Source organism: Streptomyces sp. NPDC001914, assembly GCF_042891215.1.
Classification (GTDB): Bacteria; Actinomycetota; Actinomycetes; order Streptomycetales; family Streptomycetaceae; genus Streptomyces.
In genome coordinates, this window is record NZ_JBIASW010000010.1 from 114,516 (window position 1) to 170,936 (window position 56,421).

Genomic DNA, 56,421 nt, shown 5'->3' on the forward strand with positions numbered 1-56,421 from the left:
CCGCGCTGGTGGGCGGGGTTGTACCCGCCCTCCTCGTAGCGCAGGGTGATGCCGGCCTGGGCGGCCAGGCGCTCGACCGACTCGGAGAAGGTGAGGTGGTCGACCTTCATCACGAACGTGATGGTGTCGCCGCCCTCCTGGCAGCCGAAGCAGTGGAAGAGGCCCTTGCTGGGGCTGACCTGGAAGGAGGGGGACTTCTCGTCGTGGAAGGGGCAGAGACCCTTGAGGTTTCCGCCGCCCGCGTTGCGCAGCTGGAGGTACTCGGACACCACGGCGTCGATCGGGACCGCGTCCCGAACCGCCTTCACGTCCTCGTCATTGATCCTGCCTGCCACGAGGTGATTCTACGGGGCCGCGCCGACACTCCCGGGGCCGGTGGACGGTCGCCGTGCCGGGGTCCGGGGGCGCACCCCGGAAATACCCCGGCACGGCGGACGCGGGGGACCGTCACGGGGCCAGGCTCTCCAGCGGGACGTGCGGGTCGGCGAGCGCTTCGGTGTCCACCTGGGACCGGGAGCGGATCAGCCGCTGGATCGGGTCCGTGACGTCCCACACGTTCACGTTCATCCCTGCCAGCAGCCTTCCCTCCTTCACCCAGAAGGCGATGAACTCCCGCTTGCCCGCGTCGCCGCGGATCACCACCTGGTCGTACGTGCCCGGGGGCGCCCAGCCCGAGTACTCGAGGCCCAGGTCGTACTGGTCGGAGAAGAAGTACGGCACCCGGTCGTACGCCGCCCCTCGGCCCAGCATCGAGCGGGCGGCGGCCGGTCCGCCGTTGAGGGCGTTGGCCCAGTGCTCGACGCGCAGCCGGGTGTCGAAGAGCCCGTGGTGGAAGGAGGCGACGTCCCCGGCGGCGTACACGTCGGGGTCGGAGGTGCGCAGCTGCTCGTCGACCGCGATCCCGCCGCCGTGCGCGCGGTCGGCCATCGTGAGGCCGGCGGCCTCGGCGAGGCCGGTGCGCGGGGCGGCGCCGATGGCGGCGAGGACGTCGTGGGCGGGGTGCTCCTCGCCGTCGTCGGTGCGGGCGGCCAGCACCATGCCGTCCTGGCCGACGATCTCGGTGAGCTGCGCGCCGAAGTGGAAGCGCACGCCGTGCTCGCGGTGCAGTTCGGCGAAGAGCTCGCCCAGCTCGGGGCCGAGAACGTTGTGCAGCGGGGTCGGGGCGGGTTCGACGACGGTGACCTCCGCGCCGTACTCGCGGGCCGCGGCGGCGACCTCCAGACCGATCCAGCCGGCTCCGGCGATGACGAGGTGGCCGTTGTCCCGGCCCAGCGCGGCGAGGACGCCCTTGAGGCGCTCGGCGTGGGCGAGGCGGCGCAGGTGGTGCACGCCGGCGAGGCCGGTGCCCGGGATGTCGAGACGGCGCGGTTCGGCGCCGGTCACGATGAGCAGCTTGTCGTAGTGGACGAGGGTGCCGTCGTCGCCGAAGCGGACGGTCTTGGCGGCGCGGTCGATCGCGTCGACGGTCTGGCCGAGGTGCAGTTCGATGTCGTTCTGGGCGTACCACGCGGGTTCGTGCACGAAGACGCTGTCGCGTCCCTCCTTGCCGAGGAGGAAGCCCTTGGACAGCGGCGGGCGTTCGTAGGGGTGGTCGCGCTCGTCGCAGATCAGTATCACGCGGCCGGTGAAGCCCTCCGCTCGGAGCGTCTCGGCCGCCTTGGCGCCTGCCAGGCCTCCTCCGACGATGACGAATGTCTGATCCGCGTCGACCACTTGATGCCTCCTCGTAAGGATGTCGCCATATGCGAGCCTCCCGCACGGAGCGTGATGCGGGAAGGGGTAGTGGCCCGATCAGGCCACGCAGGGTCACACTTGTCCGCCCCCATGGGAGCGCGTGGTGAGTCTGAGGTGCAGGGAACGCGCCGAGGCGTCGGTGAGCGACGCGATCTGGTCCACGATCACGCGCTTGCGGGCGCGGTCGTCGGCCGCCTGGTCGAACAGTGCCCGGAACTGCGGATCCAGTACCCCGGGGGCGCCGGCGGTGAGCGCCTCGGCCAGTTCGGCGACGACGATCCGCTGGTCGGCGCGGAGCCGTTCCTGTTCGGCGCGCTGCATCACGTACCGGTCGGCGACCGCCTTGAGGACGGCGCACTCCAGCCTGGCGGCGCGCGGGACGACCAGTTCAGCCGCGTACCGGGTGAGGCGTCCGCTGCCGTAGCGCGCGCGGGTGGCGCCCTCGGCGGCCAGGCAGAAACGCCCGATGAGCTGGCTGGTGGCGTCCTTCAGACGGGCCTGCGCGACGGCCGATCCGTCGTATCCGTGCGGCCACCACTCCTGGCCGAGGAGGCGGTCCAGGGCCTCGGCCAGCTCGGCCGGATCGGTGTCGTCCGGCACGTACCGCCCGACGGCCACGGCGAGGATCTCCCGGCGTTCGGGTCCGGAGTGCAGGCTGGCGGGGTCGATGTGGCCCGCGTGCAGGCCGTCCTCGATGTCGTGCACCGAGTACGCCACGTCGTCGGCCCAGTCCATCACCTGGGCCTCGAAGCACGTGCGCGTGCCGGGGGCGCCCGCGCGGATCCAGTCGAACACCGGCCGGTCGTCCTCGTAGACCCCGAACTTCGGCGACTTCGGGTCCGCGGGACGGGCACCTCTTCGCCACGGGTACTTGGTGGCGGCGTCGAGGGCGGCGCGGGTGAGGTTGAGGCCGACGCTGACGAGGTCGTCGCCCGCGGCGGAGGCGGCCGGGGTCACCATGTCGCTGCGCACGAAGCGCTTGGGCTCGATCCGGGTGAGCAGGCGCAGCGACTGGGCGTTGCCCTCGAATCCGCCGCAGTCCTCGGCGAATTCGTTGAGCGCCTGCTCTCCGTTGTGCCCGAAGGGCGGGTGGCCCAGGTCGTGCGAGAGGCAGGCCGCCTCGACCAGGTCCGGGTCGCAGCCGAGGGCGGCGCCCAGCTCCCGGCCCACCTGGGCGCACTCCAGGGAGTGGGTCAGCCGGGTCCGGGGACTGGCGTCCCACACCTGGATGGGCGCCCCTCCGGAGCCGGCCGCGCCGAGCACCTGGGGAAGGGTGCCTGGGGTGACGACCTGCGTCTTGCCGGCGAGGCGGCGCAGGGCCGCGGAGTGCAGCACGCGTGCGCGGTCGCGCTGGAAGGCGGTGCGGCCCGGCCGTTTGTCGGGCTCGGCGGCCCAGCGTTCGACGTCGGACAGGTCGTACGCGTCGTGGGCCGTGTGGTTCTCGTGCGCCGTGTGGTTCTCGTATGCCTGGGGTGCGGTGTCTTCGGTGCTCGGTGCCATGCCTTCCATGCACCGACAGTAGACGCAGGCGGTGACAATCGGGGCGGGGGCGCCCGCGGCACGGTGCCGCGCCCGGGCGGACGCGCCGGTTCAGGCCGGGATCCGCGCCGGGTTCAGGCCGGGATCCGCGCCGGGTTCAGGCCGGGATCAGGGTGCGCTCGGGGGCGGACTCGGGGGCGGCCACGGCCTGGTCGTAGCGGTGCAGGACGAGGCGGGCCATCGCCGGGTGGTCGCCCAGCGGCGCGGCGCAGATCCAGGGTGCCTCCTCGGCGACCTGCGTGGCGAAGCGGCCGGGGGCGGTGAAGTACGAGGCGACGGCGATGCGGTGGCGGCCCCGGGCGGCCAGCGAGCGCAGGGCGGCGGGGACGGTGGGCGCGGCGGCGGAGGCGTACGCCGGGACGACGGGGACGCCGAGGCGTTCGGCGAGCATCTGGGCGGTGCGGCGGGTGTCGGCGGCCGAGTCCGGGGCGCGGGACCCGGCGGACGCGAGGACGACGGCGCTCGCGCGGCGGGCCGCGTCGCTCGTCCGGGTGCGCCATCCGGCCTCCACGAGGCGGGCGTAGAGGGTTTCCACGAGCAGCGGGTGCGGGCCGAGCGGGGCGGCGACGCGGGCGTGCAGGCCCGGGACGGCGGCCGCGGTCTCGGGGATGTCGCGCCGGACGTGGTAGCCGCGCCCGAGCAGCAGCGGCACGAGGACGGCGTCCCGCCGGCCTGCCAGGGAGGTGAGCGTGTCGCCGAGAAGGGGCTCGTTCAGCTCGATGTGGCCGAGGTGCACGTCCAGGTGCGGACGCAGCTCGCGGACGCGTTCGATCAGGGTGCGTACGGTGTCGAGCGCGCGCGGGTCGCGGCTGCCGTGGGCGACCAGGACGAGGGCGGGCGGTGCCGGACGGCGGGTGCCGTCGGGCGCGACGAGGGCGAGCCGGCTGCCGAGCTGGCCGGCGATCCGGTTCAGGAGCTGCGCCGCACTGTCGAGGTGGCCTTCGAGGTGGGCGCCGCGGGGCGGCGGGCCGCCGAGGCGGTGGGAGGACGCGTCGCGAGCGGGGTTCGAGGCCGTCATGCGTCGATCCTGGCGGCAGGAGGTTGCCGGGCCGTTGCGTGGGCGTGTCGGGTGTTTTCCGGTGGTTCACCGCTCGGGGGAGGCCCGGTGTGAGGGTGTCTCACCTGCGGCTCTCTCCCGCCGGGCGGCCGGGGCCGGTGCGCCCGGATGAACCGGACGGCCCTACGATGCGTCTTCGTCCGTGTGACGATCTCCGGGGGACCTCCACGATGCCGCGCCTGAAACGTCCGAGCCCGCGCCGGCCGCGCACGCTCCGCCTGCCGTCGCGGCCGCGCACGCTCCGCCTGCCGTCCCTGCCGTCCCTGCCGCGCACGCGCCGCGGCCGGCGAAGGGCCGTGCAGACGCTGATGGCCCTGTGCGTGCTGGCGCTGCTCCCGGCGACCTGGCTGCACGTGTCGACGGGCGACCGGCTGCGGACGACGGCGGACGTCCCGCGCACCGAGGTCGCGATCGTCTTCGGCGCGGGACTGTGGGACGGCGAGCCGTCCCCCTATCTCGCCCACCGCCTGGACGCCGCGGCGAAGCTGTACCGGGCGGGCCGGATCGACGTCGTCCTCGTCACCGGCGACAACAGCCGCGAGGACTACGACGAGCCGGACGCGATGCGTTCCTACCTCACCGAGCACGGCGTGCCCGACCGGCGGATCGTCAGCGACTACGCCGGCTTCGACACCTGGGACTCCTGCGTCCGCGCCCGGAAGATCTTCGGTGTCCACGAGGCCGTCCTGATCAGCCAGGACTTCCACATCCGCCGTGCCCTCGCCCTGTGCCGGACGGCGGGCGTGCGCTCGTACGGCATCGGCGTGGCCGCCAAGCACGACGTCACCTGGTACTACGGCAACACCCGGGAGATCTTCGCGGCGGGCAAGGCCGCCCTGGACGCGGTGTTCGAGCCCGATCCGCATTTCCTGGGCCCGAAGGAGCAGGGGGTGACCCGGGCCCTGTCGGCGGCCCGCTAGGACCTGTCGCACGAAGGACGGCCCCCGCCCGCGGATCTCACCGCGGGCCGGGCGCGGGCGGGAGATGTCCGCACCGGCCGCGTAACCCCGGCCTTTCCGGCGCGTAACACCCCCGCCGCAGGCTGGGGGCCATGACGGCCTCCGTGACGCCCACCCACTGCCCGTACTGCGCCCTGCAGTGCGGGATGAACCTGACGCCCGCGCCGGGCGGCGGCGTCGCGGTGACCGAGCGCGCGGACTTCCCCGTGAACCGGGGCGCGCTGTGCGGCAAGGGGCGCACGGCGCCCGCGCTGCTGTCGTCCCGGGTGCGGCTGACCTCGCCGCTCGTCCGCACCGGGGGCGTCCTCGTGGCCGCGGGCTGGGACGAGGCCCTGTCCCGGATCGCCGAGGGCCTGGCCCGTACGCGCGCGGACCACGGGCCGGACGCCTGCGGGGTGTTCGGCGGCGGCGGACTGACCAACGAGAAGGCCTACACCCTCGGGAAGTTCGCCCGTGTCGTGCTCGGCACCTCGCAGATCGACTACAACGGCCGCTTCTGCATGTCGTCCGCGGCGGCCGCCGGTGTCAGGGCGTTCGGCCTCGACCGGGGGCTGCCCTTTCCGCTGGAGGACGTTCCGCGGACCGGCTGTGTGATCCTCGTCGGCTCCAACCTCGCCGAGACGATGCCGCCGGCGCTGCGGTTCGTCACGGAGCTGAAGGAGAACGGGGGCACCCTGATCGTCATCGATCCGCGCCGCACCCGCACGGCCGAGCAGGCGGACCTGCACCTGGCACCGCGCCCGGGGACGGACCTGGCGCTCGCGCTCGGGATGCTGCATCTGACCGTCGCCGAGGGGCGTACGGACGAGGAGTACATCCGGGACCGTACAAGCGGCTGGGAGGAGGCGCGGGCCGCGGCGATGGCGCACTGGCCGGAGTACGTGGAACGGATCACGGGGGTGTCCGTTCCCGAACTCCGCGCCGCCGTGCGGATGTTCTGCGAGCCGGAGAACGCGATGGTCCTGACCGCGCGCGGGCCCGAACAGCAGTCCAAGGGCACCGACACCGTGGGCGCGTGGATCAACCTCTGCCTGGCCACCGGGCGTCCGGGCCGGCCGCTGTCCGGATACGGCTGCCTCACCGGGCAGGGCAACGGGCAGGGCGGGCGCGAACACGGCCAGAAGGCCGACCAGTTGCCCGGCTACCGCAAGCTCACCGACCCGGCGGCGCGGCGGCACGTGGCCGAGGTGTGGGGCATCGACCCCGCCGCGCTGCCCGGCCCCGGGCGCAGTGCGTACGAACTCCTGGACGCGATGGGGACGGACATCCGCTCCCTGCTGCTGATGGGGTCGAACCCGGTGGTGTCCGCGCCCCGCGCCGCCCACGTCGAGGAACGCCTGAAGTCGCTGGACTTCCTCGCGGTCGCCGATGTCGTCCTCTCCGAGACCGCCGCTCTCGCGGACGTCGTCCTGCCGGTCGCCCAGTGGGCGGAGGAGACGGGAACGACGACGAACCTGGAGGGCCGTGTGCTGCTGCGGCGGCGCGCGCTCACCCCTCCGGAGGGAGTCCGCAGCGACCTCGAGGTGCTGCACGGACTCGCCGCGCGCCTCGGCGTGGAGAAGGGCTTCCCCACCGACCCGGAGGAGGTCTTCGAGGAACTGCGCCGGGCGAGCGCGGGCGGCCCGGCGGACTACTCGGGGATCACCTACCGCCGACTGGCCGAGGAGAACGGGGTGTTCTGGCCCTGCCCGGCCCAGGAGACCCCGGGCCAGGAGACCCCGGGCCAGGGTCCGGCGGCAGCCGACCTGCGCCCGGGACGGGCCGGGACCGGCCCCGAGGGCACCCGCCCGGACACGGGCCCGGCGGTCGCGGAACCCGCGGCCGGCGGTGACGGCTCCGGCGGGGGGTTCCATCCGGGCACGCCCCGGCTCTTCCTCGACCGGTTCGCCACCGAGGACGGCCGGGCGCGGTTCGTCCCCGTGTCGCACCGGCCCGTGGCCGAGGAGCCGGACGACGAGTACCCGGTGCTGCTGACCACCGGGCGGGTGGTGGCCCAGTACCAGTCGGGGGCGCAGACGCGGCGCGTCGACGAACTGAACGCCGCCGCGCCCGGCCCGTTCGTGGAGATGCATCCGCGGCTGGCCGAACGGCTCGGCGCGGCGGACGGGGACGCGGTGACGGTGGTGTCGCGGCGCGGCCGCGCCGTCGCACCGGCCCGGCTCACGACCGCCATCCGCCCCGACACCGTGTTCATGCCCTTCCACTGGCCCGGAGAGGGCCGCACCAACACGCTGACCAACCCGGCCCTGGACCCGGTCTCCCGGATGCCGGAGTTCAAGGCGTGCGCGGTACGGGTGGAGACGGCACGCGAGGAGTGACACCTCCCCGGGCGGGCGCGCCGCGGTCGCCCGCCGGGCCCGGGGTGCACCCGTGCGGGTGGCCGTTCCGTGCGCCCCCGGCGGCCGGGGCCGTCCGCACCCCTAGGGTTCGGCCATGGCCGACCGCGACTTGACCAGACGACGTGTCCTCGCGCTCAGCGGGGCGGCCGCCGGCGCCGCCCTGGGCATCGGAATCAGCTCCTGCTCGAAGCGGGCCCCCGAACCGGACCGTCACCCCGGCTCCGGCGCCGGCCCGACGGACGGGTCCGGGGCCGCCGGGCGGTCCGGGCCGGAGGGTCAGGACGCCCGCCGACCGCGCCAGTCCCCGTCCTCGATCAGTTCGCCGCCGGAGCGCAGCCGGGCCGCCACCTCGGGCGCGGCGACGTAGACCCAGGTCCGTACGACCGTGACGCCGTCCGCGCGCACGGCGTCCCGCGCGACCCGCTCGTACAGGCTGGTCGCGTCGCCCGGCACGTACTCCTCCAACTCGTCGAGTTCCGCGAGGAGTCGGCCGTACGCCTCGGGCCGCGCGGTCACGATCTCGCCGGACACCGCGCCGCCGGGCCGGTCGACGGCGTACGGGTATCCGGGCCCCGCGTACAGCGCGAGCCCGCGCATCCGGCCCGGCTCCTCGGAGCGGGTGCGGCCGCGCAGGAACAGGTCGTGGTTGTGCTCGCCGGGCCGCAGGGTGCCGTAGACGAAGAACGGCAGCTCGGCTTCGCCGTGGGGGTCGACGGGGCTCAAGGGGCGGTTTCCTCCTCCACCCAGCGCAGGTAGTCCGGGCTTCCGGCCACGACGGGGGTGGCGACGATCTCGGGCGTGTCGTAGTCGTGGGCGTCCAGGAGGTACTTCTCCAGCGCGGGGTAGCGGGCCGCGGTCGTCTTGAAGAGGACCTTCCACTCGGCGGCGCTCTCCACGGCGCCCTGCCAGCGGTAGACGGACGTGACCGGTCCCGAGACCTGGGCGCAGGCCGCGACGCGCGCCGTGATCGCGCCCCGGGCCAGCGCCTCGGCCTTCTCCGCGGTGTCCGTCGTGGTCGACACGGCCAGGCAGGCCGGCAGCTCCATGATCGCCTCCATCCGTGAGGGTACGGAAACGATTCTCGCCGCATCCCGCACGCACCCTGCCCTGTCTATGGACATGACATGTCATGCACCTTTAAATCAGAGCGGCTTTCCCACGCCTCCCCACAGGCCCTCTCCCCCACACCCCTCCCCCACGCGCCTCCCCCGAGGCACCTTTCCAAGGAGACCGATGAGTCGAATACGGCACATCCGTGGTTCCTCTCTCGCCACCACCGGCGCCGCCGTGACCACGGCCGCCCTGCTGGCCGCCGCGCTCGCCCCGGCCGCGCACGCCGGCAGCGCGCCGACCCGGACGACCGCGATCGAGAACGCGGCCTCGGTCCTCGCGGCCCGGGCCGCGAGCCTGGGTCTCACCTCCGCCCAGCGCACCGCCGTGCGGGACGTCGTCGTCGACAAGGACGGCACCCAGCACGTGCGCTACGACCGGACCTACCGCGAACTCCCCGTTCTCGGCGGCGACTTCGTGGTCCATCTGAAGCCGGACGGCTCGTACCGCGGCGCCGACCGCGCTACGGCGAAGGCCATCTCGCTGAGCAGCGTCACCCCCGAGCTCTCGGGCGCCAGGGCCGCGGGTCTCGCGGTGAACGCGCTGCGCGCCGCCAACCCCGGTGAGGCCCTGAGGCAGGTCTCGGCCAAGCCGCGGCTGGTCGTCGACGCCCTGCACGGCACACCGCGACTCGCCTGGCGCACCGACGCGGTGGGCCGCGACGGGCTCGGCAACCCGGTCGCGCGCACGGTCCTGACCGACGCCCGCACCGGCGCGCGGATCGACGCGTGGGACAGCGTCGAGACGGCCACGGGCGACGGCAACTCCCTCTACAGCGGCACGGTTCCGCTGGAGACGACCACGTCCGGATCGGCGTACCAGCTCAAGGACCCGACGCGCGGGAACACGTACACGGGCGACGCGGCGAACAAGACGGACCTGTGCATCTTCGGGATCTGCATCAGCCGGGCGCCCGCCACGCTGTTCACCGACGCCGACAACCACTGGGGCACGGGTACGAGCGCGGACCGCTCCTCCGCCGCGGTGGACGCGCAGTACGGCACCAACGCGACCTGGGACTACTACAAGAACGTCCACGGCCGCAACGGCATCGCGGGCGACGGCAAGGGTTCGTACAACCGCGTCCACTACGGCAAGAACTACAACAATGCCTTCTGGGACGACAGTTGCTTCTGCATGACGTACGGCGACGGTGACGGCTCGACGTTCGGACCGCTGGTCGCGCTGGACGTCGCCGGGCACGAGATGTCGCACGGGGTGACCTCGAAGACGGCCGCGCTGACCTACTCGGGCGAGTCCGGCGGCCTCAACGAGGCGACGTCCGACATCTTCGGGACCATGGTGGAGTGGTACGAGAACAACGCCTCGGACCCCGGTGACTATCTGATCGGCGAGGAGATCGTCCGGCCCGGCTTCGGCAAGCCCGCCCTCCGCTTCATGGACAAGCCCTCCAAGGACGGCAACTCGGCCGACTGCTGGAGCAGTTCGGTCGGCAACCTCGACGTCCACTACTCCTCGGGCGTCGCCAACCACTTCGCCTATCTGCTCTCGGAGGGCAGCGGGCCCAAGACCGTGGGCGGCGTCTCGTACGACTCCCCCACCTGCAACGGCGCCACCGTCACCGGCATCGGCCACGACAAGGTCGGCAGGATCTGGTACCGCGCGCTGACGGTCTACATGACCTCGTCCACGAAGTACGCGGGAGCGCGCACCGCGACGCTGAACGCGGCCAAGGACCTCTACGGGGCGGGCAGCGCCGAGTACGCCGCCGTGGCCGCGGCCTGGTCGGCGGTCTCCGTGGCCTGACCCCGAAGGGGCCCCGGTCACCGTGGGCAGGCGCCCGTCAGGTTCGCCTGCCCACGGCTTGCCGTGAGCATGTCCGCCCCCGGCGGGTCCTAGTCCTCCCGTACCGGCCGGTACACGCTCACGTCCGCACCCGTCTTCGCGGTGACGGTGGAAACGTGTTCGAGCGGGCGTTTCATCCCGTCCTCGGGGAAGATCGTCTTGCCGCCGCCGAGGATCACCGGCATCCGGATGAGCTGGAGCTCGTCGACCAGCCCCTCGGCCAGCAGGGTGCGCACCAGGGTGGGGCTGCCCATCATCGCGAGGTCGCCGCCGTCGGCCGCGCGCAGTTCACGGATCCGGGCGACGGCCTCGCCGGCCGGGATGAGCGTGGTGTTGTCCCAGGCCGCCAGCTCGGCCTCGCCGAGGGTGCCGGAGACCACGTACTTGGGCAGGGAGTTCATCCGGTCGGCGAACGGGTCGCCCGCCCGCTCCGGCCACGCCCCGGCCATCGTCTGCCAGGTACGGCGCCCGAACAGCAGCCCCTCGGCCCCGGAGAGCCCGGCCGCGAACGCGCCGCCCACGACCTCCGGGTCGAAGTAGGGGTGGGACCAGCCGCCGTGCGCGAAGCCTCCGTCGGTGTCCTCCTCGGGGCCGCCCGGTGCCTGCACCACACCGTCCAGGCTGATGAACTCACTGATCACGATGCGCATGGGACTCGCTCCTCGTCGCCGTCTCGACCTCGTCACGCGTTCTCGGCCGCGCCGCGCGCCCGACCGTGGGCACGCGTTCGGGTCACACCGGTGAAGACCGGCGGACCACCCGGGAATCATCGCGCCTCCCGGACCTCGCGATGTGACGTGGCACACACCCTGGCACACCCTCCGGCGGACGAGCCCGGTCACCCGTTCACACCCCTGCCCCCTCCCCTTCGGGTTCCCGTGCGCGGTACACCAGATTCAGACCGGTGACCTGCCGGAATGCCGGGAGCCCGCCCCGTTCCGGCCTCCCGCCTGACACCCGTTCACATCATTTCTGACGCTCCATCAGAGAGCGGTCGGGGCCCCGTGCCACTTACCTCGGAGGAGCAGGGGTGCGACCGACGCTGCGGCACTTGGGGGTGCCGCGGGCCGTGCCCCCTCGGAGGAGCTGGCACGATGCGACGTACCGCCCGTCTGCTGACCGGTACCGCGCTGGCCGTCGCCGTCGCGGGGCTGGCCGCCGCGCCCGTGTACGGCGGGGACGGCGGACGTCTGGAGGTCTTCCCCTCCAGCGTCGTCCCCGGTTCCGACGTCACCGTCAACACGGCCGCGTGCGGCTCGGACGGCACCGCGAGCGGGGACGCCGACGCGGTGGGCGGCGGAACCTTCACGCTCGCCGCCAGCGCGCACGAGCACGAGGCGATCGGCCAGTTCCAGGTGCCGCCGAGCGCGCAGCCGGGAACGTACGAGATCGTCGCGACGTGCTCCCACGGACGGCGCGTCACCGGCGACCTCCTGGTGACCCTCGCCGCCACGCGCGAACAGGTCCAGCCGCGCGGGCATGTGGACACGGGTGTCGGCGGCGCGCTGGGCCCCGACCCCGTACAGACCGCGGCGGGAGTGGCGGCGCTGGCCGTCGCCGCCGCGGGCGGTACCTGGCTCCTGCATCGCCGGGCGAGAGGCGACGGGATCTGACGGACACCCTCCGCTGTCCGTCCGCCGGTACCGCCGTCCCTCCCCCTCCGTGGCCCGACGCCCCTCGCGGCCCGGAGGGGGAAGGGACCGGCTCCTTCAGCACACCCCGAGGCCGTCGCGGGCGCCGGCCGGTCCGTCCCCGGAAGGAACCCCGTGAGGAGGCTCGCGTGCGCCGGGTCAGCAATGCCGTCATAGCGTCGGTCACGGTCGTCGCGCTCTGCTCGGGCGCCTGGCTGCTGGGCCGCGGCGCCGAGGCGCACCCGCCTCCCCAGCCCTCCGCGGCACAGGCGGCGGCCTCCGGGGACCGGGCCCGGTCCGCCGCCCCCGCGATGCCGCACTCCCCGCCGGACCGCATCCGCATCCCGGCGATCGGCGTGGACGCCCCGCTGATCGGTCTCGGCCTCACCCCGCAGGGCAGCCTGGACGTGCCGCCCGCGGAGAAGAAGAACCTGGCGGGCTGGTACGAGTCCGGGACCGCCCCCGGCGAACGCGGCACCGCGATCGTGGCCGGGCACGTCGACAACGCGGAGGGTCCCGCCGTCTTCTACGACCTGGGCTCGCTCCGCAAGGGCGGCACGGTCGAGGTGGACCGGCTCGACGGCAGGACGGCCGTCTTCACCGTCGACGCCGTCGAGGTGTACGACGCCCGCTCCTTCCCCGACGCGAAGGTGTACGGCGCCGCGAACCGGCCCGAGCTGCGGGTCATCACCTGCGGCGGCGGCTACTCACGGACGACGGGCTACCAGGGGAACGTGGTCGTCTTCGCCCACCTCACGGGCAGCGGCCACTAGGGCCTGTCCGGCGGATCGGGCGGGACCGGGCCGGTGGATCGGGCAGGACTCCGTCCGGCGGATGGGGCCGGAGGAGGCCCACGGTGCCGTGCGGACCCGGGTGTTCAGGCGCTGTGCGGACCCGGGTGTTCAGGCGAGCCACTGCTGGTACGCCAGGTTCGCCACCAGCGCGAAGACCACCGTCAGCAGCACCGCCCGGACGAACCCGCTGCCCTGCTTGAGCGCGGTCCGCGCCCCGACCATCCCGCCCGCCAGGTTGAACACGGCCATCAGGGCGGCCAGCTCCCAGAACACCGTGCCCTTCCAGGCGAAGGTGGCGAGCGCGCCCGCGTTGGTGCAGCAGTTGACGATCTTGGCGGTGGCGGAGGCGGTCACCAGGTCGAGGTGGAGCAGCGCGGTGAGGGAGAGCACGAGGAACGTGCCCGTGCCGGGGCCGATGAGCCCGTCGTAGAAGCCGATGCCGAGGCCCGCCAGGCCGATCGCGGCGAGGACGCGGCGCGCGCTGACCGCGGTGGTCGGCGGCGCCGTGCCGAAGGCGGGCCGCAGGATGACGAAGGTGCCGACGGCGAGCAGGACGACCATGACGACCGGCTTCAGCACCTCGGTGCTCAGCCCGGCCGCGACGAACGCGCCCGCCGTCGACCCGGCGAGGGCCGCGACGCCGATCCGCACGGCCAGGCGCACGTCCACGGGTGTCTTGCGCGCGTACGTCACGGCGGCGCCCGTGGTCCCGACGATCCCGACCGCCTTGTTCGTGCCGAGCGCGTAGGCCGCGGGGAAGCCGGCGGGCATCCCGAGCAGCAGGGCGGGCAGCAGGAGCAGCCCCCCGCCGCCGACCACCGCGTCGATCCAGCCGGCCGCCAGGGCGGCGGCGCAGAGCACAAGAGTCATGGTCAGCGATATGTCGGGCATGATCGCGACCCTATGGGACGGATGCGTGCGCGCTGCACGGACCCCGGGAAGCTTGAGCGGTTCCAGAGGTTCGCGCCGCCTTCCCGGCCCTCACACCGCGGCCCCGCCCTCGCTGAGGGCAGCGTTCCTCCCGGGAAACAGAGGTGATGCCACCGGGTAACACCGGCACCGCACGGTGTGGTCATGACCTCGAATACGCGTGTGGTGGTGATCGGAGCCGGCCTCGCGGGCGTCCGGCTCGCCCGGCGGATCGGTGAGCTCGGCGGGTCCGCGCTGGTCGTCGGCGAGGAGGAGCACCGGCCCTACAACCGGGTGCTGCTCGCCGAGGTCCTGGCCGGACGCTACGAGCCGGAGGTGATCTCGCTCCCGGCCCCGCCGGAGCTGGTCCGTGCCCGGGTCACCGGCATCGACCGCCTCGCGCGGACCGTGCGCCGCTCGGACGGCACGGAGATCGCATACGACACGCTGGTCCTGGCCACCGGCTCCAACCCGGTGCTGCCGCCGCTGCGCGGCCTGTTCACGGACACGCACCACGAACTGCCCGAGGGCGTCCACGCGTTCCGCACCATGGACGACTGCCTGGGCCTGTCGAAGGCCGTCCGGCCGGGGGTACGGGCGGTCGTCGTCGGCGGCGGCCTGCTGGGCGTCTCGGCGGCCCGCGCGCTCGCCGTGCGCGGCGCCCAGGTGGTCCTCGCCCAGCAGGCCGAACGGCTCATGGAGCGCCAGCTCGACCCGAACGCCTCGAAGCTGGTGCTGCGGCACCTGTTGGACCTCGGCGTCGAGGTGCACACCGAGTGCCGGGTGCGGGACGTGCGCTGCCTGGGCGGCGCGGTCCGCTCGGTGGAACTGGCCGACGGCTACGCGCTCGACGCCGACCTGGTGGTGCTGGCCTGCGGGGTGCGCCCGCGCTCCGGCCTGGCCGAGGCGGCCGGGCTCGCCGTCCACAAGGGCGTCCTCGTCGACGACGAACTGCGCACCAGCGACCCGTACATCCGTGCCATCGGCGACTGCGCCCAGCACGACGGCACGCTCTACGGTCTCGCCGCACCCGCCCTCGAACAGGCGGACGTGCTGGCCGAACTGCTCGCGGGGAACGCGAACGCCCGCTACACCGGCACCCGTTCCCTGACCCGGCTCACCCTGACCGGACGGGACGACCCCGCGGGTCTCACCAACACGAGTCCCATCACCGCGGGTCCCACAACCACCGGTCCCGCCCGCTCCGGTCCCGGCCGCTCCGGGCTCGCGCCCTTCGACCTCGCCGCGTTCGGCGAGACCGAGCCGCGCCCCGGCGACGACGTCGTCCAGCTCGCGGACGCCACCCGTGGCACCTACCGCAAGGTCGTCGTCCGCGACGACCGTCTCGTCGGCGGGGTTCTCGTCGGCGAACTCGGCACCGTCGGCGCGCTCGCCCGCGCCTGGGAGGGAGCCGAGCCGCTCCCCGCCGGCGGCGCCCCTCTGCTCCACCTGCTCACCAACGACGGAGGCTCCTGATGACTGCCGCCCCGGGGGCCATCCCCACGATCGTTCTCGTCGGCCACGGCATGGTCGGTCAGCGTTTCCTCGAAGCGCTCGCCGAACGCGGCCTGACCGCCACGCACCGCGTGGTCGTGCTGTGCGAGGAACCGCGCCCCGCCTACGACCGCGTCGCCCTCACCTCGTACTTCTCGGGCAGGACCCCCGAGGACCTCTCCATGACCGACATGGAATTCATCCGCGAGCACGGCATCGAGCTGCGCGTCGGCGACCCGGCCGAGTCGGTCGACCGGGCCGCGCGCACCGTGACGGCCCGGTCCGGACTGACGGTCGGCTACGACACCCTCGTGCTGGCCACCGGTTCCTTCCCCTTCGTCCCGCCGGTCCCCGGCAAGGACGCCGAGGGCTGTTTCGTCTACCGCACGATCGACGACCTGCTCGCCATCGAGGCGTACGCGAAGGCGCGGGCGACGACCGGAGCCGTCGTCGGCGGCGGCCTGCTCGGGCTGGAGGCCGCGGGCGCGCTCCAGGGCCTAGGACTCACCAGCCACATCGTGGAGTTCGCGCCCCGGCTGATGCCCGTACAGGTCGACGAGGGTGGCGGGGCCGCGCTCCTGCGCACGATCGAGGAGATGGGCCTGTCCGTCCACACGGGGGTCGGCACCCAGGAGATCGTGGTCGGCGAGGACGGCGCGGTCACCGGGATGAAGCTCTCCGACGGCTCCGAACTCGCCACCGATCTGGTGGTGTTCTCCGCCGGTGTCCGCCCCCGCGACCAGCTGGCCCGCGACTGCGGTCTGACGGTCGGCGAGCGCGGCGGCATCAGCGTCGACGAGCAGTGCCGTACGGTCGCCGACCCTCGGGTGTTGGCGATCGGCGAGTGCGCGCAGGCGGCGGACGGCCGGGTCTACGGCCTGGTGGCACCCGGCTACGAGCAGGCGGAGACGGCCGCGGCGACCATCGCTCGGGACGAGAAGGCGTTCACCGGCGCGGACCTGTCCACCAAGCTCAAGCTCCTCGGTGTCGACGTGGCGTCCTTCGGCGACGCGCACGGCACCACCGAGGACTGTCTGGACGTCGTCTACTCCGACTCCCGCGCGGGCCTGTACAAGAAGCTGGTCATCGGCCGGGACGGCACGCTGCTCGGCGGCATCCTGGTCGGCGACGCGGAGGCGTACGGCACGCTGCGCGCGTTCACCGGCTCGGTCCCGCCGGTCTCCCCCGAGTCCCTGGTCCTGCCGGCGGGCGCGGGCGCCCCGGCCCAGCTCGGCCCCTCCGCGCTGCCGGACGAGGCGGTCATCTGCTCCTGCCACAACGTCACCAAGGGTGCGATCCGCGGCGCGGTGACCGAGCACTCGTGCACCACCGTCCCCGAGGTCAAGAAGTGCACCAAGGCCGGTACGGGGTGCGGCAGTTGCGTCAAGGTGCTCGGCCAGCTCGTCACCGCCGAGCTGGAGGCGAGCGGCGTCGAGGTCGACAAGGGCCTGTGCGGCTGCTTCGGGCAGACCCGCGAGGAGCTGTACGAGATCGTCCTGGCGCTGAGGATCACCTCGTACCGCACGCTGCTGGACCGGTACGGCCGTGAGGACGCCCGGGGCGGTGACGGCTGCGAGGTCTGCAAGCCGGCGGTCGGCTCGATCATCGCCTCCCTCGCGCCCACCATCGGCGCCGACGGCTACGTCCTGGAGGGCGAACAGGCCGCGCTCCAGGACACCAACGACCACTTCCTCGCCAACCTCCAGAGGAACGGCTCGTACTCGATCGTGCCGCGCATCCCCGGCGGCGAGATCACTCCCGAGAAGCTCATCGTGATCGGCGAGGTGGCAAGGGACTTCGGGCTCTACACGAAGATCACCGGCGGTCAGCGGATCGACCTGTTCGGCGCCCGGGTGGAGCAACTGCCGCTGATCTGGGCGCGGCTGGTGGACGCCGGCTTCGAGTCCGGGCACGCGTACGGCAAGTCGCTGCGGACGGTGAAGTCCTGCGTCGGGCAGACCTGGTGCCGGTACGGCGTGCAGGACTCGGTCCGGATGGCGATCGACCTGGAGCTGCGCTACCGGGGCCTGCGGTCCCCGCACAAGCTGAAGTCGGCGGTGTCGGGCTGCGCCCGCGAGTGCGCGGAGGCCCAGTCGAAGGACTTCGGCGTCATCGCCACCTCCAACGGCTGGAACCTGTACGTCGGCGGCAACGGCGGAGCGACCCCGCGCCACGCGGACCTGCTGGCGCAGGACCTGTCGGACGCCGAACTGGTCCGGCTCATCGACCGGTTCCTGATGTTCTACATCCGCACCGCGGACCGCCTGGAGCGCACCTCGACCTGGCTGGAGCGGATTCCCGGCGGCCTGGACCACGTCCGCGAGGTGGTCGTGGAGGACTCGCTCGGCATCTGCGAGGAGCTGGAGTCGCTGATGACCGCGCATGTCGCGAACTACCGGGACGAGTGGGCCGAGACCATCAACGACCCCGAGAAGCTGAGCCGGTTCGTGTCCTTCGTGAACGCCCCCGACACCCCGGACCCGGTCGTCGGCTTCGTCCCCGAGCGCGACCAGATCAAGCCCGACCTGCCCCTGCTGACCATCGGCACCCGTCCCCAAGCTCTCGGCTCCGCTCGAGCAGGGGAGACCCCATTCCTGGAAGGAAGTGCCCAGCGATGACCCTGGCGCCCGAGACGAGCCGGACCACGACCGCCCGGACCATCCAACTCCTCCTTGGGGAGGAATGGTTCACGGTCTGCGAACTGTCGCTGCTGACACCGGGGCGGGGCGTGGCCGCCCTCCTCCCGGACGGCCGCCAGGTCGCCCTGTTCACCGACCGCGCGGGACGTTCGTACGCGATCGACAACCGTGATCCGTTCACCGGGGCGGCGGTGCTCTCCCGCGGCCTGACCGGCACCCACCGGGGCCGCCCGTTCGTCGCCTCCCCGCTGCTCAAGCAGCGCTTCGACCTGGAGTCCGGGCAGTGCCTGGACGACGAGGAGGTGCGGGTGGCGACGTACGAGGTACGGGCCGCCTGAACCGGGCGGGTCCGGACGTCCGGGCCGGGGGCGGCCCGCGCCTGGTCAGGGCGGGCCGCCCCACTCAAGGAGCCCGACCGGGGAGCCCGGTCGGGGGGCCCGGTCGGGGGGCCCGGTCGGGGGGCCCGGTCGGGGGGCCCGGTCGGAGAGCCTGACCGGAGAGCCCGGCCGGGGAGCCTGACCGGAGAGGCCGGTCGGGGAGCCCGGTCGCGTCAGCCCTTGAGCCCCTCGTAGACGACGCCCGTCAGCCGCTCCGAGGCGGTCCAGAGCAGCTCCGCCCGGGTGTCGTCCCGGGTCCGGCCGGCCCGCCAGGACGTCGCGGGCGAGCCGCGCCACATCGCGAAGGAGGGTCCGACGAAGGTGTCGGGCTGCACTCCGGGTGCGGTGGCCGCGTACAGCGTCGGCAGCGCCCCGGCCTCGGCGCTCTGCCCGAGGACGCGGTTGCCGATCTCCATCAGCCGCTCGGCACCCTTGCGCCCCTCCAGCCGGGGCCCGGCGGTCTGCAGGTCGGTGGAGGCGTACCCGGGGTGCGCCGCGGCCGCGACGACGTCGGACCCGGTGACGGCGAGACGCCGCGCGAGCTCGTGCGTGAAGAGGAGGTTGGCGCTCTTGGACCGGCCGTAGGCGACCCACTTGCGGTAGGTCCCCTTCTCGCCGCGGGCGAGGTCGTCGGGATCGACGTCGGCCAGGACGTGCATCATGCTCGACACGGTGACGATCCGCGCGCCGGGGGTCTTCGCGACGAGCGGGAACAGCAGCCCGGTGAGCGCGAAGTGCCCCAGGTGATTGACCCCCGACTGCGTCTCGAACCCGTCCGCGGTTCTCCCGTACGGCAGCGCCATCACGCCCGCGTTGTTCACGAGCAGGTCGAGACGGTCGTACGAGAAGGAGCGGGCGAACTCCCGCACGGACGCGAGGTCCCCGAGGTCGAGACGGCCGAACTCCACCTCGGCGCCGGGCACTTCGGCGGCGATCCGCTCGGCCGCCGCCCCGCCGCGCGCCTCACTGCGACAGGCGAGCACCACCCGGGCCCCGGCGCGCGCCAGTTCGCGGGCGGTGACGAACCCCAGCCCGCCGTTGGCCCCGGTGACGACGGCCACCCGCCCCCGCTGCCCGGGTATGTCCTTCACGCCCCAGCCGCCCATGCCCCCACTCCTCCCACTGCCTCGCCCCCACCCTACGAGCGCCGGTCCAGCCGGAACATCTCGCGGGCCGTGAACGCGGCGCAGGCCCCGAAGGCGGCGACGCAGCCCGCGAGCGAGAGCAGAACGCGCTGCTCGTTCTCGACGACGGCCTCGTATCCGGCCTTGGTCACCTCGATGCGACCGCGGTCGCCGGAGACCTTCGAGGCGTAGTACCGGCCTGCCAGGGCCTCCGGTTCCTGGTAGAGGAGGTCGCCGTGGACCACCGACAGGACGAGCGCCGTGGCGGCCGTCAGCAGCAGCGCGACGAGCGCCCTGCGCAAGGGCCGGCGCAGCTCCCGGAAGGCCGGCCACAGCTCGGCCTCCACGTCGTTCAGCCGCAGCCGCACCACGAGGGCGGCCGGCACCAGGACGACGGCCCCGATCACGGTCAGGGCGGCCCACCCGGTGCCGTCCACCGGCGACGGGCCCGGCAGCCAGGTGACCGCGACGAACAGGAGAAGGGCGACGGCGAGCACCGCCGCGAACACGCTGTGCACCCTGAAGGATCCACTCACGCCCGGAGAGTCGCACACACGTCCGACCCCCGCCGCCCTTTTCCCCGAACCGGCGCCCGCCTGCGGTGATCAGCCCCAGATGTCGTAGTACTGGAAGCCGTTGCCGACCGAGACCCGCGGCGCTGGTGGCCAACAGCGGAGGCCGAAGGTGCGCGAGCGCCTTCTCGACCTGGGAACTCAGGTCGCCCCCCGCCTGAAGAGATTCGAACGATGTCGATTCTGGTACAGAAACGGCCAGGCAAGCGGCCCGCTGCACAAACGGAGGTCACTCAACTCGTGCACCAGCCCTCGCGATGCACTGAACGCACGGAAGGCTACTCACCACGAGATCGACGTCACCAAGATGCTCAGATGAGCGCCCCTCGGTAAGTGCAGCAGCGACTCTGGCTCGATCGGCCAGAACACGTTGATCGCGGTATTCACAACGGGTGCCGCAACGTCGATACTGAGGCTAGTTGCGCATCATTTAGACAGTTTGACACTTCCTCAGGGAGACAGAAAGTGAATGCACCAGCAATATCTAGAATTGCGCACGACTGGAAGAGTCCCCTCTCAAGCTTTTGGCTACCCCGCCCGCTGGCCGTGTTTCCCGAGCCTGAGCGACATGGCTAATCTATGAACAAGGGGCGACGCATTTCACAGTGGGCACCTTGGGTGGCCGCATGCACGGGCATCACGATCCTGACTTTCGCAATTCCTTTCATTTTAACCCTTGCAGCTCCCAACGAAATGAAATGGGGACTGTTGAGTGATATCAGTCAGACATATGGTGCGGTATCGATACCACTCTCTGGTGCAGCACTATTAGGGATTGCATGGTCTCTTATTTTGCAGGCGCGGCAGCTTCGAATTGAGAACGCGGATAGATCTCGCTCCTCCCTACGCGAACTGCTCCTACAGTCTGTCGAGGACCCTGCGTTGCTGGTTTGCTGGGAGCCTCCCATGTATCCGATGACACGCGAGGAGTATCGTCGCACAGCATTCCTTAGCGCAATCTACAATGGATGGCGCGCTGAGCATGCCAATGGAATGATATCCGATGACATTCTGCGTTACGCAGCGGTGCGCACGATGCGCGGCGAAGCTGGACGCAACCATTGGAAGAACACAAGGGCCGTTTGGCATACCGAGGCTTCCAGCAGCGACAGGAAGTTCCGAAGGTTCGTCACGATCATGGATGAAGCGCTCAACATAGCCGAGGCGGAAGGACCACCTGTCGGCCTGGGAGATTATTTCCTCCCTGATCAAATCCGGCAGGAACCGTAACTGGCCTTCTCAACTTACCTCCGGAGTTCCCGTCCGCTTAACGCCCGGAGAGTCCGAGTCGACAGCCGTGACCATGCAGCGGGAAGACAAAGGAACCGACACCGCGATGACGGAAGGGTTTGAAACGCACTCATCATCGTGGGGTTCTACACCGACCCTTAGCACGTTACTGCCTACGACAACGGCGAAGTTGGGCAACAGTCCTCCATCTGCTTCCGGGCCCACCCGATCGGCGGTTCTCTAGAGACGTGCAGCGAATCGAAGGAGGTCCGCTAGAAATTGATCCGGCGGACCTTGACGGGTTGGATATCCACCCTTCGATGCTGTGCATCCGGCACGGTCTCGATTACGCGCGGGAAGAACCCTACATTGGCTGACCGCCAACGGAGGCGTCCGTCATCCGGTCCCCGACACGTTCGACGCGGGATGGATCTCGGGGCCGCGCGCTGGATGAAGCGCCCGACGATTGTGTGCGACCGGCTCCGGGCTATGTGAAGCCGGGCGCGCTCCAGCCCTCGGGGACCATGGCCCCGATCCTGGGGCCGGGCTGCATCGTGTCGGCGTTGAGCATGTCGTCGTGGGTGCGGCTGCTGCCGCGACCCTCACCGGCGGCTTCCATTCCTGACCCGACCAGGCGCTTCGCGACCCCGGACGACGTGTCAGTTCCCGCCGCGGGACCGGCGGAAGAGCGCTACGGCCACACCGCCGGCCAGCAACAGCGCCCCGGCCGCCCAGGCGGTCCAGCCGCCCCATCCGGTGCCGGTCAGCGGTCCGGACCCTGCGGAAGGGCCGCCCGAGCCGTCCTGTGCCAGCCGCAGGGTCAGCGCCGCGCTGTCGTTGGAGGCGTCGGGGTCGAACCCCTCGAAGAATTCCTCCGTGTGGATCTGGCCCGTGGAGACGGCCGGGGTTCGGGGGCCGATGGCGACGGTGAACGGCAGGACGTGTCTGTCTCCCGGGGCGGGGTCGGTGAACGCGCACTCGTAGGTGGTCCAGCCCAACCGGGGGCCGTGGTACGACCCGTCCGTGCCCGGCGGGTAGCAGTTGCGCGGGATCTTCGTGGCCTTCGTGCCCGGCGGCAGCTTGACGAGGACCTCGAGGGCGACGTCGTCGTCGAGGAGGTCCTCCACCAGCGCCGGCCCCCGGTCGACCACGGTGGCGTGCAGCGTGGCGTGACCGCCGCGCCGCCCGGTGGCGGTGTCCCCGGTGACGGCGAAGTCGGCGTGGTTGACGCTGTCGACGTAGGTGACGAAGGACGGCTCGTGGTTCCCGTCGGACGGCACCGCGCCGTCGGGGACCAGGGTCAGCGGGGTCCCGGGGCCGTTCACCGGGGCGGCGTCGGCGAGCGGGGTGACGACGTAGTAGATCTCGTCGTGCAGGGCCTCGTCGCCGACCTCGACCCGCAGCGGCGACGACAGCGCGTACCGCCGGCCGGGCTCCACCGGGGTGGGGAAGTCGCACAGGGTCTCGTGCACGATGTGCCCACCGCGGCCGCTCGCGGACACGTCGCGGCAGTTGGCCCAGGAGCCCTGGAGGTGCAGCCCGGCGGTGGTGTCGATCCGCAGCTCCACCCCCTTGGCGGCCGGGAGTCGGCCGGTGTTCCACACGTCGAGCGGAAAGGTCAGCATGTCGCCCGGCACCTGGTCCAGCCGCTCGGCGGACTCGCTCACCTTCAGCTGCGTCTTGCCGTTGGTCAGGGTGACGTGGTCGCCGGTGACGGTGGCGTCCGACGCCGTGCCGGAGACGGTCAGGGTGCCGCTGCTGCCGATGGCCGCACCGGGCTTCGGGACCAGCGTGATGGCGTGGGAGTCCGAGGTGGCGGACGCCAGGTCCAGTGTGCAGAGGTTGCCGTCGCAGTGCTCCGACGGTGCCGGCTCGGCGAAGTCGGCCACTCCGGACAGGTCGACGGTCAGGTGGACGTGGTGTGCCGCGCCCTCGCCGGCCACCTTCCACCGGTAGGCCACGAACACGTTCGCCGGCTCCGTCCCGATGAAGAGCTCGTGCTCGACGAACTTGACCGTCATCCCTCGTACGCCGTCCGCCGCGTCGGCGCGGGCCGGCCCCGTGCCGAACAGCCCCGCCATCAGCGCCACCGCGCACGCCGCCGCCGCGACCGCGCGTATCCATGATCGTCGTGCCATCCGGCCGAAACCCTCCCCATGCGCCGGGAGGGTCCCGGCCCTCCGTGCTGCACACGTGTGACCCACGGGGTCCGGAAAGGGTTGCGGCGGCCGTGCTCAGGTGTCGCTCGGCAGCCCCCCGCTACCCACGCCCGAAAGGGCGACACCCCCGCACAGGGTGTCGCCCTTTCTCGTGGGCCGGAGCCGCCGCCCATCGGTCTTGAGGGTCGGGGACAGGCGGCGGCTCCGGGGTCGGTGGCTCTCGGGGCTAGCGGTGGTCGCTGCCCTTCGAGCTGGAGGCCGCCCGGCCCGCTTCCAGGCGGGCGACCGGGATGCGGAACGGGGAGCAGGAGACGTAGTCGAGTCCCACCTCGTGGAAGAAGTGGACCGACTCGGGGTCGCCGCCGTGCTCGCCGCAGACGCCGAGCTTCAGGTCGGGGCGCGTCGCGCGGCCCGCCTGCACCGCGGACTTCACCAGGGAGCCGACGCCGTCCTTGTCGATCGTCTCGAACGGGCTGACGCCGAAGATGCCCTTCTCCAGGTACGCAGTGAAGAAGGAGGCCTCCACGTCGTCGCGGCTGAAGCCCCACACCGTCTGGGTGAGGTCGTTGGTGCCGAAGGAGAAGAACTCCGCCGCCTCGGCGATCTGGCCGGCCGTCAGCGCGGCGCGCGGCAGCTCGATCATGGTGCCGATCGCGAGCTTGAGCTGCACACCGGTGGCCGCCTCGACCTCGGCGATGACCTGGTCGGCCTCCTCGCGGACGATCTCCAGCTCCTGGACGGTGCCGACGAGCGGGATCATGATCTCCGCGCGCGGGTCGCCCTTGGCGTTCTTGCGCTCGGCGGCCGCCTCCGCGATGGCCCGCACCTGCATGGTGAACAGGCCGGGGATGACCAGGCCGAGACGCACACCGCGCAGGCCCAGCATCGGGTTCGCCTCGTGCAGGCGGTGCACCGCCTGGAGCAGGCGCAGGTCGTTCTCGTTGGCGTCCTTGCGGGACTCGGCGAGCGCGACGCGCACCGACAGTTCGGTGATGTCCGGCAGGAACTCGTGCAGCGGCGGGTCCAGGAGCCGGACCGTGACGGGCAGGCCGTCCATCGCCGAGAACAGCTCCACGAAGTCCTTCTTCTGGAGCGGCAGGAGCGCCTTCAGCGACTCCTCGCGCTCGGACTCCGTGTCCGCGAGGATCAGCCGCTCGACCAGCTCGCGGCGGTCGCCCAGGAACATGTGCTCGGTACGGCACAGGCCGATGCCCTGGGCGCCGAAGCGGCGGGCACGCAGCGCGTCCTCGGCGTTGTCGGCGTTGGCGCGGACGCGCAGGCTGCGCTTGCGGTCGGCGAACGCCATGATCCGGTGCACGGCCTCGACCAGCTCGTCGGCGTCGTTGGCGCCCGCGTGCATCCGGCCCTCGAAGTACTCCACGACCGGGGACGGGACGACCGGGACCTCACCGAGGTACACCTTGCCGCTGGAGCCGTCGATCGAGATGAGGTCGCCCTCCTCGACGACGTGCCCGCCGGGCACGGTCATCCGGCGGCGCTTGGTGTCGACCTCCAGCTCCTCGGCGCCGCAGACACAGGTCTTGCCCATGCCGCGGGCGACGACGGCCGCGTGGGAGGTCTTGCCGCCGCGCGAGGTGAGGATGCCCTCGGCCGCGATCATGCCGTCCAGGTCGTCGGGGTTCGTCTCACGGCGGACCAGGATGACCTTCTCGCCGGAGCGGGACCACTTGACCGCGGTGTACGAGTCGAAGACCGCCTTGCCGACCGCGGCGCCCGGCGAGGCGGCGATGCCGCGGCCGACCTGGGCGACCTTCGCGTCCTCGTCGAAGCGCGGGAACATCAGCTGCGCGAGCTGGGCGCCCGTCACCCGCTGGAGCGCCTCGGCCTCGTCGATCAGGCCCTGGTCCACGAGCTGCGTGGCGATGCGGAAGGCCGCGCCCGCCGTGCGCTTGCCGACGCGCGTCTGGAGCATCCAGAGCTGGCCGCGCTCGATGGTGAACTCGATGTCGCAGAGATCCTTGTAGTGGTTCTCCAAGGTCTCCATGATCTGCATGAGCTGGTCGTACGACTTCTTGTCGATCGACTCCAGCTCGGCGAGCGGGACCGTGTTGCGGATACCGGCGACGACGTCCTCGCCCTGGGCGTTCTGGAGGTAGTCGCCGTAGACGCCCTGGTGGCCGGAGGCGGGGTCGCGGGTGAAGGCGACGCCGGTGCCGGAGTCGGGGCCGAGGTTGCCGAAGACCATCGAACAGATGTTGACGGCCGTGCCGAGGTCGTGCGGGATGCGCTCCTGGCGGCGGTACAGCTTCGCGCGGTCGCCGTTCCAGGAGTCGAAGACCGCCTTGATGGCGAGGTCCATCTGCTCGCGCGGGTCCTGCGGGAAGTCCCGGCCGGCCTCGGTCTTGACGATCTTCTTGAACTTGGTGACGAGCTTCTTGAGGTCGGCCGCCTCCAGGTCCGTGTCGACGGTGACCTTCTTGAGCTCCTTCGCCGCGTCCAGCGCCTCTTCGAAGAGCTCGCCGTCCACGCCGAGGACGGTCTTGCCGAACATCTGGATGAGGCGGCGGTAGGAGTCCCACGCGAAGCGGTCGTCGCCGGCCTGCCGGGACAGACCCAGCACGGACTTGTCGGAGAGCCCGATGTTCAGGACGGTGTCCATCATGCCGGGCATGGAGAACTTGGCCCCGGAGCGGACGGAGACGAGCAGGGGGTCGTCGGCCTGGCCAAGCTTCTTGCCCATCTTGGCCTCGAGGGCGTCGAGGTGCGCACTCACCTCGTCACGCAGTGCCGCCGGCTCGTCGCCACTGTCGAGGTACGTCTTGCACGCCTCGGTGGTGATGGTGAAGCCGGGCGGGACGGGGAGACCCAGGTTGGTCATTTCGGCGAGGTTGGCACCCTTGCCCCCGAGCAGGTCCTTGAGGTCCCTGTTGCCCTCGGTGAAGTCATAAACGAACTTCGCTCCACCAACGCCGCTTTCGGCTACGTGGGGATCTTTGTTTTCCGACACGAGTCTCGACTCCTCGACGTCGCGGTGGCTGCCCTGACGACGGGGAACATACCCAGATCGAAGGCGCATGGGTACGTCCACTTGCGCGTCATGTGCCTGTAACCACTCGTCCGCCACCAGATCCAAAGTCAAAGCTTGGCAAGCCATCGGAGACCGATGTTTTCACTTCTTGAACGCAACACCGCACACGGACCACTCCGAGCGCTCAGGTGAGCGGACTTCGGCACGCCTGAGTTCAATCGATGAACGATCATCGAGTGGCACTGAGTGCCACCCCTTAGGGAAGTGCAGTCGCGCAAGATCCGCTCATCTGAGCGTGACCCCTATCAAGGGTGGCGAGAATCACGCCGCCAGGAGGAGCCGGATTTCATCATGCGGACCACGATCCGGGCACGACACACGGAGATACGGGCACGACACGCGGACGTCTCACACGGATGCCCCACGGGGATGCCCCACACGGACGCCACGCGCGGAGGCCCGGTACGGGACACCCGGCTCGGACGCCACGCGCGGAGGCCGGACACGGAAACCCCGCGGTACGGACGCCACGCGCGAAGGCCCGGCACGGACGCCCCGGCACGGACGCCACGCACGGAGCCCGGCACGGACGCCCGGTCACACGCCGAGCGCCGCCAGCCGCTCCTCGGCCCGCTCCGGCGCGTACAGGTACTCCACGACCAGCGCACCCGCGCCCACGAGCCCGGCCCGCTCCCCGAGCCGGGAGGTCACCACGTCCAGATGAGCGGTGGAGCGCGGCAGCGCCCGCTGGTACAGCAGCTCCCGGACGCCCGTGAGGAACGGGGTGCCGGCCAGGTCCCCGGCGATCATCAGCACCCCCGGGTTGAGCAGGGTCACCACGGTGGCCAGGACGTCCCCGACCTGCCGGCCCGCCTCGCGCGCGAGCGCCGTCGCCTCGGGGTGCCCGGACGCCAGCAGCTCGCGCACGTCCGAGCCGGACGTGGCCGGGACCCCGGACTCCGCGAGCCGGCGCGCCACCGCGCCGCCGCTGGCGACGGCGGCCAGACAGCCGTACGAGCCGCACCGGCACAGCGCGTCCGCGCCCACCCGGATGTGCCCGATGTCGCCGGCGCCGCCGTCGATGCCCCGGTAGACGGTGCCGCCGACGACCATGCCCGCGCCGATACCGGTGGAGACCTTGACCAGCGCGAAGGCCGAGCAGTCCGGATAGCCGGCGCGCTGCTCCCCGTACGCCATGAGGTTGGCGTCGTTGTCGACGAGCACGGGCACACCGGAGGCGCCGGTGCCCGCGTGCTCGGCGAAGGCGCGGCCCAGCCGGCCCCGTATGTCGTAGCCGTCCCAGCCCGGCATGATCGGCGGCTGGACCACGCGGCCGGTCTCGCTGTCGACGGGGCCCGGCACCGCGAGCCCGATCCCGCAGACGGCGTCCGCGCTCCGGCCGGACTTCGCGACCAGCTCGGCGAACCAGCGCCCGAGTTCGCCGAGGACCGCCTCGGGCCCGTCGTCGACGACCAGGGGGCCCGCGTGCTCGGCGAGGATCTCACCGGTCAGGGTGAGGACGGCGGCGCGGCCGTGCCGGGTGTCGAGGTCGGCGGCGAGGACGACGGCGTGCCCGTCGTCGAACTCCAGGGTGATGGAGGGGCGTCCGCCGAGCGGTGAGTCGACGGGACCGCCCGCCCCCTCACGGAGCCAGCCCGCGCGGAACAGCCGGTCAAGGCGCTGGCCGACCGTGGCCCGCGACAGACCGGTGGCCCGCTGGAGCGCTCCGCGCGTGGTGGCCCGGCCGCTGCGCACCAGTTCGAGCAGCTCTCCGGCGCTTGCCTGGTTCCCGGTCCTCACGGCCAATCCCCGCCTTTCCGTCATGCGCACCCTCTTGCGTTCCCCAACTCTGCATTACATATTGAGTTTTGCGTGTTAAATAGACGTAACCCTACGGCAGACACTGCCGAACCGGCCGGCCGGACGTCTTCGGGGAGACCTGAGTGGACAGCACAACCCAGCTCACCGCCCTGCACTGGGGCCCCGTCGCCCCCGTGCGTACCTCCGGCACTCCGGCGCACGCCTCCGGCCCGCCCTCCCCGCCCCGCGCGGACGGCGTCGTCCGGAGCGGACCACCCGTATACGATCCCGGCGGACCGTCGGGGTCGCTGCACCTCAGGGCCTCCCGGGTGCTGGAGGGCAACTGGACCGGAACGTCCACGGTGCCCTCGCGCGGCCTGTATCCGCACCAGTGGTCCTGGGACTCGGCGTTCATCGCGATCGGCTTGCGCCATCTGTCCCCGCTGCGGGCGCAGACGGAGCTGGAGACCCTGCTCGGCGCGCAGTGGGCCGACGGGCGTGTGCCGCACATCGTGTTCAACCCCTCCGTCCCGCTCGACGCGTACTTCCCGAGCCCCGACTTCTGGCGCTCCTCCTCCGCCGGGCGCGCCGCGGGCGCCCCGCGCACGCTACAGACGTCAGGCATCGTGCAGCCACCGGTGCACGCGCTCGCGGTGTGGCTGGTGCACCGGGCGGACCCGGGGCTGTCCAGGGCCCGTTCGTTCCTCTCCCGGATGTATCCCCGCCTGGCGGCCTGGCACCGCTATCTCCTGCACCGCCGGGACCTGGGCGGCGGGGGCCTGGCCAGCGTGGTCCATCCGTGGGAGCAGGGCATGGACAACAGCCCCTGCTGGGACGCCCCGCTCAGCCGTGTCACCCCGGCGCCGGCCCGCTCCTTCCGGCGCGCCGACCTCGACCACGGCGCTCCCGAGGATCGGCCGACGGATCTCGACTACGGGCGGTACGTACAGCTGGCGGCCGACTACCGGGACCGTGGATACGCCGACGGCGGCGGCGAGTTCGCCGTCGAGGACCCGCTGTTCAACGCCCTGCTGATCGCCTCGGAGCACGCGCTGGCCGAGATCGCGCGGGAACTGGGCGCGACGGGGACGGCCCGGCACGCGCGCGCGGAACGGCTGACGGCGGCGCTGGTGGAGCGGCTGTGGGACCCGGCGGAGGGCATGTTCTTCTGCCGCGACCAGCGGGCCGGCCGGGGCGGCGCGCTGATCCCCGAGCCCAGTGTCGCCGGGCTGCTGCCCCTCGTCCTGCCCGCGCTGCCGCGCGACATCGCCGCGACGCTCGTGCGGACCGCGTGCGGGCCGCGCTTCGGCCTCGGCGGGGCGGCACGGCTCGTGCCGAGCTACGACCTGACCGGCGAGGCGTTCGATCCGCACCGCTACTGGCGCGGCCCCGCCTGGTTCAACACCAACTGGCTGCTGGAGCGGGGGCTTCGGCTGCACGGGGAGCACGGAAGGGCGGACGCGCTGCGGACCGCCCTGCTGGACACCGCCGGGGAGTCCGGGTTCGCGGAGTACGTGGACCCGTTCACCGGCGAGGCCTGCGGAGCACTCGGTTTCAGCTGGACGGCGGCGTTGACGCTCGATCTGCTGCACGAGCCCTCCGGGGCGGCACCGGTCGTGTCCCCGCAGGGGCGCGACGCGTTGACCGACACGGCACCGGGTACCGGCGCCGGCGGTGCGGGACAGCGCGCATACGAGTTCGAGGCGGACGCCAAGGGAGGGGACCGGGGATGACGGACCGGCATCATCTGCTCGTGCACGGTGGAACGTTCGCCGCCGTGGGGGACGGCGGGGACATCAGCGGAGTGCGGGGCGGCAGCTCTCCCGACGGATTATTCGTACGGGACGCCCGGCACCTCAGCCGCTGGCAGCTCACGGTGGACGGCGCGGTGCCCGAGGCGCTCACCCCGGTCGCGGACGGGGACACGGCACGCTGTGTGCTGGTGCCGCGCGGCGGCCGCAACGAACCGCCCGCGTACACGCTCTTCCGCGAACAGGCCGTCGCCGAGGGCTCGTTCGTGGAGGCCCTGCGCGTCACCAGCAACCGTCCGACGGCCACCACGGTCCGCATCGCGGTCACCGCGGACGCCGACTTCACCGATCAGTTCGAGCTGCGCTCCGACCACCGCACGTACGCCAAGACCGGTGTCGTGCGCCAGCGGCAGGTCCTGGACGACGGGGTCGAGTTCAGCTACCGGCGCGGGGAGTGGCGGTCCCGTACGACGGTCACCTCCGAGCCCGCGCCCGACGGGGTGGAGGAGACGGGCACCGGCGCGCGGCGGCTCGTGTGGACCCTGGACCTCGAACCGCACGGTTCGGCGGAGCTGGCGCTGCGCGTCGCGGCGCGTCCGCACGGCGCCACGCACGAGCCGCGCGTTCCCGCCTCGCCGGCCGCGGCGGGCGAGCGACTCCTGGCCCTGGAGGGCGAGTTCGCGCAGGGGGTGCCGTTCCCGACCGGCTGGCCGGAGCTCGCCGCGGCCTGTGCGCGCGGCCTGTCCGACCTGGCCGTGCTCCAGGTGCCGGCGACGGGCCTGGACGGGGAGGAGCTGCGGGTGCCCGCGGCCGGGGTCCCCTGGTTCCTCACCCTGCTGGGCCGCGACGCCCTGCTCACCTCGCTCTTCGCGCTGCCCTACCGGCCGCAGCTCGCCGCCGCCACCCTGCCCGCGCTGGCCGCGACCCAGGCGGTCGAGGTGGGGCTGGGCGCGGTCGCCCAGCCCGGCAAGATCGTGCACGAGGTGCGGCACGGCGAGCTGGCGCACTTCGGGCAGGTGCCGTACGGGCGTTACTACGGTTCGGTGGACGCGACGCCGCTGTTCCTGGTGCTGCTCGGCGCCTACACCGAGCAGACCGGCGACGTGACGCTGGCCCGCCGTCTGGAGCCCAACGCCCGTGCGGCGATCGGCTGGATGCTGGACCACGGCGGGCTGACCTCCCGCGGCTATCTCGTCTACCGCGCGGACGGCGGCGGTCTGGCGAACCAGAACTGGAAGGACTCCCCCGGCGCCATCTGTTCGGCCGACGGCAGCCGCCCCACCGGGCCGGTGATGGCGGCGGGCGCGCAGGGATACGCGTACGACGCGCTGCGCCGTACCGCCCAGCTGGCCCGCACGGTCTGGGACGACGAGGTCTACGCGGCGCTGCTGGAACAGGCCGCCGCCGACCTGCGCGACCGCTTCCAGCGCGACTTCTGGATGAGCGAACACGCCTTCCCCGCGCTGGCGCTGGACGGTGACGGGCGGCATGTCGACGCGCTCGCCTCGGACGCGGGGCATCTGCTGTGGTCGGGCCTGCTGGACAAGGAGTACGGCGAACTGGTCGGCCGGCGGCTCCTCGAACCGGACTTCTTCTCCGGCTGGGGTGTGCGCACCCTCGCTGCGGGCCAGTCCGCGTACCACCCGCTGTCGTACCACCGCGGTTCCGTCTGGCCGCACGACAACGCCCTGATCACTCTGGGGCTGGCGCGGTACGGACTGCACGACGAGGCCCGTACGGTCGCGCACGGACTCGTGGACGCGGCCACGGCGGCGGGGCACCGCCTCCCCGAGGTCATCGCGGGCTACGGCCGTGACACCCACGCCCAGCCGGTGCCCTACCCGCACGCCTGTGTACGGGAGTCCCGCTCGGCGGCGGCACCACTGGCGCTGCTCGCCGCGGTGGGCGGGGCCTAGAGACCACTCCGGAACCGGGCGGCGTGGGGGCGGCGCCCGGGCCGTCCGGTGCGCGTGCGGACGTCGCGCGCGCCGGACGGCCGTCGGATCCATCGGTCGGCCGGTCGGCCGGTCAGCCGGTCAGCCGGTCAGCCGGTCAGCCGCCGGAGGTGTCCAGTTCGGCGTCCTCGGACACGCCCGCGCAGTCGTAGGGGTCCTTCAGCCAGCCGTCCGGCAGGACGACCCGGTTGTTGCCGGAGGTACGGCCGCGCGGTCCGTCGGCGCCCGACGGCCACGGCTGGTCCTGGTCCAGCTCGGCCAGCCCGTCGGAGAGCTCGGCGAGCGAGGAGGTGATCGCGAGACGCTTGCGCATCTCCGAGCCGACCGAGAAGCCCTTGAGGTACCAGGCGACGTGCTTGCGGAAGTCGATGACACCGCGCGCCTCGTCGCCGATCCACTCGCCGAGGAGGGTGGCGTGGCGGACCATGACCGCGGCGACCTCGCGCAGCGTCGGCTTCGCGTAGGCGTCGGCGCGGCCCTCGAAGGCGGCGACCAGGTCGCCGAAGAGCCACGGCCGGCCGAGGCAGCCGCGTCCGACGACGACCCCGTCGCAGCCGGTCTCGCGCACCATCCGCAGCGCGTCGTCCGCCGACCAGATGTCGCCGTTGCCGAGGACGGGGATCTCCGGCACGTGCTCCTTCAGCCGGGCGATGGCGTCCCAGTCGGCGGTGCCGCCGTAGTGCTGGGCGGCGGTACGGCCGTGCAGCGCGATGGCCGTCACACCCTCCTCGACCGCGATGCGTCCCGCGTCCAGGAAGGTGATGTGGTCGTCGTCGATGCCCTTGCGCATCTTCATGGTGACGGGCAGGTTCCCGGCGCCGCTGACGGCCTCGCGCAGGATCGCGCGCAGCAGGTTGCGCTTGTACGGGAGGGCGGAGCCGCCGCCCTTGCGGGTGACCTTGGGGACCGGGCAGCCGAAGTTGAGGTCGATGTGGTCGGCCAGGTCCTCTTCCGCGATCATGCGGACGGCCTTGCCGACGGTGGCGGGGTCGACTCCGTACAACTGGATCGAGCGCGGCGTCTCGGTCTCGTCGAAGTGGATGAGCTGCATGGTCTTCTCGTTGCGCTCGACCAGCGCCCGCGTGGTGATCATCTCACTGACGAACAGGCCCTTGCCGCCGCTGAACTCGCGGCACAGCGTGCGGAACGGCGCGTTCGTGATCCCGGCCATGGGGGCGAGGACGACGGGCGGCCGGGCCGTGTGGGGGCCGATCGAGAGCGAGGTGTTCAGCGGGGAGTCCACCGTGGACGTGGGCGTGGGCATTCCCCCATTGTGGCGTACCGCGCCGGATGCTCGCGCGAAAGATCATGTAGTGGTCATTAGTTAGACACACTATTGAAAGCGACGTACGCTGACGACATGCCTGAGCTCAGCCACCGCCGCCGGATGCTGGTGCTCGCGATCTGCTGCATGAGTCTGCTGATCGTGAGCCTCGACGTCACGATCCTGAACGTCGCCCTGCCCTCGATGCAGCAGGAGCTGCACGCGAGCGTCGCGGGCATGCAGTGGACCATCGACGCGTACACCCTGGTGCTGGCCTCGCTGCTGATGCTGGCCGGCTCCACGGCCGACCGCATCGGCCGGCGCAAGGTGTTCATGACGGGCCTGGTCCTGTTCACCATCGGCTCGGTGCTGTGCTCCCTCGCCCCGAACCTCGACACCCTCATCGTCTTCCGGATGGTCCAGGCCGTCGGCGGCTCGATGCTGAACCCGGTGGCGATGTCGATCATCACCAACACCTTCACGGACCCGCGCGAACGGGCCCGCGCGATCGGCGTCTGGGGTGCCGTCGTCGGCATCTCCATGGCCGCGGGACCGCTGGTGGGCGGACTGCTCGTCGACACCGTGGGCTGGCGCTCCATCTTCTGGATCAACCTTCCCGTCGGCCTCGCCGCGCTCCTGCTGACGCTGCGCTTCGTGCCCGAGTCCCGCGCCCCGAAGGCCCGCCGCCCGGACCCGGTCGGCCAGCTCCTCGTCATCGCGCTGCTCGGCTCCCTGACGTACGCGATCATCGAGGCGCCCACCGCCGGGCTCGTCCAGACCCTGTCCTTCGGCGCGATCGCGCTCGCCGCGCTGCTCGGCCTCCTGCGGTACGAGCCGCGGCGCGACGAACCCCTCATCGATCTGCGCTTCTTCCGCTCGGTGCCGTTCAGCGGGGCCACCGTCATCGCGGTGAGCGCGTTCGCCGCCCTCAGCGGCTTCCTGTTCCTGTCGACGCTGTACCTGCAGAACGTGCGCGGCCTGAACGCCCTGCACGCGGGCCTGTGGATGCTGCCCATGGCGTTCCTGTGCTTCGTCTGCGCTCCCGTCTCGGGGCGACTGGTCGGCAACCGCGGGCCCCGGCCCTCGCTGCTGATCGCCGGTGCCGCGATGACCGTCAGCGGCGTGCTGTTCGCGGGGTTCGAGGCGGAGACGTCGAACGTCACGCTCGTGATCGGTTACGTGTTCTTCGGTATCGGCTTCGGCTTCGTGAACGCGCCCATCACCAACACCGCCGTCTCCGGCATGCCCCGCTCGCAGGCGGGCGTCGCCGCCGCCGTCGCCTCGACCAGCCGGCAGATCGGCGGGACCCTCGGCGTCGCCGTCATCGGCGCGGCCCTCGCCTCCGGCATCCAGGCCTCCGCCTACCGGGACACCTTCGTCGCGGCCTCGCTCCCCGGCTGGTGGATCATCACCGGCTGCGGTGTCGCCGTCCTCGTCCTCGGCTGGCTCAGCAGCGGGCGCCGGGCCCGCGCGTCGGCCGATCGCACGGCCCGTCTGCTGGAGTCCCCGGAGATCCGGGAGGCGACGGGGGTACGGGCCCAGGACGCGTCCGCCGCCTGACGGGGGCGGGTCCCCAGGTCCGGGTCCGGGTGTCGCCCCGGGCCGGACGGGCCGGGACCGGTCTCGGGACGGGCGAGTCGGCCCGGGGCCGTCGTGGGGCAGGGCCGGGTCAGGCCACCCCCGCCACCCCCGCCGCCTCCGCCACCCCCGCCGCCTCCGCGCGTGACCACGCTGCGACTCCGTCCCGGCCCTGGCTCCGGCCGTCCGTCTCCGTCCCGGCCTCCGCCCCCTGCGCCCCTTCGGCCTCCAAGGCGATGGCGTGCAGCCTCTCCAGCCGTTCGCGGCTCTCCTCGTCCTGGGGCGGGTAGGTCACCATCCGGGCGCCCAGGTCGGGGGCGAGCCACAGGTCGGTGTGATCGACGGTGACCAGGCCGACATACGGGTTCACGAACTGTTTGGTCTTGCCGCGGGTGGCGGCCACCTCGTACCGGTCCCAGTTCTCGCGGAACGCGGCCGACTCGGCGCGCAGCCGCTTCAGCAGGGTCTTCCAGGCGGGCTCCCCCAGGTGCCCGGCCATCGACGCGCGCAGCTTGGCGGCCATCAACCGCGTGGTCTCGTCGAGCAGGACGATCGACGCGCGCCACTCCGCGTTGGTGTAGGCGAGCAGCACGCAGTTGCGGTCGGCCGGCGGGACCGTGTCGAGGTCGCGCATCATCAGCCGCGCGTAGGTGCGGTTGTACGCGAGGATGTCGTACCGGCTGTTCTGGATGCAGGCCGGGACCGGCTCCAGTTCCGTCAGGATCCGGCGCAGCGCCGGGGTGATCACCGCGCACTGCGCGGCGGGCGTGGGGTCGACCGCTCCGGCGAGCTGGAAGAGGTGGGCCCGCTCGCTGGTGTCCAGGAGCAGGGTGCGGGCCAGCGCGTCGAGGACCTGTTCGGAGACCTGGATGTCGCGGGCCTGTTCGAGCCAGGTGTACCAGGTGACCCCGACGGCGGAGAGCTGGGCGACCTCCTCGCGGCGCAGGCCCGGCGTGCGCCGCCGACGGCCGCGGGGAAGCTGGACCTGCTCGGGCGTGATGCGTTCGCGGCGGCTGCGCAGGAAGGTGGCCAGCTCGTGCCGCCGGATCTCACCGGTACGGGGCTCCGCCGGTTCCTGGCCGGGGGGCGTGGGGGCGGGTCGTGCCGGTTCCGGGCCGGGGGGCGTGGCCGCGGGCCGTGCCGGTTCCTGGCCAGGGGCCGTGGCCGCAGGTCGTGCCGATTCCGGGCCGGGGGCCGTGGCCGCGGGTCGTACCGGTTCCTGGCCAGGGGCCGTGGCCGCGGGTCGTACCGGTTCCGGGTCGGAGGCGGTCTCCTTCGGGGCCGGACGGGAGCCCGTGGGTCGCACCTTGACCTGGCCGGTGTCCGCCGGTCGCGGCGCGTCCCCGCCGGAGCCCGCCGGTCGCGGCTCGTTCCGGTCCGAGTTCGCCGGTCGCGGCTCGCTCGGGCCGGAGCCCTCCGGCCGTTGCTCGTTCCGGACGGGGGACGCCGGTTGTGGCGGGGACGGGGTGGGGTGTGTCTCCCGGGTCATCGTCGTCATGCCTCCAGCCTGTCGCGTGGCTCAGCCTGTTGCCAGGTAGTGCTTGTACCAGGATAAGGAGACTCTGGTACCCGGCTGAGTACGGGAGAAGTCTGGGGGACGTGACCGAAACCGGAACCCTCACGACCACCGTCCGCGCCCCCGCCGCGCCACCCGACCTCGGCGGCCTCGGACTCTTCACGGTGCTGCTCGGCGCGGCACTGCCCCTGATCGACTTCTTCATCGTCAACGTGGCCCTCCCGACCATCGGGCAGGACCTGCACGCGAGCGAGGCCGTCCTCGAACTCGTCGTCGCCGGATACGGGGTCGCGTACGCCGTCCTGCTCGTCCTCGGCGGACGTCTCGGCGACCTGTTCGGGCGGCGCCGGCTCTTCCTGGGCGGCATGGCGGCCTTCGGCCTGACCTCGCTCGCCTGCGGACTCGCACCCACCGCGTGGACCCTGGTGGCGGCGCGGGTCGCCCAGGGCGCGGCCTCCGCGGCGATGCTGCCGCAGGTCCTCGCCACCATCCAGTCGGCGACCTCCGGGCCCCGCCGCGCCAAGGCGATGGGCCTGTACGGGGCCACGGCCGGGCTGTCCATGGTCGCCGGGCAGATCCTCGGCGGACTGCTGGTCGCGGCCGACATCGCGGGCACCGGCTGGCGGTCGGTGTTCCTCGTGAACGTGCCCGTCGTCGTGCTCGGGCTGGTCCTGGCCCGCCGGGCCGTCCCCGAGACCCGTTCGCAGCGCCCGGAGCCCATCGACGCCCCCGGCACGATCCTGCTCGCGGTCGCGCTGCTGGCTCTGCTCGCCCCGCTCACGGAGGGCCGGGCCTCCGGCTGGCCGCTGTGGACCTGGGTGTCCCTCGCCCTGTTCCCGCTCGCGGCCGCCGCCTTCTACCTCGTCGAACGCCGTGCGGACCGGCGGGGCCGCACCCCGCTGGTCCCGCCGAGCCTGTTCGAGCTGACCTCGCTGCGCCGCGGCCTGATCATGATCGTGCCGTTCTCCATCGGCTTCAGCGGCTTCATGTTCGTGATCGCGGTGGCGCTGCAGCGCGGCGAGGGGCTCGGTCCCGTCCCGGCCGGGCTGGCCCTCGCGCCCATGGCCGTCGTCTTCTTCGCCACCTCGCTGTGCGGGCCCCGGCTGATCGCCCGCCACGGGACGCGGGTCGTGACGGCGGGCGGGCTGATCCAGGCGGTGGGCCTGGGGCTCATCACCCTGGCCGCCTGGCGCTCGTGGCCGGACCTCGGGGTGGTGGAACTGCTGCCCGGAGCGGCGGTCGCCGGCGCGGGCCAGGCGCTCCAGCTTCCCGTCCTGATCCGGATCATCCTCTCCGAGGTGCCGCCGGCGCGGGCCGGCGTGGGCAGCGGCGTGATGGCCACCACCCAGCAGGCGGCGCTCGCCGTCGGAGTGGCCACCCTGGGCACCCTGTTCCTGTCCCTCGCCTCGTCCCACGGCATGCGGGACGCCCTGGTGACGACCCTCCTGGTCCAGCTGGCCGGCGTGGCCCTGACCACGGCCCTGAGCCTGCGCCTGCCCCGCAAGATCCACTGAGACAGCGGGCCCCGGGGCCTCAACCGGCAAACGTCGATGCCCGACCCCGCCCCCCGGACGACCTCGCCCCGCGCCGGACCGAGCGGGCCCGAGCCGATGACCACCGGCCGAACGCCCCGAGCCTCGCCAGCCGGCGGACGCCGGGCGCCGCCGGTCCGAGCCGGGCCGATCCTCACCCGGCCGGCGGGCGCCAGCAGTCCCGGATGGCCCCGCCCCATGGCACACCAGACCGGACCGAGCCGCCGGTCACCGGCCGACCCCGCCGGGCTCGGCGGCGCCGGTGGTGATCGGCCCACCACTCCGAGCCTCACCGGGCCGGCGCACGCCAGGCCCCGGCCGGTCCCGCCGGTCCGCGCCGGATCGGCGGTGCCCGTGTCACCGGTCCGCCCCCGGTCATCCCACCCGGCTGGGCCCAGTCCGGCGCGGTGCGGCGGGCTCGGCGGCGCCGGAGGTCACCCGTCCAGTGCCGCCGGGCCGATCCATCGGGCCGGGCCGGGCCTGGTCGATGGCCGACCGGCCTGCCCCCCGGCAGGGGCCGGGCCGCCGTCGGGACCGGCCGCGGTGGGGCCCGGTCGCTGTCGGGACCGGTCGCGGCGGGGACCGGTCGCGGGGCCCGGGCAGTCGGTGTTCGGTGTTCGTATAGCGGGTGCCCGGTGCACGGGGGTGCCTGCCCCGCGGGGTACCCCTCGAACCGCGGGGTATCCCCCCGCTCGGCCACCGGCATATGCACTGGCCATGAGGCTGTCGCGTTCCTCTCAGGGGCTGTTGACACGCGTGGTGCGTCATGTCGTACTGAGTCGCACCGAAGTCGAACGGAGCGTGCCCGGCGATGTCCGGCGTGTTGCGTCCGGCCGACCCGCGATCCACGATCCACTCCGAGGAGACTCCGTGGCCGAGATCAAGATCCGCGTGCTGGACGGGAGAAAGACCCGGGACGACAGCAATTCCGGACACTGAGCTATCCCACGCCCGCCGACGTCACCCGCACCGCCGAGGCCCTGACCGCCCGGTATCCGGACCTGTGCCGGCTGAGCACGATCGGCCACTCCCGGCACGGCGCCCCGCTGCGGATGCTGAGCGTCGGAAAGGGGCCACGGCACGCCCTCGTGGTCGCGGGCGCACACCCCAACGAGTACGTCGGCGGGGGCACCCTCCTGGCGCTGGCCCACCGGGCACTGGGCGGCGAACGGCCCGGCACCGTATGGCACTTGGTGCTGTGCCTCGACCCTGACGGAGCGCGCCTGAACGAAGGCGGGCACCGGGCGGACACCCTCTTCGGCCACTACCGGTCCTTCTTCCGCCCCACCGCCGACGAACAGCCCGAATGGGCACCGGCGTTGCCCCGCCCCCGGTTCCTGCCGGAGAGCCGCGCCCTGCTCGACGTCATCCGCAGGCTGCGGCCCTACATCCAGATCTCCCTGCACGGCACGGACATCGGCGGCACCTTCGCCCAGCTCACCCGGGACGTCCCCGGCCTCGACCGGACGCTCGCCGCCTCCGCGGAACGGCTCGGCATCCCGGTCGAAAGAGCCCCGCTGGACGCCCTGCACTGGCCGACGAGCGCGCCCGGCGTCTTCGTCCTGCCGCCGCCCGGCGCACCCGAACGCCCCACCGCCTTCCCGGAGAACGCCCACCGCTCCACCTGGCTCGCCCCGCACGCCCACGGCGGCGTCACCGCGGTGCTCGAGGTACCGGTCTGGGCCGCGGCCGGGTTCGCCGACCTCGCACCCCATCCCGCCCCGGAACAACGGCTGCGGCACTGGGCGGACCGGCTGCGGGACTACGCCCACACCGTCCGCGTCCACTACGAACGGGCCCGCCCGCACCTCCCGGCCCCGGGCCCCGACCCCGCATTCAGCATGCGCCGGGCCGTGGCCGAAACCCTAGGTGTCTGCGGCCCGTTGGCCGACAGCTGGGACCCCGCGCACCCGTCGTTCACGCCGCTCCCCGGTCTCACCCGCGCCCGCACGGCCAGCATCGAGGGCTTCGCCCGGCGCACCCCGCTCCGGGCCGCCGCCATGCTGCTGCGTCTCCTCGAGGAGTACGCGCCCGCCCCGGGGACCGCGGCCCAGCGCACCGAGCTGGAAGCCCTCGTCGCGCGCTGGTGCGCCGCCTACTCGGCGAGTTTCACGGCGACCTGGGTGCCGGTGGACCGCCAGATAGAACACCAGGTCAACGTCACCACGGCCGCCGTCGAGGCCGCCGAGGGACACCTCGCCCCGTCGTGAGCGCGACCGCGCCCGTGCCGTACTCGGCGAACTCGGCCCCGAAGAACCCCCGTTGATCTTCACCATGCTGCACACTCCTTGCTGCGCAGACGAAGCGGGAGAACCAGGAGGTGTCATGCTTCAGATCAACGCGAGCAAAGTGAGCCGCTGGGACCAGCACGGCCGCGAACACACCGTCCACGTGCAGCGGGCGGGCGTCCAGCGCACCCTGCGGTGCGAGACGTGCGGCTGGCGCAAGAACACCCAGTTCCTCCCCTGGCTGAAGGCGGAGGAACACCTGGCCGCGGAACACCAGGCGACGGTCGACCCCAAGGAGGCCTGAACCGTCCGGACCGCGGCACCGAAGGCACCCTCTCCGGCCACTTTGGTCCAGACCTATTGACGAAAGGTCTGGACCGCGCGACTGTCATGCCTACGACACCTCACCGCACCCCCCACCGGGAGGCCTCGCATGATGCGCCGGAGACTGCGTCTGCTCGCCGTGGCACTGGCCGCGGCCGTCCTCGTCCCGCTGTCGGTCGCGGGCGCCCCCGGCGCCTCCGCCGCCGACACCTGCGCGGTGAAGTCCCGTCCCGCCGGAAAGGTCCTCCAGGGGTACTGGGAGAACTGGGACGGCGCGGCCAACGGCGTGCACCCGCCGTTCGGGTGGACGCCGATCACCGACTCCCGCATCGCCGCGCACGGCTACAACGTGGTGAACGCGGCGTTCCCCGTCATCCGCTCGGACGGCACGGCGCTGTGGGAGAACGGGATGGACACGGGCGTGAAGGTGGCCACGCCCGCCGAGATGTGCGCGGCCAAGGCGGCGGGGCAGACGATCCTGCTGTCCATCGGCGGAGCGGCCGCCGGCATCGACCTGAGTTCGTCCGCCGTGGCCGACCGTTTCATCGCGACGATCGTGCCGATCCTGCAGAAGTACAACTTCGACGGCATCGACATCGACATCGAGACCGGGCTCGTCGGCAGCGGCAGCATCGGTCAGCTCTCGGCCTCGCAGGCCAATCTGATCCGGATCATCGACGGGGTGCTGTCCCGGATGCCGTCGAACTTCGGGCTCACGATGGCGCCGGAGACCGCCTACGTCACGGGCGGCAGCGTCGCGTACGGCTCGATCTGGGGCGCGTACCTGCCCGTCGTGAAGAAGTATGCGGACAACGGGCGGCTGTGGTGGCTGAACATGCAGTATTACAACGGCAGCATGTACGGCTGCTCCGGTGACTCCTACTCCGCGGGCACCGTGCAGGGCTTCACCGCCCAGACCGACTGCCTCAACAAGGGGCTTGTAGTGCAGGGCACCACCATCAAGGTCCCCTACGACAAACAGGTCCCGGGACTGCCGGCCCAGTCCGGCGCGGGCGGCGGCTACATGGCGCCGAGCCTCGTCTCCCAGGCCTGGCGCCACTACGGCACCTCCCTCAAGGGCCTGATGACGTGGTCGGTCAACTGGGACGGCTCGAAGAACTGGACCTTCGGCGACAACGTGAAGGCCCTCCAGGGCCGCTGAGCACGAAGGCCCTCACGGGCCGCCGAGCAAGCCCGGACGCGCGACGCCCGGACGAAGGACGCCCGGACACCCCATGGTCCGGGACAACGCGGAGCCCCCGCCTCCCTGACCGGGAAACGGGGGCTTCGTGCAGTGCCCGGGTCAGCAGCCCACGAGACGGGCGGCCAGGTAGCCCTCGATCTGGTCGAGCGAGACACGCTCCTGCTTCATCGAGTCGCGCTCGCGCACCGTGACGGCGTTGTCGTCGAGGGTGTCGAAGTCGACGGTGACGCAGAACGGCGTGCCGATCTCGTCCTGACGGCGGTAACGGCGGCCGATGGCGCCGGCGTCGTCGAACTCGATGTTCCAGTGCTGGCGCAGCGCCGCGGCGAGACCCTTGGCCTTCGGGGACAGGTCCGCGTTGCGGGACAGCGGCAGGACCGCGGCCTTCACCGGGGCGAGACGGTGGTCGAGGCGCAGCACGGTGCGCTTCTCCATCTTGCCCTTGGCGTTCGGGGCCTCGTCCTCGACGTAGGCGTCGAGGAGGAAGGCGAGCATGGCGCGGCCGACACCGGCGGCGGGCTCGATGACGTAGGGGGTCCAGCGCTCCTGGGCCTCCTGGTCGTAGAACGCGAGGTCCTGGCCGGAGGCCTTGGAGTGCGCGTTGAGGTCGTAGTCGGTGCGGTTGGCGACGCCCTCCAGCTCACCCCACTCGTTGCCGCCGAACTGGAAGCGGTACTCGATGTCGGCGGTGCGCTTGGAGTAGTGGGAGAGCTTCTCCTGCGGGTGCTCGTACCACCGCATGTTCTCCTCGCGCAGGCCGAGACCGGTGTACCAGTTCCAGCGCTGCTCCATCCAGTACTCCTGCCACTTCTCGTCCTCGCCCGGCTTGACGAAGAACTCCATCTCCATCTGCTCGAACTCGCGGGTGCGGAAGATGAAGTTGCCGGGCGTGATCTCGTTGCGGAAGGACTTGCCCATCTGGGCGATACCGAACGGCGGCTTCTTGCGCGAGGCGGTCTGCACCTGGGCGAAGTTGGTGAAGATGCCCTGGGCGGTCTCGGGACGCAGGTAGGCGACGGAGCCGCTGTCCTGGGTCGGGCCGAGGTGGGTGGAGAGCAGGCCCGAGAACTGCTTGGGCTCGGTGAAGGTGCCCTTGTTGCCGCAGTTGGGGCAGTTGAGGTCGGCGAGGCCGTTCTCCGGGAGGCGGCCGTGCTTGGCCTCGTAGTGCTCCTCCAGGTGGTCGGCGCGGAAGCGCTTGTGGCACGAGGTGCACTCGGTCAGCGGGTCCGTGAAGGTGGCGACGTGACCGGAGGCGACCCACACCTCGGGGGCCAGGATCACGGACGAGTCCAGACCGACCACGTCCTCGCGCGACGTGACCATGTAACGCCACCACTGGCGCTTCAGGTTCTCCTTGAGTTCGACGCCCAGCGGACCGTAGTCCCAAGCGGCACGCTGTCCTCCGTAGATCTCACTACAGGGGAAAACGAAGCCACGGCGCTTGCTCAGGCTGACGATGGAATCGATCTTGTCGGCGGCCACGGTGCTCTCTTCATTACGAACGGACGGCAGCGAATGCTTCAGGTTACCGGCGTCGGCCACCCCCGCATCAAATCGGTTCCCGCGCGAGGCCGCTTCCTGCCGATTGGATCCACTTGATACCCGTTGCCGGAGCGCCCGCGGGAGCCGGCACGAGGGCTTGTTGACAATCGTTTCCAGATTTGTTGAAAATGACTGTCATGAACGTACGACGACGCCTCATATCGGGGTCCGCCGCCGTGGCGGCCACCGCCCTCGGCCTCGGCACCCTCACGGCCTGCTCGGGATCCGCGGCGGCCGACGCCAAGAACGACGGCCGGCTCCACGTGGTCGCGTCGTTCTACCCGCTCCAGTACCTCGCCGAGGAGATCGGCGGGTCGCACGTCAGCGTCACGAACCTGACCCGGCCCGGCCAGGAACCGCACGACCTGGAGATCAGCGCCCGCGAGACCGCGCGGCTCCAGGAGGCCGACGCGGTGTTCTACCTCAAGAACCTCCAGCCGGCCGTCGACGACGCGGTCGCCCAGTCCGGGGTGAGGACCAAGGTCGACGCCGCCTCGCTGACGACGCTGGAGAAGCACGGCAACGAGGTCGGCGGCCACGCCGCGGCGCACGACCACAGCGAGGGCGAGGACGCCGGCGCCGCCGACCCGCACGTCTGGCTCGATCCCGTGCGCTTCGGCCAGGTGGCCGAGGGCGTGTCGGCCGCGCTGAAGAAGGCCGACCCGAAGCACGCCGCGGACTACGACAAGAACATGGCGGCGCTGCGGAAGAAGTTCGGCGCGCTGGACAAGGACTTCCGCGACGGGCTCGCGAACACGAAGACGAAGACGTTCATCACCACCCACGCCGCGTTCGGCTACCTCGCCGAGCGCTACGGGCTCACCGAGGAGGCCGTCAACGGCCTCGACCCGGAGTCGGAGCCCAGCGCGAACCGGGTGAAGGCCCTGGAGAACCTGGCGAAGGCCGACGGCGTCACGACGGTGTTCTACGAGACGCTCGTCAGCAACCGGACCGCCGGCACCATCGCCCGGGACGTGGGGCTGCGGACGGACGTCCTCGACCCCCTCGAAGGCATCACCGACAAGTCCAGGGGCGACGACTACATGCAGGTCATGCGGTCGAACCTGAAGGCCCTCCAGACAGCTCTCGGAACGAAGTGATCACTGTGGAGGACGTCGTGAGCGAGTCCGAGTCCGAGTCCGTCGTGTCCCTGCGCGGTGTCCGGGCGGAGCTGGGTTCGCGCCCGGTCCTGCGCGGCATGGACCTGACCGTGCGCCGCGGGGAGGTCGTCGCGCTGCTCGGCGCGAACGGCTCCGGCAAGTCGACCGCCGTGCGCAGCGTCATCGGCCAGGTGACCGTCAGCGCGGGCGAGATCGAGATCTTCGGCGTTCCGCGCCGCCGCTTCCGCGACTGGCACCGGGTGGGCTACGTCCCGCAGCGGACCACGGCCGCGGGCGGTGTGCCGGCGACGGTCACCGAGATCGTCGCCTCGGGCCGGCTGTCCCGCGCCCGTCTCGGCATCCTGCGCAAGGCCGATCACGCGGCCGTACGACGGGCCCTGGAGCTCGTCGGGATGGCGGACCGCGCCAAGGACTCGGTGAACGCCCTGTCGGGCGGGCAGCACCAGCGGGTGCTCATCGCCCGCGCGCTGGCCTCCGAACCCGAACTGCTGATCATGGACGAGCCGATGGCGGGCGTGGACCTCGCCAGCCAGGAGGTGCTGGCGGCCACCCTGCGCGACCAGGTCGCCCAGGGCACGTCCGTGCTGCTCGTCCTGCACGAGCTGGGCCCCCTGGAGCCGCTGATCGACCGCGCGGTCGTCCTCAGGGACGGCTGCGTCCTGCACGACGGCCCGCCGCCGAGAGCGGTCGGCCAGCACGCCCTGCCCGGCCACGACCACGTACACCCGCACGCGGCTCACGACGCCGAACCGATCCGGACGGGACTCCTGAGCTGATGGACATCCTCGACTACGCCTTCATGCAGCGGGCGCTGCTCGCCGCCGTCCTGGTGGGCGTCATCGCGCCCGCCGTCGGCATCTACCTCGTCCAGCGCCGCCAGGCCCTGATGGGCGACGGCATCGGCCATGTGGCGATGACGGGCGTCGGCCTCGGCTTCCTGCTCAACACGTCACCGGTGTGGATGGCCACGGCCGTGTCCGTGCTGGGCGCCGTGCTCATGGAGCTGATCCGCTGGTACGGCAGGACCCGTGGTGACATCGCGCTGGCCATGCTCTTCTACGGGGGCATGGCGGGCGGCGTGATGTTCATCAACCTCTCGCCGGGCGGCTCGAACGCCAACCTGACCTCGTACCTCTTCGGCTCGCTGTCGACGGTGAGCGCGTCCGACGTGACGGCGATCTGCCTGCTGGGCGCCTTCGTCCTGGCGGTCACCCTGGGGCTGCGCCGGCAGTTGTTCGCGGTCAGCCAGGACGAGGAGTTCGCGCGGGTGACCGGTCTGCCGGTGCGGGCCCTGAACCTGCTGACGGCCGTGACGGCGGCGGTCACGGTCACCGTCGCCATGCGCGTGGTCGGCCTGCTGCTGGTGAGCGCGCTGATGGTGGTGCCGGTGGCGGCGGCCCAGCAGCTCACCCGGAGCTTCGCGGCGACGTTCGCCGTCGCGGTGGCGATCGGGGTGAGCGTGACGATCGGCGGCACGGTGACGTCGTTCTATCAGGACGTTCCGCCCGGCTCGACGATCGTGCTGCTGACGATCGGCGCCTTCATCGCGCTGACGGCGCTGGCGGCACCGCTGGCCCGGCGCAGGGCCCGGGCCCTGGCCGCGGCACAGGCCGCCGGAGATCCCGCGGAGTGCGCGATTCCGGCCACGCGCGGACCGGAGAGCGCCGTCGGCGTCTGACCGGTCACCGCCCGGGCTGGCACAATGGCCGGGCAAGCGCAGACGCGAGGAGGCAACGGTGACAACCGCTGGATCGCCCGTCCGGGGCCGTTCCACCCGGCAGCGTGCCGCCGTGGCGGCGGCGCTCGACGAGGTGACCGAGTTCCGCAGCGCGCAGGAGCTCCACGACATGCTCAAGCACAAGGGCGACTCGGTCGGGCTCACCACCGTCTACCGCACGCTCCAGTCCCTCGCCGACGCCGGCGAGGTGGACGTCCTGCGCACGTCGGAGGGCGAGTCCGTCTACCGGCGCTGCTCCACCGGCGAGCACCACCACCATCTCGTCTGCCGTGTCTGCGGCAAGGCCGTGGAGGTGGAGGGTCCCGCCGTGGAGAAGTGGGCCGAGGCCATCGCCGCGGAGCACGGCTACGTGAACGTGGCGCACACGGTGGAGATCTTCGGTACCTGCGCGGAGTGCGCGGCGGCGAAGGGCTGAGCCCTCGCTCGCGGGGCGCGGACGCTCAGGCGCGGGTCAGGTTGCGGTCGAGGATCGCTCGCAGCCGGTCGACGTCCTCGGGGGTGCGCACGGCCCGCTTGGGCAGCACGGTGAAACCGACGGCGTTCTTGTCGGAGCTGATCATGACGAAGGCGTCCTGCGTCTCCCGGTAGCGGGGCTGGGCGACCCAGTTGAGCACCGTGGTGGAGTTGTCCGTGGCCACCGTCACCCCGGCGTCCGTGACGGCCACGCGGAAGGTGCCCTGACGCTCCGCGAGGCGATGGAACTGGCGGGCCTGCAGCCACGGCGAGAGCGCGAGGAGCGACCCGAAGACGACGAGCCAGATCACGGGAAGCGTGGACGCGTCCTGTCCGGCCAGCTTCAGCGCGACCTCCACCGCGACCACGACGGCAGCGCCCCCCAGCACCCAGAACTGTCTTCTGCCCGCCTTGCTGACGCCTCTGCGCGCTCTCAGCGCCGACGACAGATCCCCGACGGTCGGCCGGTACTCCAGCTCGACGAGGTCCGCTCCCGGCCCCTGCGGCTGTTCCCCGGACAACTCCTGCTGCTGCGCAGCGCCCTGGTCCTCGACCACGGCCCCTCCCCAGTTCGGTGGTGATGAGCCGTGATCGTAGCGCCGGATTCGAACAACCCTGCGGGCGGCGGGGGTTAAGAGCCGTCGCCCCGCATCGCCTGCTCCATCGCGAGCAGTTGCTCGTTCGGGACGGCGCCGCCGAAGCGGCGGTCGCGCTGGGCGAACTCGACGCAGGCCCGCCACAGGTCACGCCGGTCGAAGTCGGGCCACAGCACGTCCTGGAAGACCATCTCGGCGTAGGCGCTCTGCCAGAGCAGGTAGTTGGAGGTGCGCTGCTCGCCGCTCGGGCGCAGGAAGAGGTCCACGTCCGGCATGTCCGGGTAGTACATGTACTTCTGGAGCGTCTTCTCGGTGACCTTGGAGGGGTCGAGACGGCCGGCCTTCACGTCCTCGGCCAGCGCCTGCGCCGCGTCGGCGATCTCGGCGCGGCCGCCGTAGTTCATGCAGAAGTACAGCGTGAGCGCGTCGTTGTCCTTGGTCTGCTCCTGGGCGATCTGGAGCTCCTTGGCGACCGACTTCCACAGCTTGGGCATCCGGCCCACCCAGCGCACCCGGATACCGAGCTCGTCCAGGGTGTCGCGGGTCTTGCGGATGAAGTCCCGGTTGAAGTTCATCAGGAAGCGCACCTCGTCGGGCGAGCGCTTCCAGTTCTCGGTGGAGAAGGCGTACAGGGAGATGCTGCCGACACCGACCTCGACCGCGCCCTGGAGCACGTCGAGGACGCGCTCGGCGCCGACCTTGTGCCCCTCGGTGCGCGGCAGCCCGCGCTCCTTGGCCCAGCGGCCGTTCCCGTCCATGACGATCGCGACATGGTTCGGGACGAGCTCACCGGGGAGCTTGGGCGCGCGGGCACCGGAGGGGTGCGGTTCCGGTGCCTTGTACTCGCGGCGCCGGCCACCCAGGATCCCGCGTACGACCATGTGCTTCTCGTCTCCCTCTTGCTCGCGTGCGCCGGGCGCCCGTCTCGTTCTGCCTGATGTTCTGTGCCGCCCGCGCGCGTCCGTACCGCGCCCGTGCGTTTTTGCCGCCCCGGACCGCCCGGGTGGCGCCTACTTCTCCACGTACCGCAAGGAGCGCAGGCCGCGCTCCAGATGCCAGTGCAGATAGGCCGACACCAGCCCGCTGCCCTCCCGGACGTGCCGCGGCTCGCACGCGTCCGCGGTCTCCCAGTCTCCCGTGAGCAGCGCGCCGAGGAGTTCGAGGGCCTGAGGCGAGGGTACGACGCTGCCGGGCACCCGGCAGTCGGCGCATACGGTTCCTCCCGCCGCGACCGAGAAGAAGCGGTTCGGTCCCGGCATGCCGCATTTGGCACAGTCGCTGAAGCTGGGCGCGTAGCCGTTGACCGCGAGGGAGCGCAGCAGGAAGGCGTCGAGGACGAGGTGCGGTTCGTGCTCGCCCCGGGCGAGGGTGCGCAGCCCGCCGACCAGCAGCAGATACTGCTGCACCGCGGGCTCGCCCTCGTGGTCGGTGAACCGCTCGGCCGTCTCCAGCATCGCGGTGCCCGCGGTGTAGCGCGGGTAGTCGGTGACGATCCCGCCACCGTACGGAGCGATGGTCTCGCTCTGTGTGCACAGGGGCAGTCCGCGGCCGATCAGTTCACTGCCCCGCGCGAAGAACTGCACGTCCACGTGGGAGAAGGGTTCGAGGCGCGCCCCGAACTTCGACTTGGTCCGCCGGACGCCGCGCGCCACCGCCCGCACTCGGCCGTGACCGCGCGTGAGCAGCGTGATGATCCGGTCCGCCTCACCCAGCTTCTGGGTGCGCAGCACGATGCCGTCGTCGCGGAACAGACTCATGAGGCCCATTCTCGCCTACGGCACACGCCACCCGGCCCGGTCGGGCCGCATTGCCTCTGGGACCCTCGTCACGACACCTCGCCGCGGCTGCGGGCGTTCACGTACGCGGTCGCCGCGCTGATCCGCTCCGTCGGTGTCGCCTCCCGGACGGCCTCCGGCAGGCAGTCCCACTCCCTGCCGCCGCCGAGCGGCCTGAGCTGTACGTACGGCCCCTCGTACCCCATGACCACGCCGACCCTGCCCGTGCGGGTGTCGACGGCGCAGCAGCCGGTCGGCGGCGGCGCCGCCTTCATCGCAGGGCCGCCGCGAGCCGGGCCGCGACCTCGACGGAGCAGCCGCCGAGGAGGATCAGCGGACAGGGGGTGTCGCGCGCCAGGCTCGCCGGGTCGATCCGCAGGGACGGCAAGGTGATGCCGGCCCGCGCGAGCGCCGTCCGTAAGTCCTGCACAGTCTCCTCCGCCTCTTCGACGCAGTGCGCCGAGTCCCGCCGCCCGTCGGGTGGCGCGTGTACGTGGGTCTGTCCGTGCGTTCCTTCGTGCTTTCGTCCGTGCGTCGGCGCGTGTGCTCGTGCGTGTTCTTCCTTCAACCGGCCCGCCGCCCCTCGTCGATTTCACGCTTCGCGTCTTCATCGTGACGCTCCGCATCTAGAATCGGCAGGGTTCCCTCCGCTACAAGCGCGGTGCAGTGCAAGGGGGTTGGCCCATGGCCAACGGTTCGCGGCAGGCCGCCTGGGAGTTTTTCGGTTCAGAACTGAAACGACGCAGGGAGGACGCAGGTTTCACACAAGTGGAACTGGGAGGTCGGGTTTTCGTCTCCGGCGGCTATATCGGCCAGTTCGAACAGGCCGTCCGCAAGCCGCAGTTGGACGTGGCCCGGCGCATCGACGCTCTGCTGGGCGGCGACGGCTTCTTCGAGCGGATGTGGCACAAGCTCATCGACGACCAGCGCTACGCGGGGTATTTCGCGGCGGTCGTCGAACTGGAGCGGACGGCAACGAAGATCGCGGAGTTCGCGCCCGCGCTGGTGCCGGGTCTTCTGCAGACGGCGGGGTATGCGCGGGCCGTCATGGTGGCGGGCAACCCGTTCGCCACCGATGAGTACGTCGAGGAGAAGGTGAGCGCCCGCCGCGAGAGGGCGCGCATCCTGGACGGCACGAGGGCGCCCGTCTACTGGGTGATCCTTCATGAGCAGGTGCTGCGGGTCCCGGTCGGCGGGCCGGCGTCGATGGCCGAACAACTGGACCACGTCGTGGGCCTCGTCCGAGGGCGGCGGGTCCTCGTGCAGGTGCTGCCGTACTCGGTCGGGGCGTACCCGCTCATAGGGCGGATGGTCCAGCTCATGGAGTTCGCCGACGCCCCGCCGACCGCCTATACAGAGGCCGTGTATTCGGGCAACCTCCTGGACGAACCGGCCCTGGTTCGGCGGGTGCAGGACGCATACGATCTGCTCAGGGCCGTCGCGCTGCCGCCGGACGCGTCCTTGTCTCTGATCGAATCGGCGTCGGAGGATCACAGACGATGCGCGAGTACGACCTGAGCCTCACTCAGTGGCGCAAAAGTACGTACAGCGACGACAACGGCGGCAGCTGCCTCGAAGTCGCCGACGGAGTCCCCCTGCTCGTGCCCGTCCGGGACAGCAAGCTGCCGGACGGACCCGTCCTGCTGATCGGCGCGGACGCCTGGACCGCCTTCCTCGGCGGGCACTTCACGTCCGGGGCGGGGAGTCCCGGCGGCGCGTGACACCCACGACGCGCTGAACCACGGCCACGGCGCGGGCCCGCGGATCCCGGGGGTCAGCCGGGGGTACCGAAGCGGCGTACGTACGCGCGCTGCCACGGTGTCTCCGCCGCGTGCCGGTCGTAGTGCCGGCGTACGTAGGCCACCGCTTCCCGGGGCGGCACGCCGTCGAGGACGGCGACACAGGCAAGGGCCGTGCCGGTGCGGCCCCGGCCGCCGTAGCAGGCGATCTCGACGCGTTCGTCCGCGGCGCGCCGCCAGGCCTCCGTGAGCACGGCGCGGGCCTGAGCCCGGTCGGCGGGCAGCCGGAAGTCCGGCCAGCGCAGCCAGTGGGCCTCCCAGGGGACCGGGGGCGGCTGTCCACCGAGCAGGTACACGGCGTACGCCGGCACGGGGCTCCCCCCGGCCGGAAGCGGCCTGCGCAGCGCCCGGCCCCGGATCAGCCGGCCGGAGGGCAGCGCCAGCACCCCCGGGCCGTCCGCGTCCCAGGTGCCGCCGGAGGCGGCGAGGGCGCTCACGCCGGTCGGCGCGTCGGGTTCGTGTTCGGGTTCGGTCTCGGCCACGGGACCAGCGTAGGCGGGTGCGCGGGCCCGGCTCCCGGGATCGGGGCCGGAAACGGGACCGCCGCCGCCTAGAACGTGGAGCGGGGCGGGCCGGTGCGCGGGCCCGGGGAACCCCCGCCGACACGGGCCGGGCGGGGTTCCCGGTCAGCTCACGCCGTGCGAGCCCTGGGCGGCCCGGGCCTCGATGCCCCGGAAGTGGTCCGCCATCGCGCGCCGGGCGCCCTCGACGTCCCGCAGCCGCAGGGCGGCGAGGATGTCGCGGTGGCGGCGGGCCGTGACCTCCGGGGTGACGTCCTCGGTCCAGCCGCGCACCACGGCGACCCGCCGGAAGACGGTCCAGAACGCGCCGAGCAGTTGGGGAACGAGCGGGTTGCCCAGCGAGGCGTACAGCAACTCGTGGAACTCGCTGTCGAGTTCGGGGAAGGAGCGGCCGTCGTCGCCCGCCGTCTCCATCTCCGTGACGACGGATTCGAGCCGGTCGAGCTCCTCCTCGGTCAGCACCTGGACCACGCGGCTTATCAGCCCTTCCTCCAGCACCTCGCGGACCTGGAGGATCTCGGCCAGCGCCGCGGTCGGATCGTCCGGACGGGCGAGTGTGCGGAAGGTCAGTCCGTCGACGAACGGCGTCATGGACGCCTCACCCACATAGGTGCCGTAGCCGTGCCGGATCTCGACTACGTCGAGCGCCTGGAGGGCCTTGAGCGCCTCGCGGACCGAGTTGCGGCTCACGCCGAGATCGTTCATCAGCTCGGTCTCGGTGGGCAGCGGCGCACCGGCCGGAAGCCCCTGGTCGAGGATCAGCTGCATGACCTCGCGCTGGATCTGGCTGCTCACCCGGCGCTCGGGCCGGCGCCGGTTCCCGGTCTCCTCAGGCATGCGCCGCATCGTACGCTCGCTGGACATCGGACGTCCCACCTCCGGGCTGATCAAACGCCAAGTCTCGGCCAACTGCCCCTGTTTCATACCGCCATTGGTCGCGCCTGTGGAAGATACGCCATTCGCGTCCGGGCCCTTGACCCCCTCCGCGCCCTTTCCTATGGTCGCGCTGCCGCCCATGACGTAGGACGTCGTATCTCCTGCACCCGGGGCCGGACGCACCGACCGCTCCACTCCCTCACCGGACCGTTCAACTGGACCACTCCTTGCTGGAGGAACCGTGCGCGACGTGAACCCCGCTCCGGCGCCGCACCGCCGGTCGTTCCTGAAGTACACCGGGGCCCTGGGCGCGGCCGCCGCCCTCTCCTCGACGCTCGGCGCCTGCTCGTCCGGGCCGGAGTCGACGAACGACACCGGCGGTTCGGGCGGCGGACGGAACGCCACGCTGACGGCCGTGATCGGCTACGGGAACGACGGAAGCTGGGACCCGACGCAGACCGCGTCCGCCTTCTGCATGGCCGCCAACAACCACATCTACGAGGGGCTGCTCGACACCGACCCGATCTCCCGCGAGCCCTACGCCGCGCTCGCCACCCAGGTGCCCGCCGACCTCACCGGCACGTCCTGGAAGTTCACGCTGCGCGCCGGTGCCACGTTCCACGACGGGAAGCCGGTGACCGCCGACGACGTGGTGTTCGTCTTCGACCGGATCCTCGACCCGAAGACCCAGACCCTGGCCAAGGGCTTCTTCGCCCCCTGGCTGAAGGAAGTACGCAAGATCGACGCGCAGAACGTCGAGCTGGTCCTCAAGTTCCCCTTCCCCGAGGGGATCTCCCGGCTCACCCTGGCGAAGATCATGCCCCAGCACGTCTTCTCGCGGCCGGGCGCCTGGGACGACGCGATCAAGGGCAAGGCGGTCGGCTCGGGCCCCTACCGGCAGACCGCGCACCATCCGAAGTCCAACACGACGTTCGAGGCCTTCGCCGCCTACAACGGGCCGCGCAGGGCCACCTTCCGGAAGATGAACTGGCTGACCATAGTGGACGCCGCGCCCCGCGTCGCGAAGATCTCCGGGGCGAGCGCCGGGGCCCAGATCGCCGACAACATCCCGTACGCCAACATCACACAGCTGCGCAGGGGCGGCATGACCGTCCAGGGCGGCGCCGGCATGAACAACCTGTTCCTGATGTTCAACACCAGGCACAAGCCGTTCGACGACGTCCGCGTCCGTCAGGCGCTGCACTACGCCATCGACACCGGCAAGATGGTCGAGGTCGCGCTCAGGGGGCACGGGAAGCCGTCGAGTTCCTTCCTCAACGAGGCCAACCCCTCCTACCGGCCCGCGAAGACGGTCTACTCCTACGACCCTCAGAAGGCGAAGAAGCTCCTGAAGGAGGCCGGGGTCGAGGGGCTGAAGATCGAGATCATGTCGGTGAACGTGAGCTGGATCGTCGACTGCCTGCCGACCATCAAGGCGTCCTGGGACGCGATCGGCGTGGAGACGACCCTTGCCCCGCAGGAGACCACGGCCGTGTTCACCAAGATGGACCAGAAGCAGGACTACCAGGTCGTGGCCGCCGCCTCGAACCCCAACCAGTTCGGCCTCGACGCCGACCTGATCATGCACTACAACTACGGCCCCCAGAACCTCTGGATGGGCTACGCCCGCTGGGCCGGCGACCCGGTCGCGAAGCAGCTCTTCAAGGACATGGACCGGGCGACGCGGGAACCGGACGCCGACAAGAAGAAGACGATGATCCAGGACTACATCGACGTCGTCGCCGAACAGGCGGTGCTCTACCCGGTCGTGCACAACGAGCTGATGACGGCGTGGAATCCGCGCCGGCTCGCCGGGATAAGGCCCCAGCCCTATCCGGGCATCAACCTGCTGCAAGCCAAGTGGGTCTAGGCGACAGGGGAGTCCGTACGTGGTCGCCATCGTCAGGATCCTGCTGCGCCGCGTCGCGCTGCTCGTGCCGCTGATGCTCGGGATCGTCCTGTTCGTCTTCCTGGTGATGCGGTTCTCGGACGTCGATCCGGCCTCCGCGTTCTTCCAGGGCGCCAACCCGACCCCCGGGCAGCTGCACGACTTCAGGGAGCGGAACGGACTGCTCGATCCGCTGCCCGTGCGCTACGTCCACTTCGTGGGAGACCTGCTGCACGGCGACATGGGCACCAGCGCGCTGACCCGGGCGCCGGTCGTCGAACAGGTCACCACCGCGCTGCCGCTCACGCTCCAGCTCACCTTCCTGGGGCTCGGCATCGCGGTGGTGCTGGCGCTGCTCGGCGGGGTCACGGCCGCGATCCACCGTGACCGGCTGCCCGACCAGATCATCCGGGTGGTGTCCCTGACCGGGGTCGCCGCACCGGGGTTCTGGCTGGCGCTGCTGATGATCCAGTACCTCGCCGTCGACCGGGGCTGGTTCCCCACCGGCGGCTACGTCAACCCGGCGGACTCGCCGACCGGCTGGCTGAAGACCATGGCGCTTCCGGCGCTCGCCCTGTCCCTGCCGGTCGCGGCCCAGCTCACCCGGATCGTCCGGACGTCCGTGGTCGAGGAACTGGACAAGGACTACGTCCGCACGGCGATCGGCAGCGGGCTGCCGCCGCGGGTGGTCGTCGGCCGCAACGTCCTGCGCAACGCCCTGATGAACCCGCTCACCGTGCTGGGGCTGCGCGTCGGCTATCTGCTGGGCGGGGCGGTCGTCATCGAGACGATCTTCTCGCTGCCCGGCATGGGCAAGCTGATGATCGACGCCGTGCAGAACGGCGACCCCGCCGTCGTGCAGGGCGTCGTCCTGACCACCGCCTTCGGCTTCGTGGTCGTGAACCTCGCCATCGACATCCTGTATCTGCTGGTCAACCCACGACTGAGGGATGCGACCTGATGTACACGCGGAAGGAACTCGCCAGGGCCCTCGCCCGCCCCGGCGTCCGGCTGCGCGGCCGGCGCAGACTGCCGGCGCTGTCGCGGATCGCGGTCTGCTTCCTCGCCGTGGTCCTCGTGGTGGCGGTGTTCGCCCCGCTGCTCGCGCCGCACGACCCGCTCGACCAGCAGCCGCAGACGGACGGCACCGGGCATCCGTCGGCGGACCACTGGATGGGGCAGGACAGCCTCGGCCGGGACATCCTCAGCCGGCTGATGTACGGAGCGCGCTGGTCCCTGGCCATCGGCCTCGGCGCCACCGCCCTCGCCCTGGTCGTGGGCGCGTTGCTCGGCGCGCTCGCCGCGACCTCGCGCAAGGCGGTCGACGAGACGCTGATGCGCGCTCTCGACGTGGTGATGGCGTTCCCGGGCATCGCGCTGGCCGCCGTGCTCGTCGCCGTGTTCGGCGGCGGCATCACCGTACTGATCTGCGCGATCGCGTTCCTGTTCACCCCGCCCCTCGCCCGGGTCGTCCGGGCGAACGTGCTCGACCAGTACGGCGAGGACTACGTCACCGCCGAGCGGGTCATCGGCGCCCGCACCCCGCACATCGTGCTGCGCCACGTGGCCGTCAACTGCGCGGCCCCGGTCCTGGTGTTCTGCACCGTGCAGGTCGCCGAGGCGATCGTGTTCGAGGCCTCGCTGTCCTTCATCGGCGCGGGCGTACGGCCCCCGGACCCGTCCTGGGGCAGCGTCATCGCCGACGGCAAGAACATGGTGCTGACCGGCGGCTGGTGGGCCACCGTCTTCCCCGGCCTGCTGATGCTGGTCACCGTGCTGTCGCTGAACATCCTCTCCGAGGGCGTCTCCGACGCGTGGGCCGCGCCGGCCGCCCGGGAGGTGTCCGTACCACCCGCCGAGGACCGTCTCGAAGCCCCGGAGCCGGGCGGCGGCGCGGTCGTCGAACTGCCCGGTCTCGCCGCGGCGGCGGCCCGGCTGCGGGCACGGGCGCGACCGCCCGTCACGGACGGGCACCCCGTCCTCGCCGTCGAGCGTCTGGCCATCGGCTTCGACCACCGGCACGGCGGTGTGGACATCGTCGACGGCATCAGCTTCGAGGTGTACCCCGGCGAAGTCCTCGGTCTGGTCGGCGAGTCGGGCTGCGGGAAGTCGCTGACGGCCCTGACCGTGATGGGCCTGGAGCCCAAGGGCGCCCGGGTGCGCGGCCAGGTCCGGTTCCGGCAGCGGCAGTTGGTGGGCGAGCCGATGCGGGTACGGCGCCGACTGCTGGGCCACGAGATGGCGATGGTCTACCAGGACGCGCTGTCGTCGCTGAACCCGGCGATGACGATCAGGGCGCAGCTGGGGCAGGTGATACGGCGGGGCGGCAGGCGCACGGCGGCCGAGCTCCTCGCCCTGGTCGGCCTCGACCCCGGGCGGACCCTGCGCAGTTACCCGCACGAGCTGTCCGGGGGCCAGCGCCAGCGCGTGCTGATCGCGATGGCGCTGTCCCGCGAGCCCGCGCTGATCGTGGCGGACGAACCGACGACGGCCCTGGA

General features: G+C 72.0%; 50 protein-coding genes and 1 pseudogene (2 of these 51 running past the window's edge). 27 read left to right on the plus strand and 24 right to left on the minus strand.

Annotation, left to right across the window (positions count from 1 at the left end; translation table 11 throughout):
• From dnaG to ACFYYF_RS27055, 4 genes are all read right to left on the minus strand, one after another.
• Window positions 1–335: the 5' end (the start) of a DNA primase gene (gene dnaG / locus ACFYYF_RS27040; RefSeq protein ID WP_365483752.1), read on the minus strand. 1,573 nt of this gene lie to the left of the window's left edge; only the first 335 of its 1,908 coding nucleotides appear in the window; the start codon lies at window positions 333–335; its stop codon lies off the left edge, out of view.
• Between the two features lie 112 nt (window positions 336–447).
• On the minus strand, window positions 448–1,713 hold the full coding sequence (locus tag ACFYYF_RS27045) for an FAD-dependent oxidoreductase (RefSeq protein WP_365483749.1): 1,266 nt from the start codon (window positions 1,711–1,713) through the stop codon (window positions 448–450).
• 93 nt (window positions 1,714–1,806) lie between these two features.
• Window positions 1,807–3,243 (minus strand): deoxyguanosinetriphosphate triphosphohydrolase, encoded by a 1,437-nt coding sequence (locus ACFYYF_RS27050; protein ID WP_388780089.1) that lies wholly within the window; start codon window positions 3,241–3,243, stop codon window positions 1,807–1,809.
• Between the two features lie 127 nt (window positions 3,244–3,370).
• Complete coding sequence (locus ACFYYF_RS27055; protein WP_388780091.1) at window positions 3,371–4,291, minus strand: sirohydrochlorin chelatase; 921 nt, start codon at window positions 4,289–4,291, stop codon at window positions 3,371–3,373.
• A 209-nt stretch (window positions 4,292–4,500) separates the two neighbouring features.
• Here ACFYYF_RS27055 and ACFYYF_RS27060 point away from each other — a divergent pair, with 209 nt between their 5' ends.
• From ACFYYF_RS27060 to ACFYYF_RS27070, 3 genes are all read left to right on the plus strand, one after another.
• A complete protein-coding gene (locus ACFYYF_RS27060) occupies window positions 4,501–5,250 on the plus strand; it encodes a vancomycin high temperature exclusion protein (RefSeq protein ID WP_388780093.1) in 750 nt (249 codons plus the stop codon).
• 131 nt (window positions 5,251–5,381) lie between these two features.
• Window positions 5,382–7,607 (plus strand): molybdopterin oxidoreductase family protein, encoded by a 2,226-nt coding sequence (locus tag ACFYYF_RS27065; RefSeq protein WP_388780095.1) that lies wholly within the window; start codon window positions 5,382–5,384, stop codon window positions 7,605–7,607.
• 115 nt (window positions 7,608–7,722) lie between these two features.
• Window positions 7,723–7,995 (plus strand): twin-arginine translocation signal domain-containing protein, encoded by a 273-nt coding sequence (locus tag ACFYYF_RS27070; protein WP_388780097.1) that lies wholly within the window; start codon window positions 7,723–7,725, stop codon window positions 7,993–7,995.
• Here ACFYYF_RS27070 and ACFYYF_RS27075 read toward each other — a convergent pair.
• The gene (locus tag ACFYYF_RS27075) at window positions 7,905–8,351 is read right to left on the minus strand and encodes a gamma-glutamylcyclotransferase family protein (RefSeq protein ID WP_388780099.1); all 447 of its coding nucleotides are present in this window, start codon (window positions 8,349–8,351) and stop codon (window positions 7,905–7,907) included. The two genes, ACFYYF_RS27070 and ACFYYF_RS27075, sit on opposite strands and share 91 nt — an antisense overlap.
• The gene (cutA, locus tag ACFYYF_RS27080) at window positions 8,348–8,674 is read right to left on the minus strand and encodes a divalent-cation tolerance protein CutA (protein WP_388780101.1); all 327 of its coding nucleotides are present in this window, start codon (window positions 8,672–8,674) and stop codon (window positions 8,348–8,350) included. The genes ACFYYF_RS27075 and cutA overlap by 4 nt, the downstream gene beginning before the upstream one ends.
• Before the next feature lie 187 nt (window positions 8,675–8,861).
• On the opposite strand from cutA, the gene ACFYYF_RS27085 reads away from it, so the two are divergent.
• On the plus strand, window positions 8,862–10,505 hold the full coding sequence (locus ACFYYF_RS27085; protein ID WP_388780103.1) for a M4 family metallopeptidase: 1,644 nt from the start codon (window positions 8,862–8,864) through the stop codon (window positions 10,503–10,505).
• Between the two features lie 89 nt (window positions 10,506–10,594).
• Here ACFYYF_RS27085 and ACFYYF_RS27090 read toward each other — a convergent pair whose 3' ends face one another.
• Window positions 10,595–11,194: a dihydrofolate reductase family protein gene (locus ACFYYF_RS27090; RefSeq protein WP_361690696.1), complete on the minus strand. Its 600-nt coding sequence runs from the start codon at window positions 11,192–11,194 to the stop codon at window positions 10,595–10,597.
• 444 nt (window positions 11,195–11,638) lie between these two features.
• On the opposite strand from ACFYYF_RS27090, the gene ACFYYF_RS27095 reads away from it, so the two are divergent.
• Both ACFYYF_RS27095 and ACFYYF_RS27100 read left to right on the plus strand, forming a co-directional pair.
• Window positions 11,639–12,157, plus strand: coding sequence for a hypothetical protein (locus tag ACFYYF_RS27095; protein WP_388780105.1), 519 nt, complete (start codon window positions 11,639–11,641; stop codon window positions 12,155–12,157).
• Between the two features lie 167 nt (window positions 12,158–12,324).
• The gene (locus ACFYYF_RS27100) at window positions 12,325–12,948 is read left to right on the plus strand and encodes a class F sortase (RefSeq protein ID WP_388780107.1); all 624 of its coding nucleotides are present in this window, start codon (window positions 12,325–12,327) and stop codon (window positions 12,946–12,948) included.
• 129 nt (window positions 12,949–13,077) lie between these two features.
• Here the strand turns inward: ACFYYF_RS27100 and ACFYYF_RS27105 are convergent, their stop codons facing one another.
• The gene (locus ACFYYF_RS27105) at window positions 13,078–13,860 is read right to left on the minus strand and encodes a TSUP family transporter (protein ID WP_361690687.1); all 783 of its coding nucleotides are present in this window, start codon (window positions 13,858–13,860) and stop codon (window positions 13,078–13,080) included.
• Window positions 13,861–14,043: 183 nt separating this feature from the next.
• On the opposite strand from ACFYYF_RS27105, the gene ACFYYF_RS27110 reads away from it, so the two are divergent.
• From ACFYYF_RS27110 to nirD, 3 genes are read left to right on the plus strand one after another with little or no spacing between them, the layout of a single operon-like run.
• A complete protein-coding gene (locus tag ACFYYF_RS27110; protein WP_388780109.1) occupies window positions 14,044–15,354 on the plus strand; it encodes an NAD(P)/FAD-dependent oxidoreductase in 1,311 nt (436 codons plus the stop codon).
• Entirely contained in the window at window positions 15,354–17,990 is a 2,637-nt protein-coding gene (nirB, locus tag ACFYYF_RS27115; protein ID WP_388780111.1) for a nitrite reductase large subunit NirB, read from the plus strand. Before ACFYYF_RS27110 ends, nirB begins: the two co-directional genes overlap by 1 nt.
• Entirely contained in the window at window positions 17,987–18,349 is a 363-nt protein-coding gene (gene nirD, locus ACFYYF_RS27120; RefSeq protein WP_388780113.1) for a nitrite reductase small subunit NirD, read from the plus strand. The genes nirB and nirD overlap by 4 nt, the downstream gene beginning before the upstream one ends.
• A gap of 212 nt (window positions 18,350–18,561) precedes the next feature.
• On the opposite strand, the gene ACFYYF_RS27125 is transcribed toward nirD, so the two are convergent.
• Together ACFYYF_RS27125 and ACFYYF_RS27130 are read right to left on the minus strand one after the other, a co-directional pair.
• Window positions 18,562–19,494, minus strand: coding sequence for an oxidoreductase (locus ACFYYF_RS27125; RefSeq protein ID WP_388780115.1), 933 nt, complete (start codon window positions 19,492–19,494; stop codon window positions 18,562–18,564).
• Between the two features lie 32 nt (window positions 19,495–19,526).
• Window positions 19,527–20,048, minus strand: a complete 522-nt coding sequence (locus ACFYYF_RS27130; protein ID WP_388780117.1) for a hypothetical protein — start codon at window positions 20,046–20,048, stop codon at window positions 19,527–19,529.
• A gap of 615 nt (window positions 20,049–20,663) precedes the next feature.
• Here ACFYYF_RS27130 and ACFYYF_RS27135 point away from each other — a divergent pair.
• Window positions 20,664–21,314, plus strand: coding sequence for a DUF6082 family protein (locus ACFYYF_RS27135; RefSeq protein ID WP_388780119.1), 651 nt, complete (start codon window positions 20,664–20,666; stop codon window positions 21,312–21,314).
• Between the two features lie 135 nt (window positions 21,315–21,449).
• Window positions 21,450–21,691, plus strand: a pseudogene (locus tag ACFYYF_RS27140) (NUDIX hydrolase); the annotation flags it as partial.
• 110 nt (window positions 21,692–21,801) lie between these two features.
• Here the strand turns inward: ACFYYF_RS27140 and ACFYYF_RS27145 are convergent.
• From ACFYYF_RS27145 to ACFYYF_RS27160, 4 genes are all read right to left on the minus strand, one after another.
• The gene (locus ACFYYF_RS27145; protein WP_388780121.1) at window positions 21,802–21,933 is read right to left on the minus strand and encodes a hypothetical protein; all 132 of its coding nucleotides are present in this window, start codon (window positions 21,931–21,933) and stop codon (window positions 21,802–21,804) included.
• A 40-nt stretch (window positions 21,934–21,973) separates the two neighbouring features.
• Window positions 21,974–23,452, minus strand: a complete 1,479-nt coding sequence (locus ACFYYF_RS27150) for a hypothetical protein (protein ID WP_388780123.1) — start codon at window positions 23,450–23,452, stop codon at window positions 21,974–21,976.
• Between the two features lie 247 nt (window positions 23,453–23,699).
• Window positions 23,700–26,441, minus strand: coding sequence for a pyruvate, phosphate dikinase (gene ppdK / locus ACFYYF_RS27155; protein ID WP_388780125.1), 2,742 nt, complete (start codon window positions 26,439–26,441; stop codon window positions 23,700–23,702).
• Window positions 26,442–27,059: 618 nt separating this feature from the next.
• Window positions 27,060–28,286 carry an ROK family protein gene (locus tag ACFYYF_RS27160; protein WP_388780127.1) on the minus strand — a complete coding sequence of 409 codons (1,227 nt, stop codon included), beginning with the start codon at window positions 28,284–28,286 and terminating at the stop codon, window positions 27,060–27,062.
• A gap of 119 nt (window positions 28,287–28,405) precedes the next feature.
• Between ACFYYF_RS27160 and ACFYYF_RS27165 the strand changes: the two genes are divergently transcribed.
• Both ACFYYF_RS27165 and ACFYYF_RS27170 read left to right on the plus strand, forming a co-directional pair.
• Window positions 28,406–29,995 (plus strand): hypothetical protein, encoded by a 1,590-nt coding sequence (locus tag ACFYYF_RS27165; protein WP_388780129.1) that lies wholly within the window; start codon window positions 28,406–28,408, stop codon window positions 29,993–29,995.
• Window positions 29,992–31,929, plus strand: coding sequence for a glycogen debranching N-terminal domain-containing protein (locus tag ACFYYF_RS27170; RefSeq protein ID WP_388780131.1), 1,938 nt, complete (start codon window positions 29,992–29,994; stop codon window positions 31,927–31,929). Before ACFYYF_RS27165 ends, ACFYYF_RS27170 begins: the two co-directional genes overlap by 4 nt.
• 136 nt (window positions 31,930–32,065) lie before the next feature.
• Here ACFYYF_RS27170 and dusB read toward each other — a convergent pair whose 3' ends face one another.
• The gene (dusB, locus tag ACFYYF_RS27175; protein ID WP_388780133.1) at window positions 32,066–33,232 is read right to left on the minus strand and encodes a tRNA dihydrouridine synthase DusB; all 1,167 of its coding nucleotides are present in this window, start codon (window positions 33,230–33,232) and stop codon (window positions 32,066–32,068) included.
• A gap of 96 nt (window positions 33,233–33,328) precedes the next feature.
• Here dusB and ACFYYF_RS27180 point away from each other — a divergent pair, with 96 nt between their 5' ends.
• The gene (locus ACFYYF_RS27180; protein ID WP_388780135.1) at window positions 33,329–34,792 is read left to right on the plus strand and encodes an MFS transporter; all 1,464 of its coding nucleotides are present in this window, start codon (window positions 33,329–33,331) and stop codon (window positions 34,790–34,792) included.
• Window positions 34,793–34,901: 109 nt separating this feature from the next.
• Here the strand turns inward: ACFYYF_RS27180 and ACFYYF_RS27185 are convergent, their stop codons facing one another.
• Window positions 34,902–35,858, minus strand: coding sequence for a helix-turn-helix transcriptional regulator (locus tag ACFYYF_RS27185; protein WP_388780346.1), 957 nt, complete (start codon window positions 35,856–35,858; stop codon window positions 34,902–34,904).
• Between the two features lie 551 nt (window positions 35,859–36,409).
• On the opposite strand from ACFYYF_RS27185, the gene ACFYYF_RS27190 reads away from it, so the two are divergent.
• From ACFYYF_RS27190 to ACFYYF_RS27205, 4 genes are all read left to right on the plus strand, one after another.
• Window positions 36,410–37,840, plus strand: a complete 1,431-nt coding sequence (locus ACFYYF_RS27190) for an MFS transporter (protein WP_388780137.1) — start codon at window positions 36,410–36,412, stop codon at window positions 37,838–37,840.
• 998 nt (window positions 37,841–38,838) lie between these two features.
• Window positions 38,839–40,068, plus strand: coding sequence for a M14 family zinc carboxypeptidase (locus ACFYYF_RS27195; RefSeq protein ID WP_388780348.1), 1,230 nt, complete (start codon window positions 38,839–38,841; stop codon window positions 40,066–40,068).
• Window positions 40,069–40,183: 115 nt separating this feature from the next.
• On the plus strand, window positions 40,184–40,390 hold the full coding sequence (locus tag ACFYYF_RS27200) for a hypothetical protein (protein ID WP_361690645.1): 207 nt from the start codon (window positions 40,184–40,186) through the stop codon (window positions 40,388–40,390).
• A gap of 129 nt (window positions 40,391–40,519) precedes the next feature.
• Window positions 40,520–41,572: a chitinase gene (locus ACFYYF_RS27205; protein ID WP_388780139.1), complete on the plus strand. Its 1,053-nt coding sequence runs from the start codon at window positions 40,520–40,522 to the stop codon at window positions 41,570–41,572.
• A gap of 141 nt (window positions 41,573–41,713) precedes the next feature.
• On the opposite strand, the gene ACFYYF_RS27210 is transcribed toward ACFYYF_RS27205, so the two are convergent.
• Window positions 41,714–43,096, minus strand: coding sequence for a glycine--tRNA ligase (locus tag ACFYYF_RS27210; RefSeq protein WP_361690639.1), 1,383 nt, complete (start codon window positions 43,094–43,096; stop codon window positions 41,714–41,716).
• A gap of 197 nt (window positions 43,097–43,293) precedes the next feature.
• On the opposite strand from ACFYYF_RS27210, the gene ACFYYF_RS27215 reads away from it, so the two are divergent.
• From ACFYYF_RS27215 to ACFYYF_RS27230, 4 genes are read left to right on the plus strand one after another with little or no spacing between them, the layout of a single operon-like run.
• On the plus strand, window positions 43,294–44,256 hold the full coding sequence (locus tag ACFYYF_RS27215) for a metal ABC transporter solute-binding protein, Zn/Mn family (RefSeq protein ID WP_388780141.1): 963 nt from the start codon (window positions 43,294–43,296) through the stop codon (window positions 44,254–44,256).
• 17 nt (window positions 44,257–44,273) lie between these two features.
• Window positions 44,274–45,053: a metal ABC transporter ATP-binding protein gene (locus ACFYYF_RS27220; protein ID WP_388780143.1), complete on the plus strand. Its 780-nt coding sequence runs from the start codon at window positions 44,274–44,276 to the stop codon at window positions 45,051–45,053.
• The gene (locus ACFYYF_RS27225) at window positions 45,053–45,955 is read left to right on the plus strand and encodes a metal ABC transporter permease (protein ID WP_361690630.1); all 903 of its coding nucleotides are present in this window, start codon (window positions 45,053–45,055) and stop codon (window positions 45,953–45,955) included. The genes ACFYYF_RS27220 and ACFYYF_RS27225 overlap by 1 nt, the downstream gene beginning before the upstream one ends.
• 58 nt (window positions 45,956–46,013) lie before the next feature.
• Window positions 46,014–46,430 (plus strand): transcriptional repressor, encoded by a 417-nt coding sequence (locus ACFYYF_RS27230; protein WP_326787939.1) that lies wholly within the window; start codon window positions 46,014–46,016, stop codon window positions 46,428–46,430.
• 25 nt (window positions 46,431–46,455) lie between these two features.
• Here ACFYYF_RS27230 and ACFYYF_RS27235 read toward each other — a convergent pair whose 3' ends face one another.
• From ACFYYF_RS27235 to ACFYYF_RS27255, 5 genes are all read right to left on the minus strand, one after another.
• On the minus strand, window positions 46,456–47,025 hold the full coding sequence (locus ACFYYF_RS27235) for a YcxB family protein (RefSeq protein WP_388780146.1): 570 nt from the start codon (window positions 47,023–47,025) through the stop codon (window positions 46,456–46,458).
• A 74-nt stretch (window positions 47,026–47,099) separates the two neighbouring features.
• Complete coding sequence (locus tag ACFYYF_RS27240; RefSeq protein ID WP_365483669.1) at window positions 47,100–47,945, minus strand: isoprenyl transferase; 846 nt, start codon at window positions 47,943–47,945, stop codon at window positions 47,100–47,102.
• A 129-nt stretch (window positions 47,946–48,074) separates the two neighbouring features.
• Window positions 48,075–48,821, minus strand: a complete 747-nt coding sequence (recO, locus tag ACFYYF_RS27245) for a DNA repair protein RecO (protein WP_361690621.1) — start codon at window positions 48,819–48,821, stop codon at window positions 48,075–48,077.
• Window positions 48,822–48,889: 68 nt separating this feature from the next.
• Complete coding sequence (locus ACFYYF_RS27250; RefSeq protein ID WP_388780149.1) at window positions 48,890–49,114, minus strand: hypothetical protein; 225 nt, start codon at window positions 49,112–49,114, stop codon at window positions 48,890–48,892.
• On the minus strand, window positions 49,111–49,269 hold the full coding sequence (locus ACFYYF_RS27255) for a hypothetical protein (RefSeq protein ID WP_361690615.1): 159 nt from the start codon (window positions 49,267–49,269) through the stop codon (window positions 49,111–49,113). The genes ACFYYF_RS27250 and ACFYYF_RS27255 overlap by 4 nt, the downstream gene beginning before the upstream one ends.
• 254 nt (window positions 49,270–49,523) lie before the next feature.
• Here ACFYYF_RS27255 and ACFYYF_RS27260 point away from each other — a divergent pair, with 254 nt between their 5' ends.
• Together ACFYYF_RS27260 and ACFYYF_RS27265 are read left to right on the plus strand one after the other, a co-directional pair.
• The gene (locus ACFYYF_RS27260) at window positions 49,524–50,357 is read left to right on the plus strand and encodes a helix-turn-helix domain-containing protein (RefSeq protein ID WP_388780151.1); all 834 of its coding nucleotides are present in this window, start codon (window positions 49,524–49,526) and stop codon (window positions 50,355–50,357) included.
• Entirely contained in the window at window positions 50,339–50,560 is a 222-nt protein-coding gene (locus ACFYYF_RS27265) for a DUF397 domain-containing protein (RefSeq protein ID WP_388780153.1), read from the plus strand. Before ACFYYF_RS27260 ends, ACFYYF_RS27265 begins: the two co-directional genes overlap by 19 nt.
• 53 nt (window positions 50,561–50,613) lie before the next feature.
• On the opposite strand, the gene ACFYYF_RS27270 is transcribed toward ACFYYF_RS27265, so the two are convergent.
• Window positions 50,614–51,075: a protein phosphatase gene (locus tag ACFYYF_RS27270; protein WP_388780350.1), complete on the minus strand. Its 462-nt coding sequence runs from the start codon at window positions 51,073–51,075 to the stop codon at window positions 50,614–50,616.
• 189 nt (window positions 51,076–51,264) lie between these two features.
• The gene (locus ACFYYF_RS27275; protein WP_388780352.1) at window positions 51,265–52,005 is read right to left on the minus strand and encodes a FadR/GntR family transcriptional regulator; all 741 of its coding nucleotides are present in this window, start codon (window positions 52,003–52,005) and stop codon (window positions 51,265–51,267) included.
• 271 nt (window positions 52,006–52,276) lie between these two features.
• Here ACFYYF_RS27275 and ACFYYF_RS27280 point away from each other — a divergent pair, with 271 nt between their 5' ends.
• The 3 genes in view from ACFYYF_RS27280 to ACFYYF_RS27290 are tightly spaced (at most 19 nt apart) and all read left to right on the plus strand, a layout consistent with a single transcriptional unit that may run on beyond the window.
• Window positions 52,277–53,905, plus strand: coding sequence for an ABC transporter substrate-binding protein (locus ACFYYF_RS27280; protein WP_388780155.1), 1,629 nt, complete (start codon window positions 52,277–52,279; stop codon window positions 53,903–53,905).
• 19 nt (window positions 53,906–53,924) lie between these two features.
• Window positions 53,925–54,884, plus strand: coding sequence for an ABC transporter permease (locus ACFYYF_RS27285; RefSeq protein ID WP_388780157.1), 960 nt, complete (start codon window positions 53,925–53,927; stop codon window positions 54,882–54,884).
• Window positions 54,884–56,421, plus strand: partial view of a dipeptide/oligopeptide/nickel ABC transporter permease/ATP-binding protein gene (locus ACFYYF_RS27290; protein WP_388780159.1) — the 5' portion only. Its footprint extends 439 nt past the window's final position; only the first 1,538 of its 1,977 coding nucleotides appear in the window; its start codon is at window positions 54,884–54,886; its stop codon lies beyond the right edge, outside the window. The genes ACFYYF_RS27285 and ACFYYF_RS27290 overlap by 1 nt, the downstream gene beginning before the upstream one ends.

Excerpts from the sequence above, each read along its gene's own strand:
- ACFYYF_RS27110 (WP_388780109.1), top strand. The coding sequence starts at position 14,044 with ATGACCTCGAATACGCGTGTGGTGGTGATCGGAGCCGGCCTCGCGGGC.
- ACFYYF_RS27135 (WP_388780119.1), top strand. The coding sequence starts at position 20,664 with ATGAACAAGGGGCGACGCATTTCACAGTGGGCACCTTGGGTGGCCGCA.
- ACFYYF_RS27215 (WP_388780141.1), top strand. The coding sequence starts at position 43,294 with ATGAACGTACGACGACGCCTCATATCGGGGTCCGCCGCCGTGGCGGCC.
- ACFYYF_RS27240 (WP_365483669.1), bottom strand. The coding sequence starts at position 47,945 with ATGGTCGTACGCGGGATCCTGGGTGGCCGGCGCCGCGAGTACAAGGCA.
- ACFYYF_RS27090 (WP_361690696.1), bottom strand. The coding sequence starts at position 11,194 with ATGCGCATCGTGATCAGTGAGTTCATCAGCCTGGACGGTGTGGTGCAG.
- ACFYYF_RS27125 (WP_388780115.1), bottom strand. The coding sequence starts at position 19,494 with ATGGGCGGCTGGGGCGTGAAGGACATACCCGGGCAGCGGGGGCGGGTG.
- dusB (WP_388780133.1), bottom strand. The coding sequence starts at position 33,232 with ATGCCCACGCCCACGTCCACGGTGGACTCCCCGCTGAACACCTCGCTC.
- ACFYYF_RS27145 (WP_388780121.1), bottom strand. The coding sequence starts at position 21,933 with ATGGAAGCCGCCGGTGAGGGTCGCGGCAGCAGCCGCACCCACGACGAC.
- ACFYYF_RS27170 (WP_388780131.1), top strand. The coding sequence starts at position 29,992 with ATGACGGACCGGCATCATCTGCTCGTGCACGGTGGAACGTTCGCCGCC.
- ACFYYF_RS27060 (WP_388780093.1), top strand. The coding sequence starts at position 4,501 with ATGCCGCGCCTGAAACGTCCGAGCCCGCGCCGGCCGCGCACGCTCCGC.
- ACFYYF_RS27180 (WP_388780135.1), top strand. The coding sequence starts at position 33,329 with ATGCCTGAGCTCAGCCACCGCCGCCGGATGCTGGTGCTCGCGATCTGC.
- ACFYYF_RS27265 (WP_388780153.1), top strand. The coding sequence starts at position 50,339 with ATGCGCGAGTACGACCTGAGCCTCACTCAGTGGCGCAAAAGTACGTAC.
- nirB (WP_388780111.1), top strand. The coding sequence starts at position 15,354 with ATGACTGCCGCCCCGGGGGCCATCCCCACGATCGTTCTCGTCGGCCAC.
- ACFYYF_RS27065 (WP_388780095.1), top strand. The coding sequence starts at position 5,382 with ATGACGGCCTCCGTGACGCCCACCCACTGCCCGTACTGCGCCCTGCAG.
- ACFYYF_RS27105 (WP_361690687.1), bottom strand. The coding sequence starts at position 13,860 with ATGCCCGACATATCGCTGACCATGACTCTTGTGCTCTGCGCCGCCGCC.
- ACFYYF_RS27275 (WP_388780352.1), bottom strand. The coding sequence starts at position 52,005 with ATGCGGCGCATGCCTGAGGAGACCGGGAACCGGCGCCGGCCCGAGCGC.
- ACFYYF_RS27260 (WP_388780151.1), top strand. The coding sequence starts at position 49,524 with ATGGCCAACGGTTCGCGGCAGGCCGCCTGGGAGTTTTTCGGTTCAGAA.
- ACFYYF_RS27070 (WP_388780097.1), top strand. The coding sequence starts at position 7,723 with ATGGCCGACCGCGACTTGACCAGACGACGTGTCCTCGCGCTCAGCGGG.
- ACFYYF_RS27225 (WP_361690630.1), top strand. The coding sequence starts at position 45,053 with ATGGACATCCTCGACTACGCCTTCATGCAGCGGGCGCTGCTCGCCGCC.
- ACFYYF_RS27085 (WP_388780103.1), top strand. The coding sequence starts at position 8,862 with ATGAGTCGAATACGGCACATCCGTGGTTCCTCTCTCGCCACCACCGGC.
- nirD (WP_388780113.1), top strand. The coding sequence starts at position 17,987 with ATGACCCTGGCGCCCGAGACGAGCCGGACCACGACCGCCCGGACCATC.
- ACFYYF_RS27160 (WP_388780127.1), bottom strand. The coding sequence starts at position 28,286 with ATGACGGAAAGGCGGGGATTGGCCGTGAGGACCGGGAACCAGGCAAGC.
- cutA (WP_388780101.1), bottom strand. The coding sequence starts at position 8,674 with ATGGAGCTGCCGGCCTGCCTGGCCGTGTCGACCACGACGGACACCGCG.
- ACFYYF_RS27095 (WP_388780105.1), top strand. The coding sequence starts at position 11,639 with ATGCGACGTACCGCCCGTCTGCTGACCGGTACCGCGCTGGCCGTCGCC.
- ACFYYF_RS27055 (WP_388780091.1), bottom strand. The coding sequence starts at position 4,291 with ATGACGGCCTCGAACCCCGCTCGCGACGCGTCCTCCCACCGCCTCGGC.
- ACFYYF_RS27250 (WP_388780149.1), bottom strand. The coding sequence starts at position 49,114 with ATGAAGGCGGCGCCGCCGCCGACCGGCTGCTGCGCCGTCGACACCCGC.
- ACFYYF_RS27150 (WP_388780123.1), bottom strand. The coding sequence starts at position 23,452 with ATGGCACGACGATCATGGATACGCGCGGTCGCGGCGGCGGCGTGCGCG.
- recO (WP_361690621.1), bottom strand. The coding sequence starts at position 48,821 with ATGAGTCTGTTCCGCGACGACGGCATCGTGCTGCGCACCCAGAAGCTG.
- ACFYYF_RS27200 (WP_361690645.1), top strand. The coding sequence starts at position 40,184 with ATGCTTCAGATCAACGCGAGCAAAGTGAGCCGCTGGGACCAGCACGGC.
- ACFYYF_RS27050 (WP_388780089.1), bottom strand. The coding sequence starts at position 3,243 with ATGGAAGGCATGGCACCGAGCACCGAAGACACCGCACCCCAGGCATAC.
- ACFYYF_RS27205 (WP_388780139.1), top strand. The coding sequence starts at position 40,520 with ATGATGCGCCGGAGACTGCGTCTGCTCGCCGTGGCACTGGCCGCGGCC.